Source organism: Pseudovibrio denitrificans JCM 12308 (assembly GCF_001310815.1).
Classification (GTDB): domain Bacteria; phylum Pseudomonadota; class Alphaproteobacteria; order Rhizobiales; family Stappiaceae; genus Pseudovibrio; species Pseudovibrio denitrificans.
The window spans coordinates 1-57,671 of record NZ_BAZK01000026.1 but is presented as its reverse complement, the minus strand read 5'-3'; the positions used below and the strand labels follow the sequence as shown (position 1 = coordinate 57,671).

The following is a 57,671-nucleotide window of genomic DNA, read 5'->3' as shown; positions in this document are numbered from 1 at the left end:
CTGGAAAGCTCATTGCTCAACCAGTTCATCAACCAGCTGGAACAGACAGAAGGCGTCCTCGTAAATCAGGCAGTCTTCAATCAGTTGACCGGCCTGGATCGCCAGTAGACAAAACCTTGTCGAAAACAAGCCCGCCACACTTTTAAGTGTGGCGGGCTTTTGTTTATCTCCTAGACAGCCCTCCTAAAGCTATCTAATAGTTAGCCTTTGTGTGCATTAAGGAATTACCTGAGGGATTGAGGGAGTTTTCGCCGTGAGCAATTTGAAAAATCTCATTGGAATTGTCGCTGACGGCAACGCACTGGACCGGCCTCAGGCCCGCGAGGCATTCGAGATCATCATGTCAGGCGCCGCAACTCCTGCTCAGATCGGAGGCTTCCTGATGGCTCTGCGCTTGCGCGGCGAAACCATCGACGAAATCTCCGCAGCAGTTGAGACCATGCGCGCCAAGATGATCCCGGTAAAAGCACCAGACCACGCCATCGACATTGTCGGCACTGGCGGCGATGCATCCGGCTCTTACAACATCTCTACGTGCACAGCCATTGTCGTGGCAGGCTGCGGCGTCACCGTTGCCAAACACGGCAACCGCTCCCTCTCCTCCAAATCCGGCTCTGCTGAAGCGCTGGCCGAACTGGGCATCAATCTGGATCTGGACGCAAACGGCATCAGCCACTGCATTCACGAGGCTGGTATTGGCTTCATGTTCGCGCCAAACCACCACAAAGCCATGCGCCACGTTGGCCCAGCTCGCATCGAACTCGGCACCAGAACCATTTTCAATCTGCTTGGCCCTCTCGCCAACCCGGCAGGCGCAAAGCGCCAGATGACCGGCGTATTCGCTCAGCAATGGGTTGAGCCGCTCGCCAACACCCTGAACGAGCTGGGCACCGAGAAAGCCTGGATCGTCAACGGGTCCGATGGCATGGATGAAATCACCACCACCGGAACGACCTTTGTCGCCGAACTTAAAAACGGCAGTATCAACACCTTCACCATCTCACCAGAAGATGCAGGCTTGCCCGTTGCAAAGACGGAAGATCTGAAGGGCGGCGACCCAAAAGAGAACGCTCAAGCTCTGCGCGAGGTACTGCAGGGTGCGAAGAACGCGTACCGCGATATCGTCCTGCTCAACTCCGCAGCGTCCCTGATCGTTGCTGACAAAGTCTCCACTCTCACAGACGGCGTAGAGATGGCGGCACAGGCGATCGATACAGGTACCGCCCTTTCCCGACTGGACAAACTTGTTGAAGCCTCCGACGCTGCAACAGCTGCCAACATGAAACTCTAAGACCACGGATCCCATGTCAGATATCCTTAAGAAAATCGAAGCTTACAAGCGTGAAGAGATTGCCGCTGCAAAAGCGCAAACTTCTCTGGCTGATCTGGATGCGGCAATCAAGGCAGCAACTCCGACCCGCGGCTTTGCAAACGCGCTGAAAGCAAAGCATGCAAACGGTGAGTACGCCCTGATTGCTGAGGTGAAAAAAGCCAGTCCATCCAAAGGCCTGATCCGTGCGGACTTTAACCCGCCAGTACTTGCAAAAGCCTATGAAAACGGCGGCGCAGCCTGTTTGTCCGTACTGACCGACACGCCGTCTTTCCAGGGTAAACCAGAATTCCTCGTCTCAGCCCGAAATGAAGTCTCCCTGCCAGTTCTGCGCAAAGACTTTCTCTATGACACCTATCAGGTGCATGAGGCTCGCGCCTGGGGCGCAGACTGCATCCTGATCATCATGCAGCCGTTGATGATGCATTAGCCAAAGAGCTGGAAGACACCGCCTTTGAGCTTGGTATGGATGCATTGATTGAAGTGCACGACGAAGCCGAACTGGAGCGCGCACTGAAGCTCACCTCACCACTCGTCGGCATCAACAACCGCAACCTGAAAACATTCGAAACATCGCTGGAGACCAGTGAACGCCTTGCTCCATTGATCCCGCAAGATCGGATCATCGTGGGCGAAAGCGGCCTGTTCACTCCGGAAGATCTTTCCCGCATGGAAAAATCCGGCATCTCCACCTTCCTCATCGGTGAAAGCCTGATGCGGCAGGACGATGTAGAAAACGCGACAAAAGCGCTGCTTAAACGCTAATAAAATCAACAGCCTGCAAAAGGCAATGACCTGAACAAACTGTGTCCAGAGGCAAGAAAATGTCAGAACTTTCTCCAAAACTCACTCACCTTGATGACAGTGGTGCGGCTCATATGGTCGACATCTCGGAGAAAGAGGTCACCTCACGCATCGCCCGCGCTGGCGGTCAGGTGAAGATGCAGCGTGAGACTCTGGACATGATCCTTTCCGGCAATGCCAAGAAAGGCGACGTGCTGGCAACGGCGCGCATCGCGGGCATCATGGCTGCCAAGCGCACCCATGAGCTGATCCCGCTGTGTCATCCGCTGGCTCTTTCCAAGGTACAAGTGGACTTCACACCGAACCCGGAGCTGCCGGGCATTGAGATTGAAGTCTTCGCAAAGGTCTCTGGTCAGACTGGTATTGAGATGGAAGCGCTGACAGCTGCTTCTGTTGCGTGCCTGACGATCTACGATATGGCCAAAGCCGTTGATCGTTCCATGGAGATTGGCGAGATTCGCCTGCTGGAGAAGAAGGGCGGTAAGTCCGGTCACTATCTGGCTGAGGAGGATAACTCCAAATGAGCCTGATCAGCATCGAAGAAGCCCTGGACCGCCTCCTCAAGGACGTAAAACCAACTGCAAGCGAGAGCCTCCCACTTCTGGAAGCTGGCGAACGCGTTTTAGCACAAGATGTTGCCGCAACCCGGACCCAACCTCCGTTCTCCGCCTCCGCGATGGATGGCTATGCCGTAAAAGCCGCTGACACCACAGATCCTGAGCGCGCACTGAAGGTTATCGGTGAAGTCGCTGCCGGGCATAACTTCGACGGCACACTGCAAGACGGCGAAGCTCTGCGTATCTTCACAGGAGCGCCGGTACCAGCTGGTGCAGATGCGATCCTGATGCAGGAAAATGCCCGCCGCGACGGGGATAGCCTGTTTTGCCAAGAGAGCGTAACTGTTGGCAAGTTCATCCGCCCTGCCGGACTGGACTTCCAAGAAGGCCAGATCCTCCTCAAAGCAGGCGCCCCACTCGGCTTCCGCGAGCTTTCCCTTGCGGGCGCAATGAACCACGCGAGCTTGCCAGTGCGCAAGAAGCCGGTTGTCGCAATCCTTGCAAACGGAGACGAGCTCGTTGAGCCGGGCCAGACACCAGGTCCGAATCAAATCATCGCATCCAATCAGGTCGGCATCGCAGAATTCGTGAAAAACTGCGGCGGCATCCCAATGATGCTAGGCATCGCCCCAGACCAACCTGAAGAAATCACAGCCCGCGTTAAGCAGACAATCAAGGCCAAAGCCGACGTTCTGGTCACACTCGGCGGCGCGTCTGTCGGCGACCACGACCTCATTCAGGACGTGCTCGGTGCAGAAGGCATGGAGCTTGGTTTCTGGCGCATCGCTATGCGTCCGGGCAAACCACTCATGGCAGGCGCTCTTGGCCAGATGAAAGTCCTAGGCCTGCCGGGCAATCCGGTTTCAAGTCTTGTCTGCGCCCTCCTCTTCCTTGGGCCTCTCCTCGACAAAATGCTGGGCCGCTCAGTACCTTTGGCAAATCAAGGCGTTACCAAAGCCACGCTGACCGCAGACCTGCCTGCAAACGACCTGCGTCAGGACTACCTGCGCGCCAGCCTGAGCACCGACGCACAAGGCAATCTGACAACCGAGCCGTTTGACAAGCAAGATTCCTCAATGCTTGCACTGCTCACCAAAGCAGACGCTCTGATTGTTCGCCCGCCACACGCACCGGCTGCATCGGCTGGCGAAAAAGTTGAGCTTCTCAAGCTACGCTAAATCCGTAAGACGAGAGTGGACAACCCCTGTCCACTCACCTGTCAAAATCCAATTCCCCCAGTTCTAGCAGGGCTTAAACGCAACAAACCCATTGCAGAACACAATGAGAACAGGTAGAGTACGTTCGTGTTTTGTCCTCCCAATCGCAGAAGTTGAAGTCTTTCAGCTTGTTGGGAATGCAAATCAACGAATGGTCATCTCCGGAACCGGAGAGTATGGCCGCTCACTTTCAATCTGCGCTTAGGAGCGAACGGGGATAAAAGATGCTTACACAGAAGCAACACGAGCTTTTGATGTTCATCCATCAACGCTTGAAGGAAGCAGGTGTTCCACCCTCCTTCGATGAGATGAAGGACGCGCTGGACCTCCGTTCCAAATCCGGCATTCACCGACTGATCACGGCTCTGGAAGAGCGCGGCTTCATTCGCCGCCTGCCTAACAGAGCCCGTGCGCTGGAAATCCTCAAGCTGCCAGAGTCCATCGCACCAGGCCTGAAGCCTGCGACCAAGGAAAAGGGTTTTGCGCCTGAGGTCATTGAAGGCTCACTGAGCAAGAAGGTCGCGGCACCACCTCCACCACGCACACCGTCTCCTGACGAAGTGCCGACGCTGGAAATTCCGGTGATGGGCCGCATCGCAGCGGGTGTACCGATCGAAGCAATCCAGCATCAGAGCCATTCCATTGCAATGCCTGCAGATCTGATGGGCCGCGGCGAACACTACGCGCTGGAAGTTAAAGGTGACTCCATGATCGACGCAGGCATCTTTGACGGGGATACAGTGCTGATTAAACGCGGCGACACCGCGGATAACGGCGAAATCGTCGTGGCGCTGATCGATGACGAGGAAGCAACCCTGAAGCGCCTGCGCAAAAAAGGCGCCTCAGTTGCGCTTGAAGCGGCCAACCCCGCCTACGAAACTCGCATCTTCGGCCCGGGGCGTGTCCGCATTCAGGGCAAGATGATTGCGCTCTTCCGCCGCTATTAAAGCACTGGTTGCTATAGGCAATTTAGGATTCCAAGGTCTGCGCTGAGCATCATATGCCCAGCGCACTTTTTTTATTTTATGCCCGTTTCCCGCTTGATCTGACAGCCAGATATAAACCGAGCCTCTTTCTCCAAAAATCTTCTGGTCCAAAACCAGCTCAGCATTGCAGCTGGAAGGGGCTTGAGCTTGGGTGACAATGATAGAAGCCAACTGACAATCAGCCTCCAGAACGCTCATCCCCTTCGACTGCGCCAGAAGGACTGACGGCTTTTGTTCCCCTCCACCGCCCATCGCTCGGTGCGGGTATATCTCCAGCACACAGCCCTCCTCATCACAGGAACGGTCTGCTGCCCGCGTTTTATGCTCTTTAAAGGAGTTCGCAGAGTATCCCCCTGCCCGCAGCAGGCTGTCAGCAGCAAATGACATGCGCGAGGATGTCAGGCGGAAGGATCCGTCCTTGCCATAAAACCCAATATGCTTACCTGCATCAGCAATCATCACATCAGGTGGCCGCTCCACCACAAAGCCTATGAGACCCGCTGCAAATGCTGGCACAGAAAGCCATTTCAGGCGCAAGGGCATGATGCAGAGTATGATACTTGCAAGGATCACCAACAGATAACCAGAGACACTGGCAACACCCAGATTGGTAAGCCCATCACTCAGCGCACTCACCCAGTAGGCGGCCTTCAACACCAGAGATAGTCCCACCTCCATCCCCTGCAGAAAGAACGCATCAGCGCCAAATGGAATCGTGAGCAAAGCAAGCAGACCAAGGGGCATAACCACAAAGGTCACCAGCGGCATGGCCAGCACATTACCAACCACCCCATAGGGTGCGATCTGCTCAAAGTGCATGGCCGCTATTGGAGCGGTGGCGGCACCAGCGATCAGGGAGGTCATTGCGCAGGCAAAAAGCCACTTAACGGGCTTCCTGAGAGTGCGCAAAATGCCGGTTTTCCCTTTTAAAACATAAGCTTCCCGATCATCCCGAAGCCAGTCCTTGCCAAAGGAGTAAGCTGACAACAAAGCAAGGACGGCGATGAAGGACATCTGAAAGCCCGGGGATAAGACCTCCTCTGGGCGCAGGCTTAAAAGGAGGAGACAGGCGAGAGCAAGTCCGCGCAGGCTGAAAGCCCGGCGACCAAGCAGCCCGGCGCATAAGATCATCACGGCCATCATGTAAGCCCGCTGTGTGGCGACAGAAGCCCCTGACAAACTGAGATAAACCGTTGCCGCAATCAACGCGGCGATACTAGCGTAAACGTGAATATGTCCCTTCAAAGCAAGGCTTTGGCTAAGAGACAGAACCAACCGCGCTGCGAGGAAAACCAGAGAGGTCACCAGCCCCATATGCATACCGGAAATAGCGAGGACATGTGCGAGACCAGCGTTGCGCAGGGCGTCTTTATCAGCGGAAGCCAGATAGTCCCGTTTACCTACAAGGAGAGCAACAGCAAAAGCACTTTCTGGCGAATAATCCAACACCCGCCGGATACGCCCAGCGATACCGCTTCGTATCGTATCCACATGCTGCAGAAACCCAGTACCCCCATCACGGGCGAGCACAACAGGCCTGGAAAGTGCATACCCAACCGCACCGATCCCATCGAAAAACGCAGTTCGGGCAAAATCATAGCCTCCGGGCCGCACAGCCCCACCGGGCGGCAGCAGACGCGCCTTCAGCTGCATCTTATCCCCCATCACCGGCGCCTCTTTCATCCCCTTCAAGCTAAGCCGGATTTTGTAGCCAAGCGGAGTTGTTCCCCTCTTGGAATGCTCCAGCACCTCCCCGAGGATAACAGAGTAAGAGTGCTGCCCAGACTGCTTGAGACCGGTGACAACTCCCTCCACCTTCCGCGTAACAGGACGCTCCAACGGGTCGCCACGAGCAAATTCCACGCGCAAATCCGAGAGAATAAAACCGAGCGCAAAAAACAAAAGCGCTGTGAGACCGATCGTAGACCGGCCACGCTTCATTCTGCGAAAAGCAAACAATCCCAATAGGATAGCGACAAGTCCGCTTAAAACACTGTAAGGCTCAGCTGGCAGCGAAAAATACACCAGCACGCCCGCCATATGGCTCAGCGCATACCAGACAATGCCCTGCCCGCGATCCCAATCCTGAGAAAGAGCCGTACGGGCATAACTCATCGCAGCTGGCCAATCCGGCCTCACTATCCAGAAAAAGACAGCACGAATGGTCACCACAGCCGCAACACAGCGTCCCCACATCCCAACATACTGATTTTCATCATAAAAATCCTCAGTTGCGTTGCTATGTGCGTTTTTTGCGTTGGTTTGCGTTTTTCTGCGTTGCTGTGTTCTCAAAGCCTGCAGATCATCCTCAGCGGGCAACAAGTCTCCCTCAAAGGCACGGGAAGAAAACTTATCCCCCTTCAGGCAAAGCGCATCTATTCTGGGAGCCGAACCACCAGATTGCGTCTTGTCTGAGGATGATTGCCCCTCACGCACCCTTAAGTCCCTTTCTGCCACTTGGGAACTTTTCAATGCTATGGTACACAGCCCGCAGAGATACGGCGCCCCGCCGTAATTACCCCAAACTATTCGAAGTAACTTGAAACTTTTCCGGACGAGCTATGACTAAACCTGTCGTCACGCGCTTTGCGCCTTCTCCTACCGGCTACCTGCATATTGGTGGCGCCCGTACAGCCCTGTTCAACTGGCTGCTGGCTAAACACAGCGGCGGCAAAATGCTGCTGCGTATTGAAGACACAGACCGGTCCCGCTCCACCGAGGAAGCTGTAGACGCGCTTCTGGATGGCCTGTCCTGGCTGGGCATGGACTGGGACGGCGAGCCGATCTCTCAGTATAGCCGCGTAGATCGTCACCGCGAAGTTGCGGAGCAGATGGTTAAGGAAGGCACTGCTTACTACTGCTACTGCACTCCGGAAGAAGTGAACGAAATGCGCGAGAAGGCCCGCGCAGAAGGCCGTCCGCCGCGCTATGACGGCACATGGCGCGACCGTGACCCTTCTGAAGCACCGGAAGGCATCGCGCCTGCAATCCGCCTGAAAGCACCGCTGGAAGGCGACACCATCGTGGAAGATCAGGTTCAGGGCACAGTCAAATTCGCAAACGAGAATCTGGACGATCTGATCCTCGTGCGCTCTGACGGAAACCCAACCTATATGCTGGCTGTTGTTGTCGACGACCACGACATGGGCGTGACCCATATCGTGCGCGGTGATGACCACCTGACCAACGCCGCACGCCAGACCCTGATCTACAAGGCTCTGAACTGGGATGTACCAGTTATGGCGCATATCCCGCTGATCTACGGTCCGGACGGAGCAAAGCTCTCCAAGCGCCATGGTGCGATTGGTGCAGAAGCATACCGTGCAATGGGCTACCTGCCGTCTGCAATGCGCAACTATCTGGCGCGCCTCGGCTGGTCCCATGGCGATGACGAGATCTTCTCCACTGAGCAGATGATCGAATGGTTTGGTCTGGACGCATGCGGCAAGTCTCCTTCCCGCTTCGACTTCAAGAAGCTGGAAAACCTGAACGCCCACTACATGCGCTCTGAAGGCGACGAAGAGCTCTACCAGCACTTCCTCACCTACCTGATGGATGTGGAAGGCGGCGCTGACGTCATGGCGTGGCTTGCAGGCGATGGCAACCAGGACAAGTTCATGGCCGCTCTGCCTGGCCTGAAAGAGCGCGCAAAGACCCTTGTGGAGCTGCAGGAATCTGCACGCTATCTGTGGGTTCAGCGCCCGCTGGATCTGGATGCAAAGGCTGAAAAGATCCTGTCTGACGAGGCAAAAGCTGTTCTTGGCAAGGTGCTGCCAGCTCTGGAAGCCCTCACTGACTGGACCGTGGAAAGCACTGAGACTGCCGTTAAGGCAGTAGCGGAAGCAGAAGAGCTGAAACTCGGCAAAGTAGCTCAGCCATTGCGCGCTGCACTCACTGGTCGTGGGACATCCCCAGGCATCTTTGATGTGCTTGTTGTGCTCGGAAAAGACGAATCTTGCGCACGCATTCGTGATTTTGCAGCGTAATCCGCTGAAATTTCAGTGAAACTACTGCTACAAATGCCCGTTGGTCGTAGCGGTAGTTTCACTTATAACTAAAAGCGGTGGTTGCGGGTGCTTGCCCCATCGCGGCAAATGATATAGGCAGTTCCACGACAACACTCTCCTCCGGGCGGAAACGTCAGATCATGCAGTGTATTCATTTGTACACAAATGGAACAAGTCGCATGAGGAGATACAAAATGGGGGTTGCCTGATATGAGCGACAAAACAGCGAAACTGACTATTGGAGACAACAGCTGGGACTTTAACGTCCACTCTGGCTCCATGGGCCCTGATGTTCTGGACATCGGTTCGCTTTACAAGCAAACTGACCACTTCACTCTGGACCCTGGTTTCACATCAACTGCCTCATGCGAATCCAAGATCACTTTCATCGATGGTGACGCAGGTACTCTGCTTTACCGCGGTTACCCGATTGAACAGCTCGCTGAACACGGCGACTTTTTGGAATCCTGCTACCTGCTGCTGTACGGCGAACTGCCAACACGCGCAGAAAAGGACGACTTTGTTCACCGCGTAACCTACCACACCATGATCCACGATCAGATGAGCTCTTTCTTCAAAGGCTATCGTCGTGACGCCCACCCAATGGCAGTCATGACCGGTACCGTTGGAGCTCTCTCGTCCTTCTATCATGACAGCACCGACATCTCCGATCCACATCAGCGCATGGTTGCTTCCCTGCGCATGATCGCAAAGATGCCGACCATTGCTGCAATGGCCTACAAATACCACGTTGGCCAGCCTTTCGTTTACCCAAGAAACGATCTGGACTACGCATCCAACTTCCTGCACATGTGCTTCGCAGTTCCATGTGAGGAATACAAAGTAAATCCGGTTCTGGCTCGCGCTATGGACCGTATCTTCATCCTGCACGCTGACCACGAGCAGAACGCTTCCACCTCCACAGTCCGTCTCGCTGGTTCTTCAGGCGCGAACCCATTTGCATGTATTGCAGCTGGTATCGCATGTCTGTGGGGTCCATCCCACGGTGGTGCAAACGAAGCAGCTCTGAACATGCTCTCCGAAATCGGCTCTGTTGACCGTATTCCTGAGTACGTTGCACGTGCAAAAGACAAGAGCGATCCGTTCCGCCTCATGGGCTTCGGTCACCGCGTCTACAAAAACTACGACCCACGCGCACGCATCATGCAGAAAACCTGTCATGAAGTGCTTGCTGAGCTGGGCCACCAGGACGATCCGCTTCTCGAAGTGGCAATGGAACTGGAAAAAGTTGCTCTCACCGATCCTTACTTCGTTGAGAAGAAGCTTTACCCGAACATTGACTTCTACTCCGGCATCACCCTGCGTGCTCTGGGCTTCCCAACCACCATGTTCACCGTGCTCTTCGCACTGGCGCGTACAGTAGGTTGGATCGCACAGTGGAAGGAAATGATTGAAGATCCTTCCCAGCGTATCGGTCGTCCACGCCAGCTGTACACCGGCTATTCCGAGCGTGACTATCAGCCAATCGACCAGCGTCGTTAAAAACATTCTGCCGAAAAGCGGTCTCCGGTTTTTGGCAAATGTAGCGAAGCTCAAGAAGCTGAAAAGCGATACTTCAGAAAAAGGAGGCTTTTTGCCTCCTTTTTTATTTGAAACATTCTGTTTGCATTCAACCCCTGCAAACCATGAGGCATCTTAATCCTGTTCTTGCCTCGCCACTTCCCTATCCTCAACCTTTGAGCCAGCGTCTGGCATGCCACCGGCATCAGGAAAGGAAGTGTTGATGCGCCTTGTACCTCTCCCCGTTTTTGCGGCTATTGCCCTCTTCTCAACCGGCCTGGCACCCTACGCATTAGCCAATACAGACGTTACAGAAGCAAGCAGAGACGTTTCCATCTCCGAGCTCAGCATGCAGGACGGCACCTCAGACAACTCCATCTGCGTAGAGCGCTACGGAGACGGCTACACGGTCTCACCCTCCAAGGAAGCCCCAAAGCGCACCTACATCAGCGACAAAGGCCACACAGTCACTCTGGTGGACCGCAGCGAGATCATGGGGCAAGGCATCTTTGCAGAACATGACCGGTTCATGATGACATTCCCGGGCAATGAAGACGAAGAAATTGAGGTCACCCAGTTCGTCACCGGCCTGATTGGCGGAGACAGCTACAGCGGTGTCTTCACGGATGGCACCTGCACGGGCAAGGTTTCCGTTGGCCCATGGACGCTGCCCTAAGATTCTCTCAAACCCAACCGGAGAGCCTAGGATTTTTCTCAAACACAGGCTGGTTCAGGACTGATGCGTTAAGCGGCACTCTCTAAACTCCGCAGGCAGGCAACTGGCAGCAACGCAGCCGCCACACTTTCCGAAATGAGAGGTAGGACACAGCAGGAATTAAAATGGGAGTGTATATGCGCCTAAACCAACTGAAGTATGCAGGTGTCCTGCTCGCCGTCACCCTTGCTATGCCGGGGCCAGCCCACAGCCAGTTCATCCATCGCGACAACCGGGCCAATCCGTTCACCGACTTAAAGCGTCTCTCCACATCCCGCCAGATCTCCATTCAAAGCCTGACTGTGCTCACTGATGCGGTAGGCGTTGAATTCTGCAAGGAGCGTTACGGCAACGGCTATACCGTTTCTCCGAACCCCAATGGACGCCGCGGTCAGTTCGTAAGCGATAAAGGCCACAAATTCAGCCTCTACGCCCGCAGTGAGTTGCGCGGGGATGGCATCTATGCTGAACACTCACAGGTGCTGATCACCTTCCCCAACGAACCGGATCAGGAAGTGGAGATCACCCAGTTCATCACCGGTTTCATCAACTCAAAAATGTTCAGCGGCGTCTTTTCTGATGGCGTCTGCTCCGGCAGGTTCTCCGTCATCAACGTGAAATGACACCGCCTGCCATTTACGCGCTGACTTCCAGACACTTGCTGATGGATGTCTCAGAGGTTTTGTAGGTCCGGAACCCGATCGCCTCATAGTAGCCCAGCCCCTCCGGATTGCTCGCTCCAATGGTCGCATCAATCTTCTCAAGGCCAGCCCCTTGCGCAGCTTCCAGCGTAGATGCAAACAGCACCCGCCCCCACACCACGGCGCGCAGCACTCGGGCGCACATGCGTGCCATGATGCCCCACCCCGGTGTCACATCGTAAGGATTGCCTTCTGAGGCACGTTTCAGGATCTGCAGGCCGAGCAGCGCCCCATCCTCATCTTCAACCACAGAGCAGCGAATGCGGTCTGCATGGGAGATGTAGTTCGAGCGCACATACTCTGCATCGCTCGGCAGGCTCCGCTTTCCAAGCGCTGCCAACTCCTGCAAAAACCCGCTGACTTCCGCAGCATCCGCCAGAACGGCTTCTCTGACTTTCATGAAAGACCTCAAAGTGTGGATGCGCCCGCAAACCGCGACCGCGGTGGGCATAAGAACAACAGAGCGGCAACTCTAGCACAATGCCTCAGGCACAAACGCCTACCCAACGCGCAAACCTTCAGTTTTCACCTATGTTTATGTGTAGTGCATTAGAAACTGGCTAAATCCAAAAGCACGCTTCAAACCTATTCTTCATCCTAATGAAAATCAAAGCGCAACAGGAGCATTTGCGTTAACGCAGCAGGACTACTCTTTGCGCGGCCTTTGGCCGGAAAAAGCAACGAGTGGTGGCACCCCATGAAGAAAATTCTCTGCGCAGCAGCAAGCCTCGGCGCAATCGCCTTTGTCAGCACCGCAGCACTGGCAGACAATCACAGCCTCGGCAGCGACAACGAAACCGTCACATTCTCCGACCTGACAATGGCGGACGGAACGCCCGACGACGGCACCTGCGCAAAACGCTACGGCACCGGTTACAAAACCACCGATCATCCCGACACAAACTCACAGGAAGCCCAGAAAACAACAACTGAGGGCCACGACATCATCATCTCCTCCACCGGAGGCACCATTGGTGATGGCATCCTGTCCATCGAAAATGAGTACGAGATCATCTTTCCCAACGATGAGCACAAAGAAGCCATCGACGTGAAGATGTTCGCCACCGGCCTGATCGGCAGCGGAACAGCCTCCGGTGTCTTCTCCGACGGCACCTGCCGCGGCAAGGTCACCATCCAATCTGCGCAGCAATAGGATAAACGCCCGATGAAAGCTGTCATATGTGCAGCTCTGAGCTTGTTTATTTTTGGCCACACAACAACCGTGGCTGAAGCGCTAAGCATTCGTGTTGGCCTCGGCGATAAAATCACGACCTTCTCGAATGTCACCCCGCTCCACAACAAGGCAGATGCAAACATATGCAGACAGCGCTACGGCAAGAGTTTCATAACAAAAGGCCATGCAGCGACGATTGAAAAGGAACGTCTGGTTACCACATCCGAAGGTCAAAAGATCGAACTCATCTACCTGGGTGGATATGTCGGAAGCGGTGTGTACTCCATTGAAAACCAGTACAAGTTCACCTTTCCAAATGAAGGAAACGGACAGCCAGTCAAACTGCAACTCGCAGCAACTGGCTTTATAGGCGCAGGCCGCGCCACCGGCGTTTTCTCAGACGGCACATGCGTCGGCGAAATAACAATCGAGCTGACAACCTTGCATAACGGCAAGACCTACTCATCAAAACAGAGCAATGGCCCAGACAAGAAGTAGTGAGAATATCATGAAAGCTCTATTCTATCCCGCGATCATCCTTACGACACTGGCCATCACCAGCACCTCCGCGCTGGCCGTCGCCCAAAGGTTGGGTCCGGGCGACAAAGAAATCGCCTTCTCCAACTTGTCCATGACCGACGGCAGCCCGGATGACGGCACCTGCGCAAAGCGCTACGGCGAAGGCTTCACCACCAAGAACCATCCGGATTCCACCAATGATGCCCTCAAACGTGGAACCGACAAAGGCCACGACATCCTCGTGATTTCCATCGGCGGCAGCGTAAGCGCTGGCATCTTCTCCATTGAGAACGAGTATGAAATCATCTTCCCGGATGACGAGAGCAAAACACCCGTTGATGTGGAACTCGCCGCCACAGGCCTTGTGGGAAGTCAAGAAGCCACCGGCGTTTTCTCGGATGGCACCTGCCGCGGCACCCTCGACATCAAGGTGCTGAGCAACTGAGCGCACATAAAAAAGGCCTGAAGTTTCCCTCAGGCCTTTCAGATTTCAACTTAAAGCACCACTTTAAGTGACAAGTCAAATAACTCTTCGTTTTCAATGAGCTACACCCATTTTATGAATCATTTTGAAAAGCACTTAAACTGAGAGACCAGCCGTCTCCAGAATGATCCGCGCGGCTTTACCCGCCTGGCTTTCACCCTCCGGCAAGCGCATCTTTTCATCAATACGAGAAAATGCATCCAGCTGCGCCTGCCGCTCCGGACTGTCAGAAAGCAGCGCCAGAACCCCCTTGCTGAGCGCTTCAGGGCTAGCCTCTTCCTCGATGTATTCCTTGATGCTGTAATCACCCAGAACAAGGTTCGGCAGCACAATAGTGTCCACCGCGACAATCTTGATAAAGCGGTTGATCTGCTTCAGGCGGCGGAAGAACCAGTCAAGCTTATACGCAATCACCATGGGCACACCGGCAATCGCCAGCTCCAGAGAAACCGTTCCACTCGCTGCGAGCGCAGCATTGGCACGCCGGAGAGCCGCAAACTTTTCAGCCTCTCCCGTCACAATACACGGCTGCACTTTCCATGACTTCACACCTTCGCGAATGCGCTGTTCCTGATGCGGCACCGCCGGAATGGTCACCTCCACATCCGGATCCTGCGCACAGATCAGCTCAACAGCTTTGCCAAACGGCTCCAGCAACCGCGAAACCTCACTGGTCCGCGACCCCGGAAGCACCACCAGCTGTTTCTTGCCATCTCCCAACTCAGCACGTTCACCGGCAGCAGGACGCAAATCATCCAGACGCTCGATCAGCGGATGCCCTACATAATCGCAAGGCGGCCCACCAAGGCGCTTATGCGCATCGGGCTCAAACGGCAGCAGCGCAAGCAGCTGATCCACATAAGCCGCCATCTTCTTCGCCCGGCCGGGACGCCAAGCCCAAACGGACGGGCTCACATAATCCACCACCGGAATATGCGGCGCTTTCTTGCGCACACGCTTGGCCACATTATGCGTAAAATCCGGGGAGTCGATGATAAGCAGTAGATCCGGCTGCTCGGCAATCACCGCATCAACCGTCTGATGCACGCGGCGAATAATGGTCGGCAAGCGCTCCAGAACAGCCGTGATGCCCATCACGGCAATATCATGCAGTGGAAAGATGGACTGAACACCCTGCGCAGCCATCCGCTCACCACCAAGCCCGCAAACCTCTAGGCGATCACCAATGCGTGCCCGCAAAGCTTTGATCACTTCAGCACCAAGCTGGTCACCGGATTCTTCACCAACAACAAAGAACAGTTTGAAGGGCTTTACGGTTTCCGACTCGCTCATGCCTCAGCCTCTTCACCGCGTGTGCAGCCATAAAGAAATACACCCAGCTCATCGCAGAGGCGTTCAACCTCATCGCGATGTGCAACAAGAACGCGCCCAGCTTCCACGCAAACGCCTTGTAGCTGTGCCTCAGCCGCTTTGCGGATGGTTTGAGGCCCAATGCCCGGCATATCCAAACGAAGGTCCTGCTGCGGCTTAGAGCACTTCACAAGCACACCAGCAGCACCCTTAGAGCGGACACGCCCGTTTTCACGCAAGGCGGCAACACGCTCAAGCATGGCATCTGTGCCTTCCGCCCCTTCAACCGCCACAACGCGCGCATTAACAGCAATCGCGCCCTGCCCGATATCCAGCCGCCCAAGCGCATCTACCGCCTCAATGGCAAGCGTCATATCACTCAAGGCCTTCTTGCTTGGCTTCGGACCAGCCACATGTCCCAGACTTGCAACCAGTTCAGGAGCAACTTCATGAGCACCAACCACGTGCAGTCCCTCTCGCTCAAATATCCCGGCAACTTTCACCAACAGATGATCATCACCACCAACAACAGCAGCAATAATACGCGGCAAGCGCCACATCGTACCAAAATCCCCAAGGATGGACGTAAAATCCGGGCGCTGCTGCACACCGCCGATCAATACAACGTCACGCACGCCTTTGGATTTCAACGTAGAGAACAGTTTGCCAATCTGCCCCCAGCCAAGCTCAACGGGATTAAACGCAGAAAGGGAGGCATCTGCCTCCCCCTTAATCGCAATAGTAACGACTTCACGTCCTTGCGCCATAGCTGAACGAATGACCAAACCCGGTAAGTCGCCACCACCAGCAATCACAGCAATAGGCGCCTGTTTCACCATGAACTCAAAACAGACCCTTATTCGCCATTGTTGCGCGGCGTACAGAACCGGCGCTTCTCATCTTCCAGCATGAACGACGTCATCGTCTGCACACCTTCAAACTCAGCGTATTTGGTGCGCACAGCCTCAGCACGAGACCGCAGCGTTCCCTCCTCACTGTTGAAGACTTCCTTATAGGCTCCACGAAGAGCATGGATTTCTTCACGAGAGAAGTTGCGGCGCTTCAAACCAATCAGATTGAGCCCGGCCAGGCGCGCGCGATCACCAATAACGGAACCATAAGGGATCACATCAAACTCAACGCCGGTCAAACCACCAACGATGGCATGCGAGCCAACACGGCACCACTGACGTACAGCAGATAGACCACCAAAGATCACGAAGTCTTCAACTTCCACATGGCCAGCAAGCGTCGCATTGTTCGCCAGAATGACGTTGTTGCCTACGATACAGTCATGCCCCACATGGGTGCCCATCATGAACAGACCGCCATTACCAACCCGCGTGACGCCACCACCACCGGCAGTGCCAGGGTTCATGGTCGCATGCTCACGGATCTGGTTGTCTTCACCGATCTCCAGAAGCGTATCTTCACCGGAAAACTTCAGATCCTGCGGCTGATGCCCCAAGCTTGCAAACGGAAAGACCTTAGTCCGGGCACCAATGGCTGTCCGTCCAGCGATCACCACATGCGAAACAAGCTCTACATCATCGCCAAGTGTTACCTTGGGCCCCACCATGCAGTAAGGACCGATCTTGACATTCTCTCCAAGTACGGCCCCATCCTCGATAATTGCGGTGGGATGAATCTGTTGCATCAATGACCTCAATTCGCCTCGTCTGAATCGACAAGCATCGCGCTGATTTCAGCTTCAGCGACCTTCTGACCATCAACCATTGCAACACCTTCGAACTTCCAGATGGTTGCGCGGTTGCGGATCTTCTTCACATGAAAGCGGACCTGATCACCAGGAACCACTGGCTTACGGAACTTACACTTATCGATGGTCATAAAGTAAACCAGAGAAGGCACATCCGTCTTTTCACGGGCATGAACGCAAAGCGCACCAGCAGTCTGAGCCATCGCTTCGATAAGCAGAACGCCCGGCATCACAGGCTGGCTAGGAAAATGCCCCTGAAAATGTGGCTCATTGATGGTTACATTCTTGATACCAACACCAGAATTATCACCGTCCATATCAACGATACGGTCGATCATCAGGAATGGATAGCGGTGGGGCAGCAGCTCCATAACCCGCATGATATCCGCAGCTTCCAGTGTTTTGGTCTCTACATCACTCATAATAATGCCTCAGCAATATTGGTTGGACTGGCGCTCGTCTCTCTTAGAGACAGTGAGGACACGCCCTCCTCATTCACCAGCCACCCCAGTTAACTATCGGGAGAAACTCCCGGTTCTAATCTGTTATTTCTTGCCGCTCTGAGACGTCAGACGACGCAGTACGGTCATTTCCTTGAACCACTCACGGATCGGCCGTGCCGGAACACCACCATAACGCCCACCTGGCGCCAGATCGTCGTGCACTGCACTCACACCAGCAACCTGTGCACCCATTCCAATGCGAACATGGCCGGAAACACCAGCCTGCCCGCCCAGAACGACGTAATCCTCAAGGGTCGAACTTCCAGAGATCCCCACCTGAGAAACAATCACACAGTGCTTGCCAATATTCACGTTGTGGCCAACCTGAACCTGATTATCAATCTTGGTTCCATCGCCCACAGTCGTATCACGGTTCGCACCGCGGTCTATACAGGAGCCAGCACCAATTTCAACATCATTTCCTAGCACAACTCGGCCCAGCTGGGGAACCTTGATATGTCCGCCTGGACCCATCGCAAAGCCAAAGCCATCCTGTCCCAAGCTTACGTTTGGGTGAATAATGACACGGTCGCCAAGCACGGAATGCTGCAGGCTGGCATTTGCTCCGATGGAACAATTCTCGCCCAACTGACAGTTGGCAGCAATCACAGCATTCGGACCAATGCGAGACCCGGCCCCAATCACCACTTCAGCGCCAATCACGGCACCTGCTTCAACAACAACACCTTCACCCAGCTTCGCACTCTCTTCGAGATAAGCGCGCGGACTAACGGAAGTCTCATGAGTTACAGGTAGTGGCCGCATAGCATCCGGGTAAAGTTCCGCCAGAACTTTCGCCAGTGAGCGATACGGCTCTTTAGCAAGCAGCGGAACAACGCCCTCAGGAACCTTCTCCAGATGTTTCTTGCTCACCAGACAAGCTGTTGCCTTGGTCCCTTCAAGCTGATCCAGATACTTAGGGTTATCGATGAATACGAGCGTTCCGGGAACGCCTTCATCCAGCGGAGCGACACCAGAAATGGTCAGCTCACGATCACCACGAACAATCTCCGCCCCAGCCCATTCAGCAACTTGCTTAACTGTTATTGTTTGAGCTTCAGGGAAGAAAACCGGGCTCATTTCAGACTGATTTGATGGTTCTGTCATAGGGTCCTACAAAAAAAATCGGCCGCCGAGGGTTTCGGCGACCGATTATAATCAAATTTTAAGCGGATCAGAAGCGTGTACCACCGCTGAGCTTGAATACCTGCGTTTCATCAACATCGTTTTTGAGCACAGGCCAAGCAAAGTCAGCACGCAGCGGCCCAAACGGAGACTGCCACAGCACACCAACACCAACCGAAGCACGCAGATCGAAGTCTTCAGATTGGATAGTACTGCCAATCACGCTGGAAAGCTCGCTGTCGATACCCCACAAGGAGCCCGCATCAGCAAAGACTGCACCAGACAATCCAAGCTCTTCAGGGAAGACCGGGAACGGGAACTGACCTTCAACAGTACCAGCAACGTAGTACTTACCACCAAGTGCATCACCACCGACAGCATCACGAGGACCGTAACCGTTGGTCGCAAAACCACGAATGCGATCTGGAGAGCCCTGGAACTGGTCAGTTACACGCAGACGGTTTCCGATGGATTCGATGTAGCCAGCAGAACCTTTCACGAAGCCAACAAGACCCCATTCAGCATAAAGCTCTTCGAATGCACTCGCTTTAACTTGACCGCGAACGTACTGAGATTCACCACCCAGACCGGCGATTTCCTGCTCATAAGAAGCGACATAACCGTCACGTGGGTTCAGGTTGTTATCCAGCGTATTGTAGACCAAAGAGAAGCCCGCAAGAGACGTTGTGTACTGACCAAGAGAGTCACAGACACCCAAAGACACACCGTCTGCACAATCACTAATACCGGTAGAATCGCTACGGGTCAGGTCACGCTGGTACAGCTTGTAGAACAGGTTCAGCGTCAACTCATCTTCGCGAAGCGGAAGACCGAAGTTCACTGCACCACCAGTTGTCTGCTCTTCGTAAGCACGGGAGCTGTTCTGGTCGTATACGCGGCGGTATACATCCAGACCCGCAGAGATACGGCGACCCATGAAGAATGGCTCAACGAACTTGAACTCATACTTCTGGTTATCAGTACCACCACCAACAGCAGCTTTAACGTACTGACCACGACCAAGGAAGTTGCGCTCGGTGATGGAGATATCACCGATCACACCGTCAGAGGTGGAGTAACCCACACCGAATGAAACTTCACCGGTTGGCTGCTCTTCAACATCCACATTGATGATCACACGGTCAGGAGCGCTGCCCTGCTGGCGGGTAATGCGAACGTTCTTGAAGTAACGAGTGTTACGCAGACGACGCTCAGCCTTATCCAGCAGGATACGGTTATATGCATCACCTTCAGCAAGATCAAACTCGCGGCGGATCACGTATTCGCGTGTGCGGTCGTTACCGCGAACATTGATACGCTCAACGTAAACACGCGGACCTTCTTCGATCAGGTAAGTGATCGAAACAGTCTTATTCTCGTAGTCACGTTCACCGCGAGGGCGAACCTGAGCAAACGCGTAGCCTGCTTTGGAAACTTCCAGCGTCAGAGCTTCAAGCGTCTTTTCAACTTCGAGAGAGTTGTAAGTATCACCAGACTGAGTGCGCAGATACTGACGCATGGCTTCTGGATCAATCGCGGACAGAGAAGTATCGATTTCGATATCACCGAACTCGTACTGCTCACCTTCATCAACTGTGAAAGTCACGTAGAAGATGTTCTGTTCACGGTCCAGATCTGCAACGGCAGAAACAACACGGAAGTCAGCGTAACCCTTCTGGTAGTAGAACTGACGCAGAGCTTCCTGATCCACCTCAAGGCGATCCGGGTCATACACGTCGGTTGTACGCAACCAGCCAAGGAAACCACTTTCGCGGGTCTGGATCTGCTCACGCAGATAGCCGTCGGAGAAAGCTTTGTTACCGATGAAGGAAATACGGGCAACGCCGGTCTTATCACCTTCTTCGATTTCAAAAACCAGATCCACACGGTTATTAGCGCGCTCAATAATCTTCGGCTCAACAGACGCACGATAGCGACCGGAGCGACGATAAGCTTCCAGAAGGTTCTGAGCATCAGACTGAACACGCGCCCGTGTCAGCATGGAACGCTCGGAAGAACGCACGACTGATTGCAGAGCCTGGTCTGTCAGTCGCTTGTTACCTTCGAAGGAGATTTTGCCGATAACTGGGTTTTCTTTAACATCAACAACAAGAGTGCCACCGCGCTGCTCGATGGAAACATCAGCAAACAGACCGGTCGCATAAAGCGTAGTCAGGCTCTCGTCGATATCAATTGCAGAAAACGATTTTCCTGGACGGATAGTCAGGTAGTTACGAACTGTTTCGTCTTCGATGCGGGTAGCACCGTTGACGACAATCTTGTTAACCACCGCGGCCTCGGCAACCCCTGCTCCGATGAACGGAACCCCAACCGGAGCAACTGTACTAGTAGCTGCAACGGCCATTGCCAAAAGCGACACACGTGACAGGTTCTTAAATGACTGCATAGAACTGCTATGCCTTTTATTTTCAGCCTGAAGTTGCACTAGTCCCCTGATCCTCAGATCACTAATGCGCTTCAGGGTAATGGATAGAATCTGAAACACCTAGGAACTTTGTACAAGGTTTTCAGAGTAAAGCAAGGCGCCACAACCGGATTTAATGCAATTTGCCCAATCCTTTGCCCAACCTTCGGTTACGCAACTTACCTAAGAGCCGATTATCGACCGCAGATCATTCCAGGTCGCAAAAACCATTAGAAGTAGAACCAGAGTGATTCCGATACGGAACCCGAAATCCTGCAGTTTTTCACTCAACGGCTTCCCCCTTACAATCTCGATGATGTAGTACAGCAAGTGCCCCCCATCCAGCATGGGAACCGGCATGAGGTTGAGTAAACCAATAGAAATTGACAAAACTGCGGTAAGGTTAATTAGCGGTAAAATACCATGGGTCGCAACTTGCCCTGAAATTTGCGCTACGCGAATCGGACCACCCAGTTGATCCGGATCTTCTTTACCAAGGAAGAGACCGCCAATATAACCCAATGTCCTGTCTAGAATATACCATGTCTCTTTTACCCCTTCACCTACGGCTTCCACGGGGCCAAATCGCTTCACTATGATATCTTCTTGGGAAGTATTCCGCTGAATACCCAGAATGCCAACTTTCTGAGTGTTTCCAAAACCATCACTGATTTCCTGCAGTTCCGGCGTAGCAGTCAAACGCTCGATCGCGTCTCCCCGCTCAACATCGATTTCCATCGGAACGCCCGCGCTCGCGGTCACGAGACGCTGAACATCACTAAAGCTCTCTACAGGGCTGCCATCAATGGCGACAATCAGGTCCCCTGGCATCATGCCAGCCATCTCGGCGGCACTGCCTGGGCGCACCTGATCCACACGCGGCAATGTTTCGTATTTTCCTAAAAATCCAAACATTGCTGCAAAGATAAGAATAGCGAGGATAAAATTGGCAATAGGCCCTGCGGCCACAATTGCGGAGCGCTGCCACGGGTTCTTTGCAAAGAATGCAGTCCGGCGCGTCTCTTCATCCATTCTGGCCTGCTCATCACGATCCGGAACACTTGCAGCATTCTCATCACCGGAGAACTTCACATAGCCACCCAGCGGGATGGCACAAACCTTCCAGCGCGTACCGTGCTTGTCATCACGGCCAAACAGCTCCGGCCCAAACCCGACTGAGAACGCAAGAACCCTGACGCCGCACCAGCGTGCAACGAGGAAATGCCCTAACTCATGGAAAAACACGACCACGGTAAGCACAGCCAAGAAAGATGATGACTCCGAGCGAACCACCAAGAACTGAACTCAGAACGTCCATGCGAACAGCCTTACCTTATTTTTTACAGGAAGCGCCGGATTAGGCGGCCATCTTCCCAATAACTTCGTTTGCAACTCGACGCGCTACCTGATCCAACTGAAGAATCTCCTCCAGCTGATCCGAACAATCTAGCATATTTTGCGTATGAAGCCGATTCAGAACATCCTCAAGAAGCTCTGGTATCTGCAGGAAACCGATCTTCCGTCCAAGAAACGCTTCCACGGCAACTTCGTCAGCTGCATTAAAAACAGTGCCTGCCCCGTCACCCATCTCCATCACACGCCGTGCGAGTGAAAGAGCAGGAAAACGCTCTAAATCAGGCTTTTCAAAGTCCAGACGCCCGATCATCCCCAGATCAAGATCCGCAACCGGAGCTGTCTTGCGGGTTGGCCAGGCCAGACAGTGAGCAATAGGTCCACACATATCCGGAACGGACATATGGGCCAATAATGACCCATCACAATATCTAACCATCCCATGGACAATTGATTGTGGATGGACCACCACATCCAGCTGTTCCGCCGTAATCGGGAACAAATGGAAAGCTTCAATCAGCTCCAAACCCTTGTTCACCATGGAGGCACTATCTATGGTGATGCGCTGCCCCATGGACCAGTTTGGATGCTTCAAAGCCATCTCAGGTGTAGCAACCCGCATCTCGTCCAGTGTGGATTTACGGAATGGCCCACCAGACGCAGTGACAATCACCTTGTCGATGGCTTTAGGGTCATCCTGCTCAAACACCTGAAAGATCGCGTTGTGTTCAGAGTCCATTGGCAGCAGCTTGGAGCCGCGCTTCTCAGTAAGGCCACACACAATAGTGCCCGCACATACCATGGTCTCTTTGTTAGCCAGCGCAATATTGCTACCAGCCTTGATGCCTTCAACGGTCGGCTCAAGCCCTGCAGCGCCAACCATGGCTGAAACAAGCAGATCAACTTTCTGGCCAGCCGCCTCCAGCACCGCCGCACGGCCTGCAGATACCTCAACACCAGTTCCAGCCAGAGCGGCTTTCAGTTCGTCATACTTGCTGGCATCGCCAATCACAGCACGTTTTGCATTGGTTTCGCGGCACGCTTTGGCAAGTGCCTCAACATTCCGGCCCGCAACAAGTGCGTTGACCTCATAGCGCTCGGGGCTGTGGGCGATAACTTTGAGCGTACTGGCTCCAACCGATCCGGTTGCTCCCAACACTGAGAGGGACTTTGTCATATCAACAACCCTTGCAAATCAAACAGTCAGCACATGAAGCTGCAAACAGGCATTCTTAGGATGCAAAGAGCATCAACCCAGCGTTTGGATTAAACAGCTGACCGCCAAGCACAACACCAATCACATAGGAGAACACTGCAGCTGCAACAAGACCATCCACACGATCAAGCAGGCCACCATGCCCAGGAATGAGACGGCTGGAATCCTTAACCTTAAAGCGACGCTTCATGGAACTCTCAAACAGATCACCAAGCTGGGAGACCGCAGAAAGCACAACAGCAAGGCCAAACGCCCAAATCAGCTGAGATCCACCAACAGCAGCAACAAAGCCCATTCCCAGCAGAGAAGAGAAGAAAACGCCGCCGAGTGCACCGCTCCAGGTCTTATTCGGGGAAACAGCAGGCCAGAGCTTAGGACCACCAAAGCTGCGACCACAGACATAGGCTGCAATGTCAGTGCCCCAGACCACGAGGAAGAGGTAAATGATGAAGAACAGACCTTCATCCCCTTCCCGCAATGCCAGAAGCGAAACAAAAGTCAGGCCGGCATAAACAAAGCCTTCACTCACCCAGCGCGAAATACGGTCAAAACCACCAGCGCTATAGAGCACCACAGCACCGGCAATCAGCGCACCGGCAATCCAGAACGGCTGGGCCTGAAAATAGGCAAATCCAATAAACAGAAGAAACAGGTAACCCAACAGCACAACAGGACGCTGGGTGTTTTGCAGAATGATCTTGTACCATTCCCAATAAACAATCAGCATACCAACCAGCACAAGACCGGCAAACCAGAAACCACCTGCCCATGTCAGCGCCAAGGCGACAGGAGCTAGAATAACTGCGGAAAGAGCGCGTACCAGCAAATCAGGGTTTGCATTAAGTACGCGCCGGATAATTCCTCCGGAGGCGCCTTCAGAATTGTTCTGATTGTTTTTATCAGGCATTACGTCCCAGTCGCGTCAGAGCTCAAACCCCCGTACCGCCGATCGCGGTTAGAGAACGCCAGCAAAGCATCGTCAAAAGCACCTGAATCGAACTCAGGCCAGGGCGTAGGAGCGAAATAGAATTCGGCATATGCTGCCTGCCACAACAGGAAATTGGAAAGACGCTGCTCTCCCCCCGTGCGGACAATGAGGTCCGGATCCGGCATTTCATGGGTATCCAGACAAGCGCTGACATCATCCTCCCCGATGTCAGCAGCCTTCAACTCACCAGCTTCCACGCGTTCGGCCAGCTTACGGGCAGCTCGGACGTATTCGTCCCGCGCACCGTAGTTAAAAGCAATCACCAGAACCAACCCGGTGCAATGCGCAGTTTTCTGCTCCGCATCATTAAGCAGGGTCAGCATGGATTTATCGAGATTTTCCTTGGATCCGATAACGCGAACCTTCACATTGGCTTTCACCAGATCTTTCAGGTCGTCGTAAACAAACCGGCGCAGCAGAGCCATCAGGAAGGAAACTTCCTGTTGCGGGCGCGACCAGTTCTCAGAGGAAAAACTAAACAGCGTCAGGTAGGAGATCCCGCGCTTTTGTGCGTGTTTAACGGCTTCGCGCAGTGTTTTCACACCGCGCCGATGCCCTTCAGTACGCGGAAGACCACGGCGCTGAGCCCAACGCCCATTGCCATCCATGATGATGGCGACGTGACGAGGCACACTCAAAGTCCGATGTCGGAATTTGTATCTACTGCCTCAAATTCAACAGTCGCCGTCATATAGTCCCCGCTCTCAAACAGGATTAAACCTGCTTGATCTCCTGTTCTTTTTTGGCAAGTACGGAATCGACTTCGCCAATGATGTCGTCGGTCATCTTCTGAACCATGTCAGAAGCAGAACGCGCATCGTCTTCGCTCATTTCACCAGCTTTTTCGAGCTTTTTGATGGTGTCCATACCATCACGGCGAACATGACGTGCAGCGATCTTTGCTTGCTCGGCATATTTATGCGCAACTTTGACGAGTTCTTGACGACGCTCTTCATTAAGCTCAGGAATTGGCAGACGCAGGATCTGACCATCCACAACAGGGTTCAGACCAAGGCTGGATTCACGGATTGCCTTTTCAGTGGCAGCAACCATGGACTTGTCCCAGACCTGAACAGAAAGCATGCGAGGCTCTGGAACACTTACTGTTGCGACCTGGTTGATCGGCATTGGAGCGCCATAAGCGTCCACACTGATTGTGTCCAGCATACTTGCAGAAGCACGACCAGTACGAAGACCAGCAAATTCATGCTTCAAAGCTGTGATCGCACCATTCATGCGGCGGTCAAGATCGTCATAGTCCAGCTCTGACATAATTTCCTCTTTCACCTATCATTTATCGGACCGGCTTCCGAAAAATGAAAACCGGTCCGGGTCAAATTCTAACTTTTAAAACGCCAGTTGACGTTGATCAGTCTTCAATGACCGTAAATAGCCCCTGCCCGCGCAGCACATTAACAAGCGCGCCGGAGGTCTTGATGGAAAAGACAACTACAGGAATAGAGTTGTCTCGGGCAAGTGCAATCGCGGTCGCATCCATGACTTTCAGGTTCTTTTCAAGAACTTCCCCTGGTGTAAGCGTCTCAAAACGCTTCGCATCAGGCTTCAGCTTAGGATCAGCGTCATAAACGCCATCAACACTGGTACCCTTAAGGAACACATCACACTGCATCTCTGCCGCGCGCAGTGCCGCACCAGAATCAGTGGTAAAGAACGGATTGCCCGTACCACCGGCAAACAGAATAACGTCCCCATCTTCCATGTAACGCTCTGCACCGCGCTGAGTAAAGCTCTCACAAATGGAAGGAACCGGAACAGCAGAAAGCACACGCGCCTGAATACCGCGCTGACGCAGGGCATCGGCAAGCGTGAGCGAGTTCATGATTGTCGCCAGCATCCCCATGTGGTCACCGGTGACACGGTTTCCGCCTTTGGCTGCCAGAGCCACACCACGGAAGATGTTACCACCACCAACAACGATGCCGAACTGCGCACCTAGGTTTACAGCCTCTGAAATTTCCGCCGCTACCCGTTCAACCACCTTTGGATCGATGCCAAAGTCCTGGTCGCCCATCAGCGCTTCCCCTGAAAGTTTCAGAAGAACTCGTTTCCAGCGAACACCATCAGACATAGTAAACCTCTTTTCATGCATCCAGATACAAAGAGGGCGTCGACTGAGTCGACGCCCTCAATAAATTAGTTACCAGCAGCAGCAGCAACTTCAGCTGCGAAATCTGTTTCTTCTTTTTCAATACCTTCACCAAGGGCAATGCGAACAAAGCCGGTGAGTTTGATTGGAGAACCGATTTCTTTAGCTGCTTCTTCAACGGCCTTCTCTACAGTCAGATCAGGGTTGATAACGAAAGACTGCTTAACCAGTGTAACTTCTTCATAGAACTTACGCAGGCGACCTTCAACCATCTTTTCGATGATGTTTTCAGGCTTACCGGACTCACGAGCCTGTTCCATGTAAACAGTGCGCTCACGCTCAACTGCTTCTGGGTCCAGTTCGTCAGTGTTCAGTGCCATTGGGTTGGTCGCAGCAACGTGCATTGCGATCTGCTTGCCCAGTGCTGCTAGCTTGTCTGCATCGCCTGCAGATTCAAGACCAACCAGAACACCGATCTTGCCAAGGCCTTCGCCAGCAGCGTTGTGCATGTAAGAAGCAACAACACCTTCGGAAACAGACAGACCAGCAGAACGACGAAGGGTCATGTTTTCACCGATGGTGCCAACAGCTTCCTTGATTTCGCCTTCAACGGTACGGTCTGTGCCTGGGTAAGGAGCAGCAGCCAGCTTCTCAACGTCACCATCAACGGTAAGAGCGGTCGCAGCAATGTCACGAACCAGTTTCTGGAAGTTGTCGTTACGTGCAACGAAGTCTGTTTCGGAGTTAACCTCAACAACAACAGCTTTGTTGCCTTCAGCTGCAACTGCAACAAGACCTTCAGCTGCAACACGGCCTGCTTTTTTAGCAGCCTTTGCAAGGCCTTTGGTGCGCAGCCAATCAACTGCAGCTTCCATGTCGCCGCCTGTTTCTTTCAGGGCAGCTTTACAATCCATCATGCCAGCACCGCTAGTTTCGCGGAGCTCTTTCACCATAGCAGCGGTAATGCTCATCGTACGCCTCATGGACGGGAGTGTGTCTAAAAAAATCGGAGGAAACCGACTTCCCTACGGATCTATCCGATTTATCGCATAGCGATTGTGACGGCTCGGCGCATGCGCACAAACAATCACATAAAAACTGGAGGGGAAGCGCATAAATGCGCTTCCCGAGAGAAAACCTTAGCCTTCGCTCTTGTCAGCAGCAGCTTCTTCAGAAGCTTCTTCAGCAAGTGCAGGCTCTTCAAGGAGTTCTTCAGATTCGCCGAGATCGATACCCATGGAACCGGATGCGCGTGCGATGCCGTCAATAGCAGCGCGAGCGATCAGATCGGTGTAAAGGGTAATTGCACGACCAGCATCATCGTTACCCGGAACTGGGTAAGTGATGCCATCTGGATCACAGTTGGAATCCAGGATCGCAGCAACTGGAATGCCCAGGCGACGAGCTTCCTGAATTGCGTTAGCTTCGCGGTTGGTGTCGATAACAAAGATCAGGTCCGGAATACCGCCCATGTCTTTAATACCACCAAGGTTACGCTCAAGCTTCTGACGCTCACGATCAAGGAACAGACGCTCTTTTTTGGTCATGCGGTTTGCATCACCACCGTCGAGCAGCTCTTCAACCTTACGCAGACGCTGGATAGACTGAGAGATCGTCTTCCAGTTGGTCAGCATGCCGCCGAGCCAACGAGCGTTGACGTAGTACTGAGCAGAGTTGCGAGCAGCTTCTGCAACAGCTTCCTGAGCCTGGCGCTTGGTACCAACCAAAAGCACGCGACCACCAGCAGCAACAGTGTCAGACACAGCTTTAAGAGCCTGGTGCAGAAGTGGAACTGTCTGACCAAGATCAAGAATGTGAATGTTGTTGCGAACACCGAAGATGTAGTTGTTCATCTTTGGGTTCCAGCGGTGCTTCTGGTGACCAAAGTGTACGCCTGCTTCAAGCAGCTGGCGCATGGTAAAATCAGGCAAAGCCATGCCTTTATTCTCCTTAGTTTTCCGGTTTAATCCTCCGCAGGGCAGCACAACCGTGCAACTCTCTAACCGGATGGAGCTCGCCACAAGGACAAACCCCGCCCTGCGTGCGGGATGGGGCGCTTATAGAACCCCTTTTCAAGAAGATCAAGCACTCAAGGTTTAAGATCAACATATAGGCCCGATTTAGTAAATCAGATCCCGCCTCACCGCGCTCTCGCAACCAGAAAGTTTACCTCTCAAACCAAAGCAACCTGTTGCGAAACCAAACTGTGGGTATGCGCATTACATATTATGTTTTCTCAAAAAATCATGGTTAACAAATCATCAACAAAAAGACTCAATTCGGACACATTTCAATATGGCACTGAAAAAACTCGTCGTAGCTACACTTGTTGCTATAACACTGGGCGGCTGCGCCAAAACCATCAAGCTTTCTGACGTTGATGCAAAGACAATCTCCAAGTCCGCGGTAAAGCCCGTCAAGAACCGGCATGTGAAAGAGAGCCACATCAACACCCATGGCATCCAGCATGGCTTGCTGGGTGTCGTTGTGACAACTGCCATGAATGCAGCCTCTGGCGCGTATGGCGAGATGGCCTCCATTCCGGCAGCAAAGCACGATCCACAAACCGCTATGCGCGAGCGGTTGACGAAATATCTGCAGAAAACCCACAAGTTCCGCTTTAAGGGTACGATCAAGGGCCCTTACAGCAAGCCAACCATCAGTGAGGAACAACGCGCAAAAGCTCTCACCAAGCTTGCCAAGGAAACTGGCTACTCCGGCTATTACCTGGATGTATCAACGGTCTTCTATCAGTCAATAATGGAAGGCGCAGGCTGGTTCGCAGATCTCGCCTACCGTTACCGCGGACGCGCGCTTCTCGTTTCAGCAAAAGACGGCAAGATCCTCGCCGCATCCACCTGCGACGTGACTGATCATTCAGATCTATCTGATCTGGCAGGCAAAGGACAAAAGAGCGTAGACCGCTTCGCCAGAAACCTTGGTTACGCTTGTGCTGAACAAGTCATCCAGAAAATCTTCTAAGGCAGAAGTGAATGGCATGACCACCAATCAACGCGACATGCCCTGAAACAACAAACCCCGCTGAACATCTTCAGCGGGGTTCTTTTTTGCTCATTCTAATGCAGTCTAAGACATCTGGACATCCATCACACCGGGGAGCGTTTTTAGAGCACCCGACAGCTGAGGGGAGAGCTGGTAGTTGCCTGGAAGCTTGACCTCCACCTCACGCTGGCCATCATCCAGCAGCACAACGCAGCTTACTTCACCATCCCCACCACGGCGCAACTGACGTTGCAGGCTCGCAATCGGCTCGTCTGAACCAAGGAAGATGCGAAGAGTCCGATGCACCCTGCCCGCCACCTTCTCCAGCGGCTCAACCTGCGAGATACGAACGCTGACTTCCTCATCACGCATATCCGCTTGCACCAATAGCACGACAGAAGCCCCCGGCTCCAGCAGATCACGGCATTGGTTCAGCGTTTCAGAGAACATCACCGCTTCATATTGCCCAGTTGGATCGGAGATGCGCACAATGCCCATCTGGTTCCCGGTGCGCGTCTTGCGCTCCTGCTTGGCAGTAACCGTGCCTGCCAGACGCCCGGCAGAAGATCCAGCCTTAACAGAACGTTCAAAGTCCTTCCAAAGCTGCACACGCAGCTTGGTGAAGAGCTCACGGTATTCATCCAGCGGGTGCGCGGAGATGTAAAAGCCAACCGCAGCATGCTCTTTCTGCAGGCGCTCCGACGGCAACCATGGATCGGTCGGATTAAGGATCAACGGCTCCGGCGCGTTGTCACCACCAAAGAAATCGTTCTGTCCGGAATTTTTGTTCTCTTCCGTACGCTGCGCCATGCCGATGATGCGATCCAGACCATCCAGCAACTGAGCACGGTTTGGATTAAGCTCATCAAAGGCTCCAGCAGAGATCAGGTTCTCAATGGTGCGCTTGTTCAGAACCTTCGGACTGATGCGGGTCGCAAAGTCAGCCAGATCCTTGAATGGCTCGTCCCCGCGCACCTCCACAATGTGTTCAACCGCCTGCTCACCCACGCCTTTGATCGCGCCCATGGCGTAAACGATCTTGCCGTCCTGCACATCAAAGTGCACACCGGATTTATTGACGTTCGGCGGTACCACCTCAATGCCCATGCGCATCGCTTCCTGACGGAAGTCACTCAGCTTGTCCGTGTTGCCAAGATCGAGCGTCATGATACCGGCGAGGAACTCCACCGGATAGTTCGCTTTGAGCCAGGCCGTCTGATAAGCCACCAGCGCATAAGCAGCCGCGTGTGATTTGTTAAAGCCGTAGTTCGCGAACTTGGCCACCAGGTCGTAAATCATACCAGCCTGGTCTTTATCCACCTTCTGCTCAACAGCACCCTCAACGAAGCGGGCGCGCTGGATCTCCATTTCAGAGGCAATCTTCTTACCCATCGCACGGCGCAGCAAATCCGCTTCACCAAGAGAGTAACCAGAAAGCACCTGCGCGATCTGCATCACCTGTTCCTGATAAACGATAATGCCGTTCGTCTCTGTCAGAATCGGCTCAAGCAACGGGTGAAGATAATCAGGCTCTTGCTCGCCATGTTTCACGGCGTTGTAAATCGGAATGTTGTCCATCGGGCCCGGACGATACAGAGCCACCAGCGCAACGATATCTTCAAAGCGGTCAGGCCGCATACCTGCAATCGCGCGGCGCATGCCCTGACTTTCCAGCTGGAACACGCCAACGGTCTCACCCGCAGCCAGAAGCTTATAGGTCAGCGGATCATCAATCGGGATTTCTTCGATCTTCACTTCAATGCCGCGCTTCTTGATATGCGAAACCGCCGTATCAATCACCGTCAGCGTTTTGAGGCCAAGGAAGTCAAACTTCACCAGACCGGCAGCTTCAACCCACTTCATATTGAACTGGGCCACCGGCATGTCAGAGCGCGGGTCTCGGTAGAGCGGCACCAGCTGTTCCAGTGGACGGTCACCAATCACCACACCCGCCGCGTGCGTAGACGCGTGACGGTAAAGACCTTCCAGCTTCATCGCCATCTTCAAAAGGCGATCAACAACCTCTTCCTGTTTGGCAGCTTCACGAAGCCGAGGCTCCTGTTCCAGCGCCTCAGGCAAGGTACACGGGTTCGCCGGGTTACCAGGCACCAGCTTACTAAGCCGGTCCACCTGACCATATGGCATCTGCAGAACACGGCCCACATCGCGCAGCACCGCCTTGGCCTGCAGCGTTCCGTAAGTGATGATCTGCGCCACCTGCTCGCGGCCATACTTGCGCTGCACATACCGGATCACTTCTTCTCGCCGGTTCTGGCAGAAGTCGATATCAAAGTCCGGCATGGACACACGTTCCGGGTTCAGGAAGCGCTCGAACAGCAGGGAGAACCGCATAGGGTCAAGGTCAGTAATGGTCAGCGACCATGCAACCAGCGACCCCGCACCGGAACCACGCCCCGGTCCCACCGGAATATCTTCGTTCTTCGCCCACTTGATGAAGTCCGCAACGATCAGGAAGTAGCCTGGGAACTTCATGCGGATAATGATGCCCAGCTCGTAGTCCAGACGGTCCCAGTAATCTTTCTCTTCCAGATCAGGCGCCAGACCATGCACATCAAGACGCGCCTGCAGGCCTTCTTTCGCCTGACGGGTGAGCTCTTCCGCCTCAGCCCGTTCTGCTTCTTCAGCATCCGCATCCGCCCCGGCAAAGCGCGGCAGGATCGGCGCGCGTTTCAACGGGCGATAATGACAGCGCTGCGCAATCACAACGGAATTCTCAAGCGCCTCAGGCAGATCGGAGAACAGCTCCATCATCTGCTCGCGGGTCTTGAAACAGTGTTCGGGTGTCAGCTGACGTCGGTCAGTCTCAACAAGAACGCGGCCTTCAGAGATCGCGATCAGCGCATCGTGCGCTTCATAATCATCCGGGTTCGGGAAGAACGCTTCGTTGGTGGCGACGATTGGAATGTTCAGATCATAGGCAAGGTTCAGGAGCTCTGGCTCAACATCTTCCTCGCCCTTCATATTGTGGCGTTGCAGCTCCACATAGAGGCGATCCCCAAACGTGTTCTGCAACAGCTCCAGACGGGACTTGGCAAGGTCAACATGCCCTTCGCGAAGCTGAGAGTTGATCGGCCCCTCACTGGCACCCGTCAGAACAATCACGCCACCTGATTTATCCAGCACGCGTGAAATCGGAACATTCGCCTTAAATCCGGGCTCCGTATCAAGGAACGCACGAGACACCAGATCCATCAGGTTCTCGTAGCCCTCCTCATTCGCAGCGAGCAGTACCAGATCGCTCACCGCATCATCACCAGAGACATCGGGTTGATCTTCGAAGTTGACAGAGACCTGACACCCGATGATCGGTTGCATCCCGGCGCCAAAGGCTTTTTCAGAAAACTCGAGCGCACCAAAAAGGTTGCCGCTGTCCGTGATCGCCAGTGCGGGCTGCTCATCCTTTGAGGCAAGGTCAATCAGCTTGCCGATAGGCAAAGCCCCTTCAAGCAGGGAGTAAGCTGAGTGAACACGGAGATGGACGAATCCTGGAGATGACATCTTGAGCCTTTTGGTTCGCAAGGTGTGCGCGACAGTAGCACCTCATTTGGAGGACCCAAAAGCAAAATGCAATTCCTTGGCAAATTGCACCACCGGTTATCCCGAGTTTCCCAACGCCTACTCCCAAGGAACTTACGGGAGCATCTGTGTCAGCGCATCACCCCACATCAGGCAGCTGCTTGCAAAAAGAACAATAGAACCGAATGCTGCTGTTTCACGAAGTACGAATGACATAACAAACACCCTTAATTTGAACTCTGTTTGTATCTGTTATGTTCTATCAATGTTCTCATTTACACAACCCCTAATTCAGCTGGGTCAAACTCATAGTTAATGAGTGGTATACGCGTATGTCATGCAAGATCATTGCACGCCAATTCCCTCATCAACTCAATGAGTTGAGGACTGGATCAAAGTTAATGCTGGAAGAAAAGGTGCGCGTTCACACGCTCTGGAAAGGAACGCAAGCCACAAGAACAGCGGCATCGAAACGAGAACAGAGCCTCAAAACACAAAATACCAGCGACCGTATCGCTGGCATTTGATTCTTACTCAGGCTTTTTGCTGAAAGCAGCTTAGGGCAGCTCCACCACTTTGCCGTCACGAAGTGTAATCCGGCGGTCCATTTGCTTAGCAAGTTCCAGATTGTGCGTCGCCAACAGCGCCGCCACACCGGAAGCACGGACCAGTGCGGTCAGGGCCTCAAACACATACTGAGAGGTGTTCGGATCAAGGTTTCCTGTCGGCTCATCCGCCAGCAGCACACGCGGTGCATTGGCAACCGCACGGGCGATAGCAACACGCTGCTGCTCACCACCGGAAAGCTCTGCTGGACGGTGGCTCTCACGCTCAGCCAGGCGCATATAGGAAAGCAGCTGACGCGCCCGCTCTTCAGCATCCTTGCGTTTCAGCCCGCAAATCATCTGCGGCAAAGCGATGTTCTCCAGCGCAGTGAACTCAGGCAGCAACTGGTGGAACTGATAGACGAACCCCACTTCAGTGCGGCGAATAGCAGTGCGGGCATCATCATTGAGCTTGGAGCACTCACGCCCACCAATCAATACCTCACCGCTCTGCGGCTTCTCCAGCAACCCAGCAAGGTGCATCAGCGTAGATTTACCGGCACCAGATGGCGCCACCAGTGCAACCATCTCCCCCTCATAGAGGTTGAGATCCGCGCCCTTCAAAATCTCCAGCTTGCTCTTGCCTTCATCATAGCTGCGAACCACGTTCTGCAGGCTGAGCACAGGAACGCGCTCTTCACCTTCAAGCGAAACACCAGCAATCGGTTTTGTTGGTTTGTTCATCATTCGTAGCGCAAAGCCTCAACAGGATCGAGCCGGGCTGCGCGCCAGGCAGGGTAAATCGTAGCAAGCAGGCTCAACACAAGAGCCATAATCACAACACTCGCCGTCTCGCCTGGATCCATCTCAGCCGGAAGCTTGGAGAGGAAGTAAAGCTCAGGTGAGAACAGCTCAGTCGCTGTCAGCCAGGAGATCGCCTGACGAATGCTCTCAATATTCCAGCACACCACCGTGCCCAGAATGAAGCCAGCAAACGTGCCGATAGTACCAATGCTTGCGCCGGTGATGATAAAGATCCGCATCACGGCACCGCGGGTTGCCCCCATGGTGCGCAGCACTGCAATGTCACGACCCTTGTCTTTCACCAGCATGGTCATACCGGAAATGATGTTAAGAGCTGCCACAAGCACGATCAGCGTCAGGATCAGGAACATCACGTTGCGCTCAACTTCAAGCGCAGAGAAGAACGTCATATTGCGCTGGCGCCAGTCCGAAACAAACACAGGCCGCCCCGCTTCCTCTTCAATCATCGGACGCAGCGGACCAACAGCATCCGGGTCGTCTGCATAGACCTCAATGCCAGTCGCCAGACCTTCCTTGTTGAAGTAAAGCTGCGCTTCATTGAACGGCATAAACGCGATGGTACCGTCATATTCACTCATGCCAATCTGGAAGATTGCAGAGACAGGATAGCCCTTCACACGCGGTGTCATGCCCATCGGCGTAATACTACCACGCGGGGTAATTACACGAACCGTATCCCCAACTGTCACACCAAGCTGGCGCGCCAATCGGGAACCAATCGCAATGCCCTCACCCTCGTCAAATCCATCCAGCGTACCAAGCAGAACATTGCCGGAGACAAGATCCAGTTTATCAAGATCAGACTTGTGAACACCGCGGAACAAAGCGCCAAGGTCGGCACTTGGACCGGAGATCATCGCCTGCCCTTCAACAAACGGCATGGCAAAGTCCACACCGTCGATACCAGCCAGTTTGACGGAGGTTTCCTGATAATCATTGAGCGGGCTATCAATCGGCTGAACCAGCACGTGCCCGTTAATGCCTAGAATTTTGGTCAACAGCTCTGTACGGAACCCATTCATCACCGCCATGACGATGATCAGAGTTGCAACGCCCAAAGTGATCCCAAAAGGAAAGACCGGCAATAATAGAAATGAAAGTTTCTTTGCGTCTGGAGCGCAGATAACGCCCTGCCAGCATCCACTCAAAGGGTGCAAACCACCGGTTCTTTCCGGGATGAGCCGCCTGAATCTCTGCCGTCATACTAGACTATTCTCCGTTTCCGCCTGTTCAACTACTCCGTGGAATATAGGGAGCATGAAGAGCAAGTGCCATAAGCTCTGGCAAAAAGGCCCGGCAGCGGAAAGGCCGCCGGCACCTAGCATACCATTGAAGCTAGTGAGTTACCCCAAGCTTCGCTAATATCAACCTTTTAAGGCAGAAATCAGTTTGTTGACAGCCGCTTCCGGGGTCAACATTTCGCGATCACCGGTTGCACGGTCTTTCACTTCCACTTCACCGGTCTTCAGACCACGTGGGCCAACAACCAGCTGATAAGGCAGACCAATCAGGTCCATGCTCGCAAATTTCTGGCCTGCACTGGTCTTGCGGTCATCATAAAGAACCTCAACGCCAGCTTTTTCCAGCTCAGCATAAACGCTCTCACAAACCTCATCACACTCAGAACCGGCTTTCATGTTGATCAGACCAACATGGAACGGCGCAACTTCTTTCGGCCAGATAATGCCATCATCATCATGACAGGCTTCGATGATCGCACCCAGCAAACGGGAAACACCAATGCCATAAGAACCCATCTGAACAGGCACTTCCTTGCCTTCAGCGGTCATCACCTTCGCGCCCATTGGCTCAGAATACTTGGTGCCGAAGTGGAAGATGTGGCCAACCTCAATACCGCGTGCAGACACTTTCTTGTCTTCTGCAACAGCACCAAACGCAGCTTCATCGTGCATCTCGTCAGTCGCAGCGTAAGGAGTGGTCCACTGCTCGATGATACCGGAAAGATCACCATCAAAATCAGTGTCTTCACCTGGAATTGGCAGATCCAGAATGTCTTTATCCAGGAACACTTCACTCTCACCGGTAGACGCCAGCACGATAAACTCGTGAGATAGATCACCACCGATTGGGCCAGTGTCCGCTTTCATAGGAATAGCTGTCAGACCCATGCGCGCGAAGGTACGCAGGTACGCCACGAACATACGGCGATACGCTTCAGTTGAACGCTCTTTGTCCAGATCGAAAGAGTAAGCGTCCTTCATCAGGAACTCACGACCACGCATCACACCAAAACGAGGACGCACTTCATCGCGGAACTTCCACTGAATGTGATAAAGGTTCAGCGGCAGATCCTTGTAGGAGCGCACGTAAGAACGGAAGATGTCCGTGATCATCTCTTCGTTGGTTGGGCCAAAGAGCATTTCACGCTCATGACGGTCCTCAATGCGCAGCATCTCTTTGCCATACGCATCGTAACGGCCACTTTCACGCCACAGATCAGCTGGCTGAATGGTTGGCATGAGCAGTTGGACCGCACCTGAGCGGTTCTGCTCTTCTTCAACAATACGTTGAATCTTGTTCAGCACACGGTGGCCAAGCGGCAGCCATGCATAAATCCCGGCTGACTGCTGACGGATCATACCAGCACGCAACATCAGGCGGTGCGATACAATCTCGGCTTCTTTCGGAGTTTCCTTCAAAATAGGCAGGAAATATCGGGACAAACGCATTAGTTTAACTCTTCAGTTTTTAAGGCTAGCAAGCTTAGGTTCACCACCAAGCTTCTCTTCTATGCCTTCTTAGCAAGCAGAACGCTCGTTGTAACTGCCAACATGCTATATGCCAATTTTCTAAGAGACATTTCCCCATGCACGCGGCTTTTGGCCCACCCTTGCTGCTGCAGTGCACAGGATTTCCCAAAAATTATAGCTAAAATTTTAGGCAAGCAAAAAATTGCGGCGAATTGATACAAAATGATGACAAACAACTGTGATTACGCTAGTGTCTGTCCAACAACAAAAACAGCACCCTTAAGCGGTGTTGCAAGGTATCGCGATCTTTAGTCTTGGGAGGAAGGTTCTCGGGCGCCGTTATGGTTGCAGCCGGCACTCTACGCAAGTGCAAAGAGAACATTTAGACGCGGAACTCGTTCTAATAGCAAGGCTTCGGCCTTGCTTTTTTTTCGCCGTTTTCTGCCGTTTCCACTCAGTGAAACCTACTCAGCATAACCGCAGGCACACCGTAAATACGCAGAGCCGCCTGCGCGCATGACGTTATAGTCACCTCATCACAAACTGACCTGCCCCTGAAACGCAAAAAGCGATTCCGTAGAATCGCTCAGCATTCGTATTGATGGGGTATGTCTGTAACTCTCTGATTTTGCGCCACACATTTGATGTGCAAAAGCAAAATCAGGACGGGGCATTGCCCATAAACTGATCAACCAGTGGAAACAGCTGCGCTCCAAGACCAGATTCCAGGAACCAATAGACCCCGGCAAACACGATGGTCGTGACGATGGTATTGATGATCACCTTCTTCAGCAGCTGCGGGTTCTTGGGAGCACTCTCGGTCGTACCGGGAATAACTTCACCCTCTTCCGCTTGCGTGCGCACCCCAAACGGCAAAATGGCCAGAAACAAAATCCACCACATCATGAAATAGAGTGCAACGAGTAGCGGCGTAGCCATAAATCTGCTCCAGGAGTTTCTTGTTGTGTCTGCGGCTGGTCACTTATATCACAAAGCAACCAGCTAACTAGATAGTTCTACCTACAAGAAATAGACGCAGGCCGAAAGACATCCAGCTTTCGCAAACCACAAGTCTTTCAAAGCAGCCTTAAGCCTGTTCCAGCTCGGTCAACGTGCCGAGGAAGTCTTTTGGATGCAGGAACAGAACTGGCTTGCCGTGCGCCCCGATCTTTGGCTCACCATCACCAAGAATACGCGCACCATTCGCCACCAACTGATCACGCGCAGCAATGATGTCGTCCACCTCGTAGCAAATGTGGTGAATACCGCCCTGAGTATTGCGCTCCAGAAACTTGTTGATCGGAGAATTCTCGCCAAGAGGCTCCAGCAGCTCGATCTTAGTGTTTGGAAGTTCAACAAACACAGTAGAAACGCCGTGGTCTGGCTGCGCAACTTTGTCAGACACAATGCCACCAAGGGTATCACGATACACCTTCAGCGCCTCTTCCATATCCAACACAGCAATCGCAACGTGGTTTAGTCGTCCAATCATGGCGGTCCTCCCAATAACTCTTTGCTCTAAGGAACAGATTTCCCACGCAAAGTCCATTGGATCAAAAGTCAAAGGCCGCAGTTGATGCCCTCACCTGCGGCCTTCAAAATCTCAAATTGCACTCAGCAAATCAGACGCGTTGCACCAGCGCTTTGCAAAGTGGCTTCTTGCCCCAATGCTCCACAACCGCATAACGCCCTGCCCGGCGCGCCGCTTCGCGAACCAGTTCAACATCACGGCGACGGCTCTTCGGAATGGAAATCACAGCACCATAAACCGCATCACGAACAGCGTCCTCAAACGGTGTACCATCCTCAGTCTCATCCGGCATGCCAAACAACACCACATCAATGTCACCCAGCAACTCACCACGACCATCAAGGATGAGCGAAACCGTCACGCAGCCGCCATAAGAAAGTTTGCGGCGCTCTTGCACGCCGGTCTCTTCCGGTGCAGCCACCAGACGACCATCGCGAACAAGGATACCAGCCGGCGCTTCATCAATAACCTTAAGCCCACCCGGATGCAGACGAACCATGTCGCCATCACGGATGATCTTGACGTCTTTCACGCCTTTGCTCTCGGCAAAGTCCTTATGGCACTGCAAATGCAGCGGTTCGCCGTGAACCGGCAGAACCTTCTTCGGGCGCACAAGGTTATAAACCTGATCCAGCTCACCACGTCGTGGATGCCCAGAAACGTGCACCAATGCATCACGGTCTGTCACCACCTGAAGACCTTGCTGGGTCAACTGGTTGATGATGCCGTAAACAGCCTTTTCATTACCCGGAATGGTACGACTGGAGAAGATAACCATATCGCCAGCTGACAAACCAATCAGGCGATGCTGATCACCTGCGATACGCGCCATTGCAGCACGCGCTTCACCCTGAGAACCAGTGCACAGCGCCACAACCTTATCACGCGGCAAAGAGCCATAGGTCTCTTCATCACGGAATGGAGCCAAACCATCAAGGTATCCAAGGTCGCGGGCAATCTCGACAGTTCGCTGCATGGACCGGCCAATCACCACAATCTCACGTTCCGCAGCCATCGCCGCTTCCGCCACCGCACGCATACGTGCAACGTTGGAGGCAAACGTGGTCACAGCCACACGGTTTGGCGCTTCTTTGATGATGCGGGTCAGCTCTTCCTTCACATCCGCTTCACTCGGGCTCACCCCATCACGGACCGCGTTGGTGCTGTCGCACACGAAAACATCAACGCCTTCATCGCCCAGCTCACGCAAACGCTGCAGGTCAATTGCTTTGCCTACACCCGGTGTCAGATCGATCTTCCAGTCACCGGAATGCAGAACCAGTTGTCCGCCGATACGGATAGCCAAAGCACACGGCTCCGGGATCGAGTGGGTCATGGTCACCAGCTCAATATCAAAGATACCGGCTTTGAACCGGTCCCCTTGATTAACAACTGTCACTGGAATTTGGTAATCCGCTCCATCACCAATCAGCTTGGCTTCCAGAAGGCGTGCAGTAAACGGTGTGGCATAGACCGGTAGTTCAAGGCGTTTCCAAAGATAGGTCAGCGCACCATAGTGGTCTTCATGCGCGTGGGTAATGACAATCCCGTCAATGCGGGAGCGCTCTTCTTCCAGAAACCGAATATCTGGAAGAACCAGATCCACACCCGGCATTTCAGGACCGGCAAAGGACACACCAAAATCAACGATCAGCCAGCGACGATCATCCTCAGGTCCATATCCATAAAGACCGAGGTTCATACCAATTTCGCCAACACCGCCCAAAGGCAGGAACACGAGCTCTTCAGTGCTCGACATCTAAGACTCCTTCAAAGCATGCTCTGAAAAATGGTCCCGGTTACGGAACAAGAACACGCTGATAAACTCTATGTCCTGTCAGACGTGTGGCTTCATCACTTCAAAAGCCAGCACCACGTGCTTTGCACGTCGTCAGGAAAAGAAAACATCACCGGCTGTTACCAGCCGCTCGCCGCCATGATCCAATTTCACGATCAGTCGGCCCATTTGATCGATATCTATAAAGACACCGGAAAATTCTTCATTGCTTAGGCGAACGCGGATTGGTTTCCCACGCCCCACGGCGCGCCGCAACCATGCAGATCTGATCTCCTCAAACCCACTGGCCGCCTTCCACGTTTCCAGCCATCGTGCGAAGCTTTGCGCAAGTGCATCAAACACCTGGCTCGGGTCGCACATGTACCCCATGCTGCGCAAATCCGTAACAGCATAATCACCAAGATCTGGGTGATGAGACACGTTGACGCCAAAACCGCACACAAGGCACAGCTCACCATTAGGCCCACTTTCGCTCTCAAGCAAGATGCCAGAGACCTTTTGTCCGTCAATGAGCACATCGTTGGGCCACTTCAGCTGCGCCAGATTATGCGCGCCAGTTGCCCGCTCAATGGCTTCACCAAGCGCAAGAGCCGCAACGAATGGCAGCTGAACGATCTTCTCATTCTGAACATCCACGCGCAGCAAAACAGAAGCGAACAGATTGCCCGCTTCTGATGTCCACTCACGCCCACGACGTCCTCTACCAGTCACCTGAATGTCGGAGCGCACCCACAGATTACCGGGATGTCCGTCCCGCGCCTTTTGCAGGCCGTAGGTGTTGGTGGAACCGATTTGATCGTAGTGCTCAAAACAAAAGCCCGGCGCTGAGCGCACCGGGCCTTCGTCTTTTAATTGTCCAAGGTTCATCATCGATGCACTAGAACAGAACGCCAGCTGCGTTGGCAGCAGCATTCATGATTGGCTCTGGCATGATGAAGAACAGTCCGACAACCGCACTGGAAAGACCCAGCACAATTTTCATTTCACCGGACATTGGCAAGAACTCACCTGTCGCATCATCAAAGAACATGACCTTGATCACACGCAGGTAATAGTAAGCAGCCACAACGCTGGTCACCAGACCGATCACGACCAGTGGAGCAAGACCAGCGTCCATCGCAGCGATGAACACGTAGAACTTACCGAAGAAGCCGATGAGCGGAGGCAGACCAGTCAGAGAGAACATGATCACAGCCAGCAGCACAGCCATTGGCAGGTTGGTCTTGGAAAGACCAGCCAGATCAGAAATCTCTTCAACCATGCCTTCCTTGCGGCGCATGGACAGGATGCAGGCAAACGCACCCAGTGTCATGGCAAGGTAAGCGGTCATGAAGACGATCAGACCATGTACACCAGCCTCGGTACCAGCTGCCAGACCTACCAGCGCGTAACCCATGTTACCGATGGAAGAGTAAGCCATCAGACGTTTGATGTTCTTCTGGCCAATCGCAGCGAACGCACCAAGCGCCATGGAAGCAATTGCGATGAACACAACGATCTGCTGCCAGTCAGTGGTCACATCACCCAGCGCTTCGATCAATACGCGGATCAGCATACCAAACGCAGCAATCTTAGGCGCTGCCGCAAAGAAGGCAGTCACTGGAGTTGGCGCACCCTCATACACATCCGGGGTCCACATGTGGAATGGAACCGCAGAGATCTTGAAGGCAATACCTGCCAGCATGAACACGATACCGAACACCAGACCAAGAGACGCGCGCTCTTCAGTCAGAGCAGCCGCGATGCCGACAAAGTCAGTGTGACCGGTAAAGCCGTAGATGAAGGACATACCGTAAAGCAGCATACCGGAAGACAACGCACCAAGGACGAAGTACTTCAGGCCAGCCTCTGTGGAACGCACAGAGTCACGGTTGATCGAGGCGACCACGTAAAGCGCCAGAGACTGCAGTTCAACACCCAGATACATAGAGATCAGGTCATTGGCAGAAAGCATCAGCATCATACCAACAGTCGCGATCACGATGAGGATTGGATACTCGAAGCGGTCAAAGTTCTGAGAACGGGCATAAGCAACGGACATTGCAATGGCAAAGCCGGAACCGATCAGCACCAGTACCTTCATGTACTGGGAGAACGCGTCCTGAATGAAAGCGCCATTGAAAGTGGTGCCGTAATGCGGGCTCACCAGCAGGATCAGACCTGCAACAGTGAGCAACGCAACGCAGATACCCGTTACCAGCGGAGTAGATTTCTCTCCACCAAATGCACCAACCATCAGCAGGACCATGGCACCGAGAACCAGAAGGATCTCAGGCATCACCGGCATCAGATCAGGAATTGCTAGAAGCTCAGCATTCATGAGTGCACAGCTCCCCTGTTAATGGCTGACAGCTGCAGCAGCGTGAGTGGCAATGCCACCTGCTTCTAGTGCAGCGTTGTAGTTTTCGATAAGGGCACCAACGGACGCGGACGTCACATCCAGCAGCGCTGCCGGATAAAACCCGAAGAAGATCGTCAGAATGATCAGCGGAGCCAGGATCAGCTTCTCACGGCCAGTCAGGTCCAGCATGGACTTGAGGCTTTCCTTCTCCAGCGCACCAAAGACGACGCGGCGGTAGAGGAACAGAGCGTAAGCAGCAGACAGGATCACGCCGGTTGCAGCAAAGAATGCAACCCATGTGTTCACCTGGAACACACCGATCATGGTCAGGAACTCACCCACAAAGCCGGCAGTACCTGGCAGACCAACGTTCGCCATGGTGAAGATCATGAACGCAACAGCATAACGCGGCATGTTGTTCACGAGGCCACCGTAAGCAGTGATCTGACGAGTATGCATGCGATCGTAGATAACACCAACACACAGGAACAGCGCGCCGGAGATCAGACCGTGTGCCAGCATCATGAAGATCGCACCTTCGATACCCTGCGCATTCGCAGAGAAGATACCCATAGTCACGAAGCCCATGTGAGCAACGGATGAGTAAGCGATCAGCTTCTTGATGTCTTCCTGAGCCAGCGCCACCAAAGAGGTGTAGATGATCGCCACAATGGAAAGTGTGAAGATCAACGGCGCGAACATGTCACTCGCAATCGGGAACATTGGCAAGGAGAAGCGCAGGAAGCCGTAACCACCCATTTTCAGGAGGATCGCCGCCAGCACAACAGAACCAGCAGTCGGTGCTTCCACGTGCGCATCCGGCAACCAGGTGTGAACCGGCCACATTGGCATCTTCACAGCAAAGCTTGCGAAGAATGCCAGCCACAGCCAGGTCTGCATCTGTGCAGGGAAATCGCTCTTATCAAGCAGTTCCACGATGTCCAGCGTACCAGCCTGCCAGTACATAGCCATGATAGCGGCCAGCATCAGCACGGAGCCGAGCAAAGTGTACAGGAAGAACTTGTAGCTTGCGTACACGCGGCGTGGACCACCCCAGACACCGATGATCAGGAACATCGGAATGAGGCCAGCCTCGAAGAATACGTAGAACAGAACCAGATCCAGCGCACAGAACACACCGATCATCAGTGTTTCCAGCACCAGGAAGGCGATCATGTATTCTTTCACGCGGTCCTGAACGCTTTCCCAGCTTGCCAGAATACAAAGTGGCATCAGGAAAGTGGTCAGAATGACGAACAGCATGGAAATGCCGTCCACACCCATGTGGTAGGTGAAGGTATCACCGAACCAGTCGTACTTCTCAACCATCTGGAAGCCTGGGTTCTCATTGGTGAACCCGCCCCAGATAAACAGGGAGACGATGAATGTGAAGGTCGTTGTAATCAGCGCAACACGCCGAATGTTTGTCTTCGCATCTGGATCATCACCCCGCACCAGTAGGATGAAAAGAACACCTACCAGCGGGAGAAATGTTGTGATGGAAAGGATGGACCAGTCGTTCATTAATGAACTCCCCCACCGGAGAACATGGCCAGGGTGACGAAGAAGGCAACCCCGATCAACATGGCGAATGCGTAGTGATAGATGTAGCCAGACTGCAGGCGAACAACCCAACCGGTAACCTGCTGAACGCGTGAGGCAACACCGTCAGGACCAAGTCCGTCGATAACTGTGCCATCACCACGCTTCCACAGGAAGCGGCCAAGTGCCATAGCAGGCTTCACAAACAGGAAGTCATAAAGCTCATCGAAGTACCACTTGTTCAGGAGGAACTTGTAAAGTGGCTGATGACGCTCTGCCAGAGCCTTCGGCATGTCTGGTTTTGCGATGTAGAATACGTAAGCGATGATGAAGCCGGCGATCATGCGAGTGTCGGAGACAATGCCACCAGCCAATGCACGTGGTGCATTTCTTCAATCACAGCAAGCTCACTGTTGGTACCGCCAAAGACGTCCTTCCAGAAGTGCGCATAGTCATGACCCATGAACGCTTCTTTGAAGGCCATACCAGCAAACAGTGCGCCGATGGACAGAAGAAGAAGCGGAACCAGCATAACCCATGGGCTCTCGTGGATGTGTTTCATCACATCAACGGAAGCTCGTGGTTTGCCGTGGAAGGTCATGAACACAAGACGCCAGCTGTAGAAGCTTGTCAGCAACGCAGCAAGGACAGTCGCCCAGAACGCGTAACCAGCGAAGATGTTATGGCCAACATAAGCAGCTTCAATGATCGCATCTTTGGAAACGAAACCTGCAGTACCGATACCGATGAACGGAATACCGAAACCTGTCAGCGCCAACGTACCAATCATCATGGTCCAGTAGGTCCATGGGATGTGCTTGCGCAGGCCGCCCATCTTACGCATGTCCTGCTCGTCGGAAACCGCATGGATAACGGAACCGGCGCAAAGGAACAGAAGCGCTTTAAAGAAGGCGTGTGTGAACAGGTGGAAGATTCCAACACCGAACGCGCCCACACCCAGAGCAACAAACATGTAACCCAGCTGGGAACAGGTGGAGTATGCAATCACGCGCTTGATGTCGTTCTGCACACAGCCAATGGTCGCTGCAAAGAAGGCGGTGGTCGCGCCGAAGAAGGTCACAACAGTCATCGCAGTTGGTGCCAGTTCAAAAATCGGCGCAAGACGCGCAACCATGAACACACCAGCTGTCACCATGGTCGCTGCGTGGATCAGCGCGGAAACAGGCGTTGGGCCTTCCATCGCATCCGGCAACCAGGTGTGAAGCAGGAACTGAGCTGATTTACCCATGGCACCCATGAACAGCAGCAGACAAACAACTGTCAGCGCAGGTTCAGCCATCAACTCATAACCCAGGAAGTTCAGCACAGGCTCTTTGTTCTCAAGAAGAGAAGGACCACTTGCGAAAATCGAGGTGAAGTCGATGGAGCCATACAGGTAGAAGACACCGAAGATACCCAGAGCGAAACCAAAGTCACCCACACGGTTGACGATGAACGCTTTCATCGCAGCCGCGTTAGCGGATGGTTTCTGGTACCAGAAGCCGATCAGCAGGTAAGATGCCAGACCAACGCCTTCCCAACCAAAGAACATCTGCAGCAGGTCATCAGCAGTGACCAGTGTCAGCATCGCAAAGGTGAAGAGCGAAAGGTAAGCAAAGAACCGCGGACGATGCGGATCGTGGTGCATGTACCCGATAGAGTAAATGTGAACCAGACAGGACACAGAGTTCACAACCACCAGCATCACTGCGGTGAGTGTATCCACGCGGATTGTCCAGTTAACCGAAAGATCCCCAGAGGTGATCCAGCGGAAAATGGTTATAAGCTGCGTGCTTTCTGAACCAAGCCCGTATTGAAAAAACACCACCCATGACAGAAGGGCTGCGACAATCATGAAGCCGCTGGTGATGTACTCGCTGGCTTTGACCCCAAGCCGATTGCCGAATAGCCCGACAATCAGGAAGCCAAGCAACGGCAGAAAAACGATTGCTGAAAACATCCGCCCCTCAGCCTTTCATCATATTGATGTCTTCCACGGCGATAGAGCCGCGGTTACGGAAGTAAACAACCAGAATAGCAAGACCAATGGCCGCCTCTGCTGCTGCAACGGTAAGAACCAGGAGCGCAAAGATCTGACCAACCATGTCCTGCATGAAGTAGGAAAATGCCACCAGGTTGATGTTAACTGCGAGCAGTAAGAGCTCGATAGACATCAGGATGACGATGACGTTCTTCCGGTTGAGGAAGATGCCAAAGATCCCGATGGTGAATAGGATCGCTGCGACCCCGAGATAATGCGCTAAGCCAATTTCCATGGGCGCCTCTCAGTGCTCCCCGTGTTCTATTCAAACTCCGGAGAAGGAACCTTCAGATGAAGGTCTTTTCTCCGGTACGAATTAATGGTGAAGACCCGTCAAAGACGGCTCTTACAAACCCTTGCCACTTTCAACCTTGACCACTTCAATCGCGGTCTCTGGACGACGGGCAACCTGCTCAGAGATATTCTGACGGCGTACGCCCGGCTTGTGACGAAGGGTCAAGACGATCGCACCGATCATTGCCACCAGCAGCACCAGACCAGCAACCTGGAACCAGTAAATGTAGCGGGTGTAAAGCAATTCACCGATAGCGGCGATATTCTGTGTCTGCTCGACAGGAGGTGTTGGGGCAGATCCCTCACCCAGCATGCCAGGAGCGATGTACCAGCCACTGACAACCATCAGCAGTTCAACCAGCAAAATCACACCAATCAGCGCGCCGATTGGCAGATACTGCAAGAACCCCTGACGCATCTCAGCAAAGTCAACATCCAGCATCATGACCACGAACAGGAACAGCACCATGACTGCACCCACGTAGACAACAACCAGAAGCATCGCCAGATACTCGGCACCAATCAGCACAAACAACCCGGCTGCATTAAAGAAGCACAGGATGAGGAACAGCACTGAGTGAACCGGATTGCGAGATGCAATCACCATGAAGCAGAGGCCACCGCAAGTGCGGCAAACAGATAGAAAAACAGGGCCTGCAAAACCATTTTTAGGTTGCCTTTGTCCTATTGTCTCGCCCGGTCAGTGCTAAGCCCCAACCGGACACAACCTACTCCCCCGCCTTAGCGGTACGGAGCATCCAATTCGATATTGCGAGCGATCTCACGCTCCCAACGCTCCCCATTCGCAAGCAGCTTGTCCTTATCGTAGAACAGCTCTTCTCGCGTCTCGGTCGCAAATTCAAAGTTCGGGCCTTCCACGATCGCATCAACCGGACACGCTTCCTGACAGAACCCGCAGTAAATGCACTTGGTCATGTCAATGTCGTAGCGGGTGGTACGGCGAGTACCGTCGTTACGACGTGGTCCAGCTTCAATCGTAATGGCCTGCGCAGGGCAGATCGCCTCACAAAGCTTACAAGCAATGCAGCGCTCTTCTCCGTTCGGATACCGGCGCAACGCGTGTTCGCCGCGAAAACGCGGACTTACCGGCCCCTTCTCAAAGGGATAGTTGATTGTCGGCTTCGGCTTGAAGAAGTAACGCATGGCAAGAAAAAACGCCGATACGAACTCCTTCAAAAGCAACGACTTTGCGGCCTGTCCCAGTCCCATAGCCTTTACAGCCCTTTCTTGATCGAACATGCCAGGGGCATGGAAGATCGATTACAATCCAAGAGAACCTGCGAACACTTCAAGGAAGTCATACAAGGTTCTCGTTACCCTTTCCTCTCGAATTAAGGAGCAATGCTAGCTCCGGCGAGATATCCGACAATCGGGATCCCGATTATCGTCAGGGTAAAAATGACTTTGCGGATCGTTGGTTCCGCCAGCTCAACCCAGCCTTTTTCGGTTGGGTTGCGCTCTCTTCCTTTGTTGATGGCTGCCTCCATAAATCCAAGAAGGAGACGGTAGTTCAGCCATCCAAGGTAAATTCCCATCACACCGCCGATCAAACCGGCGATGGAAATCATGCTCCAAATCCGCCGACCGGTGGAGTCCAGCCCATGAACATCAGCACGAACGCTACGATGAACACCATTGCCAGAGACAGCGGCAGGAAGACTTTCCAACCCAGACGCATCAGCTGGTCATAGCGGTAACGAGGTACCATGCTTTCGCCATGGAGATGAAGAAGAACACCAGCAGACACTTCAGCAGGAACCAGACAATGCCAGGAACCCAGGTGAATGGAGCGATGTCCAGCGGAGGCAGCCAGCCACCCATGAACAGGATGGTCATCAGACCACACATCAGGGAGATCGCCACGTACTCACCCAACATGAACATCATGTAAGGGGTAGAGCCATACTCAACCATGAAACCTGCAACCAGTTCGGATTCCGCTTCCGCAAGATCGAATGGAGGACGGTTTGTTTCAGCAAGAGCGGAAACAAAGAACACCACGAACATTGGGAACAGCGGCAGCCAGTACCAGTTCAGAATGGACAGCCACGGAACGCCCAGCACATGAGCAAGGCCGCGGGCCTGCTGTGCGTAAACGATCTCGGAAAGGTTCAGCGAACCAACGCAGAGCAGAACAGTCACAATCACGAAGCCGATAGACACTTCGTAAGAAACCATCTGTGCTGCAGAACGCAGAGCTGACAGGAACGGGTATTTGGAGTTGGAGGCCCAACCACCGATGATCACGCCATAAACTCCAAGGGAGCTGATCGCGAACACATAAAGAATACCCACGTTGATGTCTGCAATCACCCAGCCCTGCGCAACCGGAATAACGGCCCACGCAGCAAGGGAGAGAACCACTGTAATCAGCGGTGCAAACAAGAACAGGAACTTGTCAGATCCGGAAGGGATCATCGGCTCTTTCAAAACGAATTTCAAAAGATCTGCAAAACTCTGCAGCAAGCCCCAGGGGCCAACCACGTTAGGACCGCGACGGATCTGAACAGCAGCCCAGATCTTACGGTCAGCGTAAAGAATGTAAGCAACGATCAGCAGCAGTACGACCATCAGGAGCACGCTCTGGAAGAGCATGATGATCAGTGGCCAACCGTAATCCCAGAAAAAAGCTTCCATGCTCACCGTCCCCTTATTCCGCCGCCTCAGCTCGGCGCTGCATGGCAAGTGCAGAACACTCGGCCATCACCGCTGAAGCTCGGGCAATCGGGTTGGTTAGATAAAAATCACTGAATGCCTGCGCAAAACCGGCACCACTCATGTCACCACCGCGTGCAGCAAGCTTGGAAACATCCGAAGCCACACCGGTTGCAATGCAATTTACGTTCGCCATGTGAGGAACAGCTTCAACTAGAGCACCACGCAGCTGCGCAAAGCTGTTGAAAGCAAGCGGCTTACCAAGTGCACCGGAAAGCGCACGAATGATCGCCCAGTCCTCACGTGCATCACCTGGAGGGAATGCAGCGCGGTTAGCCAGTTGTACACGGCCTTCCAGGTTCACATAGGTACCTGGTTTCTCAGTGTAAGCAGCACCTGGCAGAATAACGTCAGCGCGGTGTGCACCGCGGTCACCGTGAGTACCGATGTAAACAACGAACGCATCACCGAAGGAAGACATGTCCAGTTCGTCTGCACCAAGCAGGAACACAACATCAACGTCGCCCTTGGCAGCTGCATCCTGAATGCCACCAGCATCCAGACCGCCCTCACCCGGAACAAATCCGATATCCAGACCACCAACGCGGCTCGCAGCAGTGTGCAGAACGTTAAAGCCGTTCCACTCATCACTCACAGCACCAATGCTCTCAGCCAGCTTTGCAGCGGCAGAAAGAACAGCAGCACCGTCTTCACGAGCGATTGCGCCTTCACCAACGATGATCATTGGCTTCTTCGCACCCTTCAGAACCTCTGCAAATGCATTCTTGCCAGAAGCAATCTCTGCCAGGGTGTCTGGGCCAGCGCCAAGATAGTCTACATCATAGGTCAGATCTGCAGGCTGGCCGATAAAGCCAATCTTCGCACCGCCGTGACGCCAAACCTTACGGATGCGGGCATTAAGAACTGGAGCTTCAACGCGCGGGTTGGCACCCACGAGAAGAATTACATCAGCGTCTTCAATACCTTCAACGGAAGAGTTAAACAGATATGTTGTACGGCCAAGAGATGGATCAAGCTGAGCGCCATCCTGACGGCAGTCCATATTTGCAGAGCCAATGCTCTCCATGAGAGCCTTCAGCGCAAACATGTCTTCAACAGAAGCAAGGTCACCAGCGATTGCAGCAGTCTTAGCACCGCCAGCCGCTTTCACCTTCGACGCAACCGCGTTCAGAGCATCAGTCCAGCTCGCAGGAGCCAGCTTACCGTTCTGCTTCGCATATGGGCGATCCAGACGCTGTGTCTTCAGACCATCCCAGATGAAACGGGTTTTGTCAGAGATCCATTCCTCGTTCACCTCTTCGTTGAGGCGAGGCATGATGCGCATGACTTCTTTACCGCGTGTGTCAACACGGATAGCGGAGCCAAGAGCGTCCATCACGTCGACGCTCTCTGTCTTCACCAGTTCCCATGGACGAGCGTTAAACTCGTATGGACGGGAAGTCAGAGCACCAACCGGGCAAAGGTCAATCACGTTGCCCTGCAGCTCGGAGGAAAGCGCTTCTTCAAGATAAGTGGTAATCTCGGCGTCTTCACCACGGCCAATCAGACCCAGCTCAGAAACACCTGCAACTTCGGTCGTGAAGCGAACACAACGGGTGCAGTGAATGCAGCGTGTCATGATCGTCTTAACAAGCGGACCGATGTATTTATTTTCAACTGCGCGCTTGTTTTCAGCAAAGCGCGAACTATCTACACCGTAAGCCATGGCCTGATCCTGAAGATCACACTCACCGCCTTGGTCACAGATAGGGCAGTCCAGCGGGTGGTTGATCAGGAGAAACTCCATCACACCTTCACGCGCTTTTTTCACCATTGGAGACTTTGTAAAGATCTCTGGTGGCTGGCCTTCTGGTCCCGGACGCAGATCGCGCACGCCCATTGCGCAAGAGGCAACCGGCTTTGGCGGTCCGCCTTTAACTTCCACAAGGCACATGCGGCAGTTGCCGGCTACGGAGAGCCGGTCATGAAAACAGAACCTTGGAATTTCCGCACCGGCCTCTTCACAGGCCTGCATAACGGTATATTCCGCAGGAACTTCGATTTCTTTGCCGTCGACGACAAGCTTAGTCATGCGTTGGCATCCTCACCCTTAGCTTCCTGGGCGCGATAGGCCTTAAGAAGCTCAGTCACTTCAATTCCATCGATGGTCATACCAAGAAGCCGGCAGCTTTTAATTTTAGCGCCAGCCAGATTGGCATTTTCAAGGATCAGCCCAGAAAGATTGACTTTCTCGACTGACCAACCCGAGAGATTTGCATCATGGATAGACCAGCCTGAGAGATTAACGTCGTTGATGCGGCCACCAGACAGGTTCACATTTTCAAAAGAGCAACCAGACAAGTTGCAATCTTCAAACCTGGAACCGGATAGATCGCTCTCGCTTACATCCAGACATTTTTTCTCTTGGCTGATCTTCATCCCTTACTCCGCAGCGATCTTGTCGGTCGGGGTACGATGCTTGGCAACGTACTGATCGATCCGGTCTTCAATCACAGGGCGGAAGTTTTTGATCAAACCCTGAATAGGCCACGCAGCCGCATCACCCAGCGCGCAGATCGTATGACCTTCCACCTGCTTGGTAACTTTGAACAGCATGTCAATTTCGTCGTAAGAGCTCTCGCCCTTGACCATCCGCTCCATCACGCGCCACATCCAGCCCGTACCTTCACGGCACGGCGTACACTGACCGCAGCTTTCGTGCTTGTAGAAGTAGGACAGACGGGCAATTGCTTTGATGATGTCGGTGGAGTTGTCCATCACGATCACCGCAGCTGTACCCAGCGAGGAGCCAACTTCACGCAGACCGTCAAAGTCCATCTTCGCATCACGGATGTCTTCACCCTTCACACAAGGAACAGAAGAACCACCCGGAATAACCGCCAGCAGATTGTCCCAGCCGCCGCGGATACCACCGCAGTGCTTTTCAATCAGCTCCTTGAAGGAAATGCCCATCGCTTCTTCAACGGTACATGGCTTGTTCACGTGTCCGGAAACACAGAACAGCTTGGTACCAGCGTTGTTTTCACGACCAATACCGGAGAACCATGCACCACCGCGCTTCAGAATAGTCGGCGCAACAGCAATGGATTCCACGTTGTTCACTGTGGTTGGGCAGCCGTAGATACCCATGTTCGCAGGGAACGGAGGCTTCAGACGCGGCTGACCTTTTTTACCTTCAAGGCTTTCCAGCAGTGCAGTTTCCTCACCGCAGATATAAGCCCCTGCACCGTGGTGCACGTAGATATCAAAGTCGTAGCCGTTCTTGTTGTTCTTGCCGATCAGGCCAGCATCATAAGCCTGATCAATCGCAGCCTGCAGGCGTTCACGCTCACGAATGAACTCACCGCGTACGTAGATGTAAGCCGCAATAGCACCCATCGCGAAACCAGCAAGCAGACAACCCTCAACCAGATGGTGAGGATCGTGACGCATGATTTCACGGTCTTTACAGGTGCCCGGCTCGGACTCATCCGCGTTGACCACGAGATAGGCCGGACGACCGTCGCTTTCCTTCGGCATGAAGGACCACTTCAGACCGGTAGGGAAGCCCGCACCACCACGACCACGAAGACCGGAGGTCTTCATTTCGTCGATGATCCAGTCACGACCTTTTTCAATGATTTCTTTGGTACCAGACCATGATCCGCGCTGACGGGCTCCTTCGAGCCCCCAATCATGCAGACCATAGATATTGGTGAAGATACGATCGGAATCGTTCAGCATCGCTTACCCCTCACCTTTCGCTTTGGCTTCCTGAGCCTTGCGGTGGCCTTCGATGAACTCCGCAACGCCAGCTTCAGCTGGGCGAGGAACACCGGTGTAACCAGCACCGCCAGTATTCAGAGCAGCACCTGCATGGTGTTTGGACGCAGCATCGGAACCGTCAACAATCATTGCTTCCTGAGGCGCACCTTTTGTGGTGTCTTCAATGTTCAGCAATGTGGTTGGGCCACCCTCTGGCGCCGCGAAGATGCGGTCAACACCCTGAGGGCCCGGCAGAACCGGCTTTCCGCCTGCGATGTCATCAAGAAGCTTCTCGAACTTCTCAACGTCCAGATCCTCATAGAAATCTTTGAAGATCTGCACCATTGGCGCATTCACACAAGCACCAAGGCACTCGACCTCTTCCCAGGAGAAGTTTCCATCTTCGGAAAGAGTGTGAGGTGTCTCAGAAATCTTGCTTTTACAAACTTTGATAAGCTCTTCAGAACCACGCAGCTGACATGGGGTCGTGCCACACACCTGAATGTGCGCTTTTTTGCCGACCGGCTGCAGCTGGAACATGGTGTAGAAGGTTGCCACTTCCAGAACACGGATGCGAGGCATATCGAGCATTTCAGAGATCACGCGGATCGCTGGCTCGGTCACCCAACCAACCTGTTCCTGAGCACGCCACAGAATAGGCACGACAGCAGATGCCTGACGTCCTTCCGGGTAACGCTCGATAACCTTTTTCGCCCACTCCAGGTTTTCTGGAGAGAACTCAAAAGACTCTGGCTGTTCGTGATGAAGACGACGCACTGACATTACCGGTCAATCTCCCCAAATACGATATCGATGGAACCGATGACAGCGGCAACGTCAGCCAACATATGGCCGCGGCACAGGTAGTCCAACGCCTGCAGGTGAGCAAAGCCAGGAGCCTTGATCTTGCAGCGGTAAGGCTTGTTGGTTCCATCAGAAACGAGATACACGCCGAATTCGCCTTTTGGCGCCTCAACGGCTGCATAAATCTCGCCCTCAGGAACTTTATAGCCTTCGGTGTAAAGCTTGAAGTGGTGGATCAGAGCTTCCATGGAGCGCTTCATTTCACCGCGCTTCGGTGGAACCACCTTACCATCAGTAGAAGAAACAGGACCTGTTTCCTTACCCAGCATCTCCAGACATTGCTTCATGATACGCACAGACTGGCGCATCTCGAACATGCGGATCAGGTAACGGTCATAACAGTCGCCGTTCTTGCCGATTGCGATGTCGAATTCCATTTCATCGTAGCACTCATAAGGCTGCGACTTACGCAAATCCCATTTCGCGCCGGAACCACGGACCATCACACCGGAGAAGCCCATTGCCCAGGCTTCATCAAGATCAACAACGCCGATATCAACGTTACGCTGCTTGAAGATACGGTTATCGGTCAGAAGACCTTCAATGTCGTCGAGAGTTTTGAGGAACGGATCACACCAGTTCCACATATCATCGAGCAGATCCTGTGGCAGATCCTGGTGAACACCACCCGGACGCACATAAGCTGCGTGCATACGCGCGCCACAACCACGCTCATAGAAACCCATGAGCTCTTCGCGAGGCTCAAAGCCCCACAGCGGCGGCGTCAACGCACCAACGTCCATCGCCTGCGTGGTCACGTTCAGCAAGTGTGACAGCAGACGTCCGATTTCGGAGTAAAGCACACGGATCAGCTGACCGCGCTTAGGCACTTCAATGCCCAGCAGGCGCTCAACAGCAAGAGCATACGCATGCTCCTGGTTCATCGGTGCCACATAGTCCAGACGATCGAAGTAAGGCACAGCCTGAAGATAGGTCTTGTGCTCGATCAGCTTTTCAGTACCCCGGTGCAACAGGCCGATATGCGGATCAACGCGAGTGACCACCTCACCATCCAGTTCCAGAACCAGACGAAGCACACCGTGCGCCGCAGGGTGCTGCGGACCAAAGTTAATATTAAAGTTTCGTACCTGAGCCTCAGCCATTCTCTACCCGTGCCTCAGTTCGATGCTTTTTCATCACCAGGAAGCACGTAGTCAGTGCCTTCCCATGGTGAGAGGAAATCAAAACTACGGAATTCCTGAGTAAGCTGCACAGGCTCATAAACAACACGCTTCTTGGTGTCGTCGTAACGAACCTCTACATAGCCTGTCAGAGGAAAATCCTTGCGAAGCGGGAAACCGTCAAAACCGTAGTCGGTCAGCAAGCGCCGCAGATCAGGGTTACCGGTGAACAGAATGCCGTACATGTCGTAGGCTTCACGTTCAAACCATTCAGCACCCTTGAAAATGGAAATCACAGACGGAACCGGAGTGGTTTCGTCTGTCTGAACCTTCACGCGGATACGCAGGTTCTGAACAGGGGAAAGCAGGTGGTACACAACGTCAAAACGTTTTTCCCGAGCCGGCCAGTCCACACCGCAAATATCAACCAATGCTATAAAACCGCACCGCGCGTCATCGCGCAGGAAACGCAGAACATTGATAATCTGGTCATGGGACACATTAAGAGTGAGATCGCCATAAGCAACCGACCAGCTCTCAACTTTGTCTCCAAGCGTTAGCTCGATAAATTCACCGAGTTCGCTAAGCGTCTCGTCCATTACCTTGTTTCCTATAGGTTGGACATCTCACAAATGGCAGGGAAACCCTTGCCAGCAATGTCGATAAGGCCGTGCACCCATCAGCGCACGACCTGTAAATCATCTTTCGATCGTACCCGTGCGACGGATCTTTTTCTGCAGCAGCAGCACACCGTAAAGCAGCGCTTCAGCAGTTGGAGGACAACCCGGCACATAGATGTCAACCGGAACAACCCGGTCACAACCGCGCACAACAGAATAGGAGTAGTGGTAGTAACCGCCGCCGTTCGCACAGGATCCCATGGAGATCACATAGCGAGGCTCTGGCATCTGGTCATAAACCTTGCGCAGCGCAGGTGCCATCTTGTTGGTCAGTGTACCTGCAACAATCATCACGTCAGACTGACGTGGAGAGCCACGAGGAGCAAAGCCGAAACGCTCTGCGTCATAACGCGGCATCGACATTTGCATCATTTCCACTGCACAACAGGCAAGACCAAACGTCATCCACATGAGAGAACCGGTACGTGCCCACTGGATCAGGCTTTCACTGGAAGTAACCAGAAAACCTTTGTCAGAAAGCTCGTTGTTCACATTCATGAAGAATGGATCATTCTCGCCCACCGGGCGACCTGTGTTGGGATCGATGATCCCTTTTGGAGCTTGAGAGACAAGAGGCTTGGAGCCGTCAGAGATCAATCCCATTCCAGCGCTCCCTTCTTCCATTCATAGATGAACCCAATCGTGAGCACGCCCAGGAAGATCATCATGGAGACGAAGCCGAACCAGCCCAGATCACCAAAGGCAACAGCCCATGGGAAGAGGAAAGCAACTTCGAGGTCAAAGATGATGAAGAGGATCGATACCAGATAAAACCGGATGTCGAATTTCATACGCGCGTCATCAAAGGCGTTGAAACCACACTCGTAAGCAGAGAGCTTTTCAGAATCCGGGTTCTTGAAAGCAACAATGAACGGGGCGATGAGAAGCGCGAGGCCAATAACGAGGGCAACACCGATAAAGACGACAATCGGGATGTACTCCCTGAGGAGGTCTTCCATTTGAATATCCGTCCCTGGACGTAACAGGTCATGCGACCAATAAAACTCTTGGTGCACTGCACACACTGCAGAAAGTAGGGCGTAAGGATAGGAAGGACACCCTAGGATCCGGTGTATCTAGTCGCACCGCAACGCACGATTAGCTTAGCCCCACAATCTGCGCAAGACCTTACAACGGAGTAAATCGGGTAGGAAAGAGTGCCTTACGCCACGAGAAGATCACATTCTCGTAAGGCGGGCACAAAAAAACCGCTAAAAACCTAGAGATATATATTATGAGTAAAATACTCATATTAAAATAGAAAAATGACGATTTCTAACAATTGCTTGGGAAAACTACTCAAGGCTTAAAATTAAACACTAAAACAGGCACAATTTCCTGCGTAGTTCCACGTAAATAGTCAAAATGTCTCAATTGAAGAGTCGCCCTTCAATACCCATGAGGTAGTGACACCGGTCTTCATTTTAAACACCTGCCTTAGAAAAATTTTTAGCTAAATCCGCAAAGCAACGCAGCTCCCCTGCCCTAAATGTAAGACAGCAAAATACCCTTAAATTACAATAATTAAAAACAATAGGGAAATAAAGGAAAGATCATTGGAAGCTGAGCCCAGATACACGAAAGCACGGTGCGCTATTCAAAGCGATCACCGTGCTTTTCGTAGTAAATGAAAG

48 protein-coding genes and 6 pseudogenes (1 of these 54 running past the window's edge) are annotated in these 57,671 nt (G+C 53.3%); 14 read left to right on the top strand and 40 right to left on the bottom strand.

What is annotated here, in order from left to right; genetic code table 11:
* The 6 genes and pseudogenes from JCM12308_RS30965 to lexA all read left to right on the top strand — a co-directional run.
* A protein-coding gene (locus tag JCM12308_RS30965) for a peptidylprolyl isomerase (protein ID WP_208978917.1) crosses the window boundary here: on the top strand, positions 1–108 show its final stretch. The gene continues 972 nt to the left of window position 1, outside the view; 108 of the gene's 1,080 nt are visible here — the last part of the coding sequence; the start codon falls outside the window, past its left edge; it ends in the stop codon at positions 106–108.
* Positions 109–253: 145 nt separating this feature from the next.
* On the top strand, positions 254–1,291 hold the full coding sequence (trpD, locus tag JCM12308_RS23875) for an anthranilate phosphoribosyltransferase (RefSeq protein ID WP_054785299.1): 1,038 nt from the start codon (positions 254–256) through the stop codon (positions 1,289–1,291).
* 13 nt (positions 1,292–1,304) lie between these two features.
* A pseudogene (gene trpC / locus JCM12308_RS23870) lies at positions 1,305–2,095 on the top strand (indole-3-glycerol phosphate synthase TrpC).
* 59 nt (positions 2,096–2,154) lie between these two features.
* On the top strand, positions 2,155–2,658 hold the full coding sequence (gene moaC / locus JCM12308_RS23865; RefSeq protein ID WP_054785298.1) for a cyclic pyranopterin monophosphate synthase MoaC: 504 nt from the start codon (positions 2,155–2,157) through the stop codon (positions 2,656–2,658).
* Complete coding sequence (locus tag JCM12308_RS23860; protein WP_054785297.1) at positions 2,655–3,869, top strand: molybdopterin molybdotransferase MoeA; 1,215 nt, start codon at positions 2,655–2,657, stop codon at positions 3,867–3,869. Before moaC ends, JCM12308_RS23860 begins: the two co-directional genes overlap by 4 nt.
* Before the next feature lie 263 nt (positions 3,870–4,132).
* Entirely contained in the window at positions 4,133–4,855 is a 723-nt protein-coding gene (lexA, locus tag JCM12308_RS23855; RefSeq protein WP_054785296.1) for a transcriptional repressor LexA, read from the top strand.
* Here the strand turns inward: lexA and JCM12308_RS23850 are convergent.
* Positions 4,751–7,330 carry a ComEC/Rec2 family competence protein gene (locus JCM12308_RS23850; RefSeq protein ID WP_054785295.1) on the bottom strand — a complete coding sequence of 860 codons (2,580 nt, stop codon included), beginning with the start codon at positions 7,328–7,330 and terminating at the stop codon, positions 4,751–4,753. The two genes, lexA and JCM12308_RS23850, sit on opposite strands and share 105 nt — an antisense overlap.
* 125 nt (positions 7,331–7,455) lie before the next feature.
* Between JCM12308_RS23850 and gltX the strand changes: the two genes are divergently transcribed.
* The 4 genes from gltX to JCM12308_RS23830 all read left to right on the top strand — a co-directional run bounded on the left by gltX (position 7,456) and on the right by JCM12308_RS23830 (position 11,760).
* Positions 7,456–8,880: a glutamate--tRNA ligase gene (gltX, locus tag JCM12308_RS23845; protein WP_054785294.1), complete on the top strand. Its 1,425-nt coding sequence runs from the start codon at positions 7,456–7,458 to the stop codon at positions 8,878–8,880.
* A 231-nt stretch (positions 8,881–9,111) separates the two neighbouring features.
* Positions 9,112–10,404: a citrate synthase gene (gene gltA, locus JCM12308_RS23840; protein WP_008546659.1), complete on the top strand. Its 1,293-nt coding sequence runs from the start codon at positions 9,112–9,114 to the stop codon at positions 10,402–10,404.
* A 241-nt stretch (positions 10,405–10,645) separates the two neighbouring features.
* The gene (locus JCM12308_RS23835) at positions 10,646–11,098 is read left to right on the top strand and encodes a hypothetical protein (RefSeq protein WP_208609007.1); all 453 of its coding nucleotides are present in this window, start codon (positions 10,646–10,648) and stop codon (positions 11,096–11,098) included.
* 176 nt (positions 11,099–11,274) lie between these two features.
* Positions 11,275–11,760: a hypothetical protein gene (locus JCM12308_RS23830; RefSeq protein ID WP_054785292.1), complete on the top strand. Its 486-nt coding sequence runs from the start codon at positions 11,275–11,277 to the stop codon at positions 11,758–11,760.
* 13 nt (positions 11,761–11,773) lie between these two features.
* On the opposite strand, the gene JCM12308_RS23825 is transcribed toward JCM12308_RS23830, so the two are convergent.
* Complete coding sequence (locus JCM12308_RS23825; RefSeq protein WP_244272009.1) at positions 11,774–12,238, bottom strand: GNAT family N-acetyltransferase; 465 nt, start codon at positions 12,236–12,238, stop codon at positions 11,774–11,776.
* A gap of 297 nt (positions 12,239–12,535) precedes the next feature.
* Between JCM12308_RS23825 and JCM12308_RS23820 the strand changes: the two genes are divergently transcribed.
* From JCM12308_RS23820 to JCM12308_RS23810, 3 genes are read left to right on the top strand one after another with little or no spacing between them, the layout of a single operon-like run.
* Entirely contained in the window at positions 12,536–12,991 is a 456-nt protein-coding gene (locus JCM12308_RS23820; protein ID WP_014285920.1) for a hypothetical protein, read from the top strand.
* 12 nt (positions 12,992–13,003) lie between these two features.
* Complete coding sequence (locus JCM12308_RS23815; RefSeq protein ID WP_054785291.1) at positions 13,004–13,510, top strand: hypothetical protein; 507 nt, start codon at positions 13,004–13,006, stop codon at positions 13,508–13,510.
* 10 nt (positions 13,511–13,520) lie between these two features.
* Positions 13,521–13,976: a hypothetical protein gene (locus tag JCM12308_RS23810; RefSeq protein ID WP_054785290.1), complete on the top strand. Its 456-nt coding sequence runs from the start codon at positions 13,521–13,523 to the stop codon at positions 13,974–13,976.
* 135 nt (positions 13,977–14,111) lie between these two features.
* Here the strand turns inward: JCM12308_RS23810 and lpxB are convergent, their stop codons facing one another.
* From lpxB to rpsB, 14 genes and pseudogenes are all read right to left on the bottom strand, one after another.
* Entirely contained in the window at positions 14,112–15,308 is a 1,197-nt protein-coding gene (lpxB, locus tag JCM12308_RS23805) for a lipid-A-disaccharide synthase (RefSeq protein ID WP_054785289.1), read from the bottom strand.
* Positions 15,305–16,165, bottom strand: coding sequence for an LpxI family protein (locus tag JCM12308_RS23800; protein ID WP_054785288.1), 861 nt, complete (start codon positions 16,163–16,165; stop codon positions 15,305–15,307). The genes lpxB and JCM12308_RS23800 overlap by 4 nt, the downstream gene beginning before the upstream one ends.
* A gap of 17 nt (positions 16,166–16,182) precedes the next feature.
* Positions 16,183–16,983, bottom strand: a complete 801-nt coding sequence (lpxA, locus tag JCM12308_RS23795; RefSeq protein WP_054785287.1) for an acyl-ACP--UDP-N-acetylglucosamine O-acyltransferase — start codon at positions 16,981–16,983, stop codon at positions 16,183–16,185.
* Positions 16,984–16,991: 8 nt separating this feature from the next.
* Positions 16,992–17,468 carry a 3-hydroxyacyl-ACP dehydratase FabZ gene (gene fabZ / locus JCM12308_RS23790; protein WP_008547327.1) on the bottom strand — a complete coding sequence of 159 codons (477 nt, stop codon included), beginning with the start codon at positions 17,466–17,468 and terminating at the stop codon, positions 16,992–16,994.
* Between the two features lie 123 nt (positions 17,469–17,591).
* The gene (lpxD, locus tag JCM12308_RS23785; RefSeq protein WP_244272008.1) at positions 17,592–18,656 is read right to left on the bottom strand and encodes a UDP-3-O-(3-hydroxymyristoyl)glucosamine N-acyltransferase; all 1,065 of its coding nucleotides are present in this window, start codon (positions 18,654–18,656) and stop codon (positions 17,592–17,594) included.
* A 67-nt stretch (positions 18,657–18,723) separates the two neighbouring features.
* Positions 18,724–21,081 (bottom strand): outer membrane protein assembly factor BamA, encoded by a 2,358-nt coding sequence (gene bamA / locus JCM12308_RS23780; RefSeq protein WP_054785285.1) that lies wholly within the window; start codon positions 21,079–21,081, stop codon positions 18,724–18,726.
* 201 nt (positions 21,082–21,282) lie between these two features.
* A pseudogene (rseP, locus tag JCM12308_RS23775) lies at positions 21,283–22,417 on the bottom strand (RIP metalloprotease RseP).
* A gap of 39 nt (positions 22,418–22,456) precedes the next feature.
* On the bottom strand, positions 22,457–23,629 hold the full coding sequence (dxr, locus tag JCM12308_RS23770; RefSeq protein WP_054785284.1) for a 1-deoxy-D-xylulose-5-phosphate reductoisomerase: 1,173 nt from the start codon (positions 23,627–23,629) through the stop codon (positions 22,457–22,459).
* 55 nt (positions 23,630–23,684) lie between these two features.
* Complete coding sequence (locus JCM12308_RS23765) at positions 23,685–24,575, bottom strand: phosphatidate cytidylyltransferase (protein ID WP_054785283.1); 891 nt, start codon at positions 24,573–24,575, stop codon at positions 23,685–23,687.
* The gene (locus JCM12308_RS23760) at positions 24,575–25,288 is read right to left on the bottom strand and encodes an isoprenyl transferase (protein ID WP_244272007.1); all 714 of its coding nucleotides are present in this window, start codon (positions 25,286–25,288) and stop codon (positions 24,575–24,577) included. The genes JCM12308_RS23765 and JCM12308_RS23760 overlap by 1 nt, the downstream gene beginning before the upstream one ends.
* 82 nt (positions 25,289–25,370) lie before the next feature.
* Positions 25,371–25,928: a ribosome recycling factor gene (gene frr, locus JCM12308_RS23755; RefSeq protein ID WP_008546529.1), complete on the bottom strand. Its 558-nt coding sequence runs from the start codon at positions 25,926–25,928 to the stop codon at positions 25,371–25,373.
* 97 nt (positions 25,929–26,025) lie between these two features.
* Positions 26,026–26,745 carry a UMP kinase gene (gene pyrH, locus JCM12308_RS23750; RefSeq protein ID WP_008546436.1) on the bottom strand — a complete coding sequence of 240 codons (720 nt, stop codon included), beginning with the start codon at positions 26,743–26,745 and terminating at the stop codon, positions 26,026–26,028.
* A gap of 65 nt (positions 26,746–26,810) precedes the next feature.
* Entirely contained in the window at positions 26,811–27,734 is a 924-nt protein-coding gene (gene tsf, locus JCM12308_RS23745) for a translation elongation factor Ts (protein WP_054785282.1), read from the bottom strand.
* 168 nt (positions 27,735–27,902) lie between these two features.
* Positions 27,903–28,700, bottom strand: a complete 798-nt coding sequence (gene rpsB, locus JCM12308_RS23740) for a 30S ribosomal protein S2 (RefSeq protein ID WP_014285935.1) — start codon at positions 28,698–28,700, stop codon at positions 27,903–27,905.
* A 358-nt stretch (positions 28,701–29,058) separates the two neighbouring features.
* Here rpsB and JCM12308_RS23735 point away from each other — a divergent pair, with 358 nt between their 5' ends.
* Positions 29,059–29,745: a hypothetical protein gene (locus JCM12308_RS23735; RefSeq protein WP_054785281.1), complete on the top strand. Its 687-nt coding sequence runs from the start codon at positions 29,059–29,061 to the stop codon at positions 29,743–29,745.
* A 105-nt stretch (positions 29,746–29,850) separates the two neighbouring features.
* On the opposite strand, the gene dnaE is transcribed toward JCM12308_RS23735, so the two are convergent.
* The 24 genes and pseudogenes from dnaE to JCM12308_RS23615 all read right to left on the bottom strand — a co-directional run bounded on the left by dnaE (position 29,851) and on the right by JCM12308_RS23615 (position 56,996).
* Positions 29,851–33,285: a DNA polymerase III subunit alpha gene (gene dnaE, locus JCM12308_RS23730; protein WP_054785280.1), complete on the bottom strand. Its 3,435-nt coding sequence runs from the start codon at positions 33,283–33,285 to the stop codon at positions 29,851–29,853.
* A 575-nt stretch (positions 33,286–33,860) separates the two neighbouring features.
* On the bottom strand, positions 33,861–34,595 hold the full coding sequence (locus tag JCM12308_RS23725; RefSeq protein WP_083416997.1) for an ABC transporter ATP-binding protein: 735 nt from the start codon (positions 34,593–34,595) through the stop codon (positions 33,861–33,863).
* Positions 34,592–35,876, bottom strand: a pseudogene (locus JCM12308_RS23720) (lipoprotein-releasing ABC transporter permease subunit). Before JCM12308_RS23720 ends, JCM12308_RS23725 begins: the two are co-directional and overlap by 4 nt.
* Positions 35,877–36,037: 161 nt before the next feature.
* Positions 36,038–37,363, bottom strand: a complete 1,326-nt coding sequence (gene proS, locus JCM12308_RS23715) for a proline--tRNA ligase (protein ID WP_014285943.1) — start codon at positions 37,361–37,363, stop codon at positions 36,038–36,040.
* A 681-nt stretch (positions 37,364–38,044) separates the two neighbouring features.
* A complete protein-coding gene (locus JCM12308_RS23710; protein WP_008546849.1) occupies positions 38,045–38,323 on the bottom strand; it encodes a DUF1467 family protein in 279 nt (92 codons plus the stop codon).
* 148 nt (positions 38,324–38,471) lie between these two features.
* Complete coding sequence (gene mce, locus JCM12308_RS23705) at positions 38,472–38,876, bottom strand: methylmalonyl-CoA epimerase (RefSeq protein ID WP_008547081.1); 405 nt, start codon at positions 38,874–38,876, stop codon at positions 38,472–38,474.
* Between the two features lie 130 nt (positions 38,877–39,006).
* Positions 39,007–40,674: a ribonuclease J gene (locus JCM12308_RS23700; protein ID WP_054785279.1), complete on the bottom strand. Its 1,668-nt coding sequence runs from the start codon at positions 40,672–40,674 to the stop codon at positions 39,007–39,009.
* Between the two features lie 132 nt (positions 40,675–40,806).
* Positions 40,807–41,583 (bottom strand): biotin--[acetyl-CoA-carboxylase] ligase, encoded by a 777-nt coding sequence (locus JCM12308_RS23695; RefSeq protein WP_054785301.1) that lies wholly within the window; start codon positions 41,581–41,583, stop codon positions 40,807–40,809.
* 7 nt (positions 41,584–41,590) lie between these two features.
* A complete protein-coding gene (gene nuoN / locus JCM12308_RS23690; protein ID WP_054785278.1) occupies positions 41,591–43,033 on the bottom strand; it encodes an NADH-quinone oxidoreductase subunit NuoN in 1,443 nt (480 codons plus the stop codon).
* 18 nt (positions 43,034–43,051) lie between these two features.
* On the bottom strand, positions 43,052–44,578 hold the full coding sequence (locus JCM12308_RS23685; protein ID WP_008546553.1) for an NADH-quinone oxidoreductase subunit M: 1,527 nt from the start codon (positions 44,576–44,578) through the stop codon (positions 43,052–43,054).
* Positions 44,578–46,556: pseudogene (gene nuoL / locus JCM12308_RS23680) on the bottom strand (NADH-quinone oxidoreductase subunit L). Before nuoL ends, JCM12308_RS23685 begins: the two are co-directional and overlap by 1 nt.
* 7 nt (positions 46,557–46,563) lie before the next feature.
* On the bottom strand, positions 46,564–46,872 hold the full coding sequence (gene nuoK / locus JCM12308_RS23675; protein ID WP_008546212.1) for an NADH-quinone oxidoreductase subunit NuoK: 309 nt from the start codon (positions 46,870–46,872) through the stop codon (positions 46,564–46,566).
* A gap of 111 nt (positions 46,873–46,983) precedes the next feature.
* Positions 46,984–47,597 (bottom strand): annotated as a pseudogene (locus JCM12308_RS23670) (NADH-quinone oxidoreductase subunit J).
* 75 nt (positions 47,598–47,672) lie between these two features.
* A complete protein-coding gene (gene nuoI, locus JCM12308_RS23665) occupies positions 47,673–48,161 on the bottom strand; it encodes an NADH-quinone oxidoreductase subunit NuoI (RefSeq protein WP_014285948.1) in 489 nt (162 codons plus the stop codon).
* Between the two features lie 122 nt (positions 48,162–48,283).
* Complete coding sequence (locus JCM12308_RS23660) at positions 48,284–48,520, bottom strand: hypothetical protein (protein ID WP_054785277.1); 237 nt, start codon at positions 48,518–48,520, stop codon at positions 48,284–48,286.
* Positions 48,517–49,547, bottom strand: a pseudogene (nuoH, locus tag JCM12308_RS23655) (NADH-quinone oxidoreductase subunit NuoH). The gene JCM12308_RS23660 and the pseudogene nuoH overlap by 4 nt, the downstream one beginning before the upstream one ends.
* Positions 49,548–49,602: 55 nt before the next feature.
* Complete coding sequence (gene nuoG / locus JCM12308_RS23650; RefSeq protein ID WP_054785276.1) at positions 49,603–51,699, bottom strand: NADH-quinone oxidoreductase subunit NuoG; 2,097 nt, start codon at positions 51,697–51,699, stop codon at positions 49,603–49,605.
* Entirely contained in the window at positions 51,696–52,046 is a 351-nt protein-coding gene (locus tag JCM12308_RS23645; protein ID WP_054785275.1) for a pentapeptide repeat-containing protein, read from the bottom strand. Before JCM12308_RS23645 ends, nuoG begins: the two co-directional genes overlap by 4 nt.
* Before the next feature lie 3 nt (positions 52,047–52,049).
* Positions 52,050–53,351: an NADH-quinone oxidoreductase subunit NuoF gene (gene nuoF / locus JCM12308_RS23640; protein WP_008546776.1), complete on the bottom strand. Its 1,302-nt coding sequence runs from the start codon at positions 53,349–53,351 to the stop codon at positions 52,050–52,052.
* A 3-nt stretch (positions 53,352–53,354) separates the two neighbouring features.
* A complete protein-coding gene (gene nuoE / locus JCM12308_RS23635; RefSeq protein ID WP_054785274.1) occupies positions 53,355–54,155 on the bottom strand; it encodes an NADH-quinone oxidoreductase subunit NuoE in 801 nt (266 codons plus the stop codon).
* Entirely contained in the window at positions 54,155–55,339 is a 1,185-nt protein-coding gene (locus JCM12308_RS23630) for an NADH-quinone oxidoreductase subunit D (RefSeq protein ID WP_008546642.1), read from the bottom strand. Before JCM12308_RS23630 ends, nuoE begins: the two co-directional genes overlap by 1 nt.
* 14 nt (positions 55,340–55,353) lie before the next feature.
* Positions 55,354–55,956, bottom strand: a complete 603-nt coding sequence (locus JCM12308_RS23625) for an NADH-quinone oxidoreductase subunit C (protein WP_008546747.1) — start codon at positions 55,954–55,956, stop codon at positions 55,354–55,356.
* A 99-nt stretch (positions 55,957–56,055) separates the two neighbouring features.
* A complete protein-coding gene (locus tag JCM12308_RS23620) occupies positions 56,056–56,640 on the bottom strand; it encodes a NuoB/complex I 20 kDa subunit family protein (protein WP_008546978.1) in 585 nt (194 codons plus the stop codon).
* Positions 56,631–56,996: an NADH-quinone oxidoreductase subunit A gene (locus JCM12308_RS23615; protein ID WP_008547103.1), complete on the bottom strand. Its 366-nt coding sequence runs from the start codon at positions 56,994–56,996 to the stop codon at positions 56,631–56,633. The genes JCM12308_RS23620 and JCM12308_RS23615 overlap by 10 nt, the downstream gene beginning before the upstream one ends.
* Positions 56,997–57,671 lie beyond the last annotated feature (675 nt).

Excerpts from the sequence above, each read along its gene's own strand:
- moaC (WP_054785298.1), top strand. The coding sequence starts at position 2,155 with ATGTCAGAACTTTCTCCAAAACTCACTCACCTTGATGACAGTGGTGCG.
- JCM12308_RS23860 (WP_054785297.1), top strand. The coding sequence starts at position 2,655 with ATGAGCCTGATCAGCATCGAAGAAGCCCTGGACCGCCTCCTCAAGGAC.
- lexA (WP_054785296.1), top strand. The coding sequence starts at position 4,133 with ATGCTTACACAGAAGCAACACGAGCTTTTGATGTTCATCCATCAACGC.
- gltX (WP_054785294.1), top strand. The coding sequence starts at position 7,456 with ATGACTAAACCTGTCGTCACGCGCTTTGCGCCTTCTCCTACCGGCTAC.
- gltA (WP_008546659.1), top strand. The coding sequence starts at position 9,112 with ATGAGCGACAAAACAGCGAAACTGACTATTGGAGACAACAGCTGGGAC.
- JCM12308_RS23835 (WP_208609007.1), top strand. The coding sequence starts at position 10,646 with ATGCGCCTTGTACCTCTCCCCGTTTTTGCGGCTATTGCCCTCTTCTCA.
- JCM12308_RS23830 (WP_054785292.1), top strand. The coding sequence starts at position 11,275 with ATGCGCCTAAACCAACTGAAGTATGCAGGTGTCCTGCTCGCCGTCACC.
- JCM12308_RS23825 (WP_244272009.1), bottom strand. The coding sequence starts at position 12,238 with ATGAAAGTCAGAGAAGCCGTTCTGGCGGATGCTGCGGAAGTCAGCGGG.
- JCM12308_RS23820 (WP_014285920.1), top strand. The coding sequence starts at position 12,536 with ATGAAGAAAATTCTCTGCGCAGCAGCAAGCCTCGGCGCAATCGCCTTT.
- JCM12308_RS23815 (WP_054785291.1), top strand. The coding sequence starts at position 13,004 with ATGAAAGCTGTCATATGTGCAGCTCTGAGCTTGTTTATTTTTGGCCAC.
- JCM12308_RS23810 (WP_054785290.1), top strand. The coding sequence starts at position 13,521 with ATGAAAGCTCTATTCTATCCCGCGATCATCCTTACGACACTGGCCATC.
- lpxB (WP_054785289.1), bottom strand. The coding sequence starts at position 15,308 with ATGAGCGAGTCGGAAACCGTAAAGCCCTTCAAACTGTTCTTTGTTGTT.
- JCM12308_RS23800 (WP_054785288.1), bottom strand. The coding sequence starts at position 16,165 with ATGGTGAAACAGGCGCCTATTGCTGTGATTGCTGGTGGTGGCGACTTA.
- lpxA (WP_054785287.1), bottom strand. The coding sequence starts at position 16,983 with ATGCAACAGATTCATCCCACCGCAATTATCGAGGATGGGGCCGTACTT.
- fabZ (WP_008547327.1), bottom strand. The coding sequence starts at position 17,468 with ATGAGTGATGTAGAGACCAAAACACTGGAAGCTGCGGATATCATGCGG.
- lpxD (WP_244272008.1), bottom strand. The coding sequence starts at position 18,656 with ATGACAGAACCATCAAATCAGTCTGAAATGAGCCCGGTTTTCTTCCCT.
- bamA (WP_054785285.1), bottom strand. The coding sequence starts at position 21,081 with ATGCAGTCATTTAAGAACCTGTCACGTGTGTCGCTTTTGGCAATGGCC.
- dxr (WP_054785284.1), bottom strand. The coding sequence starts at position 23,629 with ATGACAAAGTCCCTCTCAGTGTTGGGAGCAACCGGATCGGTTGGAGCC.
- JCM12308_RS23765 (WP_054785283.1), bottom strand. The coding sequence starts at position 24,575 with ATGCCTGATAAAAACAATCAGAACAATTCTGAAGGCGCCTCCGGAGGA.
- frr (WP_008546529.1), bottom strand. The coding sequence starts at position 25,928 with ATGTCAGAGCTGGACTATGACGATCTTGACCGCCGCATGAATGGTGCG.
- pyrH (WP_008546436.1), bottom strand. The coding sequence starts at position 26,745 with ATGTCTGATGGTGTTCGCTGGAAACGAGTTCTTCTGAAACTTTCAGGG.
- tsf (WP_054785282.1), bottom strand. The coding sequence starts at position 27,734 with ATGAGCATTACCGCTGCTATGGTGAAAGAGCTCCGCGAAACTAGCGGT.
- rpsB (WP_014285935.1), bottom strand. The coding sequence starts at position 28,700 with ATGGCTTTGCCTGATTTTACCATGCGCCAGCTGCTTGAAGCAGGCGTA.
- JCM12308_RS23735 (WP_054785281.1), top strand. The coding sequence starts at position 29,059 with ATGGCACTGAAAAAACTCGTCGTAGCTACACTTGTTGCTATAACACTG.
- dnaE (WP_054785280.1), bottom strand. The coding sequence starts at position 33,285 with ATGTCATCTCCAGGATTCGTCCATCTCCGTGTTCACTCAGCTTACTCC.
- JCM12308_RS23725 (WP_083416997.1), bottom strand. The coding sequence starts at position 34,595 with ATGATGAACAAACCAACAAAACCGATTGCTGGTGTTTCGCTTGAAGGT.
- proS (WP_014285943.1), bottom strand. The coding sequence starts at position 37,363 with ATGCGTTTGTCCCGATATTTCCTGCCTATTTTGAAGGAAACTCCGAAA.
- JCM12308_RS23710 (WP_008546849.1), bottom strand. The coding sequence starts at position 38,323 with ATGGCTACGCCGCTACTCGTTGCACTCTATTTCATGATGTGGTGGATT.
- mce (WP_008547081.1), bottom strand. The coding sequence starts at position 38,876 with ATGATTGGACGACTAAACCACGTTGCGATTGCTGTGTTGGATATGGAA.
- JCM12308_RS23700 (WP_054785279.1), bottom strand. The coding sequence starts at position 40,674 with ATGTCGAGCACTGAAGAGCTCGTGTTCCTGCCTTTGGGCGGTGTTGGC.
- JCM12308_RS23695 (WP_054785301.1), bottom strand. The coding sequence starts at position 41,583 with ATGATGAACCTTGGACAATTAAAAGACGAAGGCCCGGTGCGCTCAGCG.
- nuoN (WP_054785278.1), bottom strand. The coding sequence starts at position 43,033 with ATGAATGCTGAGCTTCTAGCAATTCCTGATCTGATGCCGGTGATGCCT.
- JCM12308_RS23685 (WP_008546553.1), bottom strand. The coding sequence starts at position 44,578 with ATGAACGACTGGTCCATCCTTTCCATCACAACATTTCTCCCGCTGGTA.
- nuoK (WP_008546212.1), bottom strand. The coding sequence starts at position 46,872 with ATGGAAATTGGCTTAGCGCATTATCTCGGGGTCGCAGCGATCCTATTC.
- nuoI (WP_014285948.1), bottom strand. The coding sequence starts at position 48,161 with ATGGGACTGGGACAGGCCGCAAAGTCGTTGCTTTTGAAGGAGTTCGTA.
- JCM12308_RS23660 (WP_054785277.1), bottom strand. The coding sequence starts at position 48,520 with ATGATTTCCATCGCCGGTTTGATCGGCGGTGTGATGGGAATTTACCTT.
- nuoG (WP_054785276.1), bottom strand. The coding sequence starts at position 51,699 with ATGACTAAGCTTGTCGTCGACGGCAAAGAAATCGAAGTTCCTGCGGAA.
- JCM12308_RS23645 (WP_054785275.1), bottom strand. The coding sequence starts at position 52,046 with ATGAAGATCAGCCAAGAGAAAAAATGTCTGGATGTAAGCGAGAGCGAT.
- nuoF (WP_008546776.1), bottom strand. The coding sequence starts at position 53,351 with ATGCTGAACGATTCCGATCGTATCTTCACCAATATCTATGGTCTGCAT.
- nuoE (WP_054785274.1), bottom strand. The coding sequence starts at position 54,155 with ATGTCAGTGCGTCGTCTTCATCACGAACAGCCAGAGTCTTTTGAGTTC.
- JCM12308_RS23630 (WP_008546642.1), bottom strand. The coding sequence starts at position 55,339 with ATGGCTGAGGCTCAGGTACGAAACTTTAATATTAACTTTGGTCCGCAG.
- JCM12308_RS23625 (WP_008546747.1), bottom strand. The coding sequence starts at position 55,956 with ATGGACGAGACGCTTAGCGAACTCGGTGAATTTATCGAGCTAACGCTT.
- JCM12308_RS23620 (WP_008546978.1), bottom strand. The coding sequence starts at position 56,640 with ATGGGATTGATCTCTGACGGCTCCAAGCCTCTTGTCTCTCAAGCTCCA.
- JCM12308_RS23615 (WP_008547103.1), bottom strand. The coding sequence starts at position 56,996 with ATGGAAGACCTCCTCAGGGAGTACATCCCGATTGTCGTCTTTATCGGT.